Source organism: Shewanella marisflavi (genome assembly GCF_002215585.1).
In the GTDB taxonomy this organism is placed as follows: Bacteria; Pseudomonadota; Gammaproteobacteria; order Enterobacterales; family Shewanellaceae; genus Shewanella; species Shewanella marisflavi.
Genome location: NZ_CP022272.1, coordinates 2,073,898 through 2,131,568 on the forward strand (window position 1 = coordinate 2,073,898; position 57,671 = coordinate 2,131,568).

Below are 57,671 nucleotides of genomic sequence, written 5' to 3' on the forward strand. Positions count from 1 at the left end.
CAACTTAGCTTACCGGTACAGGTTGGGGTAGAGTCTTTTGAGGCTAAACCTGCGTTGTCCGTGGTTGACATAGATGCCTTAGAGGCGGGTTTCTCGGCGCTTACTTGCGCCGATATTGCCGTACAGTACGCGAAGAAGAAACAGGGCAACGCAGTACAGATCTTTAATCACGCCTTGCTCAACACCTTCAAAGAAGACGCCCAAATTGAGCGAGAACTTCAAGCAGCTCTTAAAAATAGAGAGTTTGAACTTTATTATCAACCTCTTAAAGATCTTGGCCGTCAAGCTTATATAGGTGCAGAGGCCTTGATCCGCTGGCATCATCCCAAGAAAGGGGTGTTGTATCCTGGTGCTTTTATCGATATTGCCGAGCAAACGGGAATGATCGCTGCGATAGGCGAATGGGTGCTCGAAGCCGCCTGCCGTCAACTTAACCTATGGCAGCATCACAACATTAATATTTCAATGCACGTTAATGTTTCCGCTCGACAGTTTTTCAGCACTCAACTCTATGATCAGGTGTGGGAGTTGGTGACACGTTATCGGATTCGACCCAACAGCTTGATCCTGGAGATCACCGAAACAGAATTAATGGACGATGTCGTGTACGCCACTCATCTGTGCAAAGAATTGGCAGAGCTTGGGGTTGGCTTGGCTATCGATGATTTTGGGACGGGTTATAGCTCTATGCGCTACCTTAAACAGTTCCCGATCTCTAAGTTGAAGATAGATAGATCTTTTATTTCAGATTTGAGTGTGAGCCGCGAAAGTCGTGAAATCGTTAGTGCCATCATAGCCATGGCTAAAGCATTAAATATTTCACTAACCGCTGAAGGGGTTGAGACGGCGGAGCAGGAAACCTTCTTGTCGGCGTTAAGTTGTCATCAAGCCCAAGGATTCCTCTATAGTCCGGCGCTAAGAGAAGCTGAGTTCAGTCAATTTTTGAAACGTAACGCTGCGACTGAGTACCACTAAGGTTTAATAGATACCAAAGCGTTTTTAGCCTCGGCAACACTGCTTAAATTTTTTGCCACTATTGCAGATACAAGGGTCATTACGTCCCGGGTATATGGGGGCGAATTGCTGTCCTTGGGTGTACCACCAACGTCCCGACTGTTTGACAAAAGAGGAGCGTTCGTGAATGGCATCTATACCTTCCTCGGTTTGATACCAGGCTTGAAACTCTACTAGTCCACAGTCTTGTTCAACACGACTTTTAGCGACGCTCAACCCCAACCATTTTGTATGATTATCCTCATCTAAGATCTGCACACTTAAACCGTTAAGGTGATCGGGATGGTGAGTGTCGATCAGGTACTGATGCTGTTTTAACACAAAGGCGCTATAGCGACTGCGCATCAGGCTTTCTGGATCGGATGCTAATTGACCTTGGTGGTATGGCAAACAGCATTCTTGATAGCTTAAAAGGCGTTCAGTCAGTTTCCTGCCGCAAGGACAAGGGAGTGAAGGATCAATCATGTTTGCTGTCTTGCTCGGTTAAAGTCGAAAATTGGCGGCCATAGTAGAGGTTTGGCAAAGGCTTGGCACTGTAATAGAAAGAGGGCTCTGAACGATTGTTGGTATCAACGGTAAGATACCATTTGCCATCTTCTTTTTTCTTAGAAACGATCACGAACTTACCGGCAAACTCGCTGACTGGCTCTTCGGTCTCTTTGGGCGGGTAGAAACGGATCAGATAATAGCCGACATCCGTGGCCTGCTCTTGTGCTAGCTGACGTTCGATAACGCGAAAATCCACCTCGATATGAGCGTTTTTGTGCTTAATTTTACCGAAGAATCGCTTGTACAGGGCTATGATGTTGTCACGCCCCATGGTGATCTCTTTATTTTGTTGTTCAGGAATATAGCAAGCATTCTCGGCGTAGATATCTTGGATCACCTCGACATCGAGCTGTTCAAAAGCCATGCTGAACTGCTTATAAAAATGATTTAACGCGTCGTTGTCGTTATTTTGGGCGAGAGTGTTGAAATTGATAACACACAGACCAACGACAAGGACAAATTTGAGGAGTTTCATTTAGCTACACGCTTCTGCTAATACTAGGCTCACTATAATCTAAGCCCTAATGATGCGAAAGTTTTAGTTCTTAACAAATTGTGTATCTACTACTCAATGCTTTTTTTTCAACATAAAGCGTCAGTTAGCTGCTTTAAATGTGTATTGGTCTTGATGTAAAAGATCTTGTAGCCGCGAGTTTTCAGCATAAACAGAGGCTAAATTTGAAGCATTCAGAATCTGTAAGTGCTGTCTGGCTTGAGTTTTGGAATCAGTATACGGATACTTTCTGTTGTAATAGCGTATGTGAGAGTCAACTGGGCACTGGTCACATAGATGAAGTGGGGGAATAGGGTATGAGTGAAGATGATAGCGTACTTTTTCTCGCTTCGATGCAAGGGGTTAAGCCATTAAAGTCGAGCCAAGTAGCGACGCTGCATGGTGCAAATAATCAGCACAGCGATCAACTACGCCATCAGGCGGCACAGCGCCGTTTGGCCTTAGATAAGTTGTCGCTCGATCTGGCTGAGATCACGCCCATCGCGCCGGATGCCGTAGTAAGCGTTAAAAAGGAAGGCGTCCAGGGCCAGGTGTTTAAGTTATTTCGCCAGGGTAAATATGAAGTTCAGGCCGACCTAGACCTTAAAGGGATAGCTCTGCCTAGAGCACGCGAACTCTTGTATGATTTTGTGGTGAATAGCCAACAGGCAGGGTTTCGTAACCTCATAGTGATCCATGGTACTGGTGTGAATAACCAGCCATTTCCGGCGAAACTCAAGTCTTGTGTTACTGCCTGGCTTGAAGAGATCCAAGGGGTGCAGGCTTTTCATTCAGCGCCTAAAATCTGGGGCGGTGCTGGGGCCATGATGGTGATGTTGGCCAAATCTAGTCAAGATAAGCTAGAAACGGCCGAGCAGCATCAAAAAGGTCAACATAGATGGGCTTGATGGCATAAAAAAATCACCTTAAAAAAGGTGACTTTTTTATTGTACAGGGCCTAATTAAGCCCCTTGCGGGGCTATTCTTTTTGAGGCTAGCAGGAGTGGCTTACCAACCACACTGACGATTCGCCTGTTTATTCTGCTCATCTAGCCAAACTTTCAGTGGCGCAAAGTAGTCCAGCACCGCCGAGGCATCCATCTCCTGTTTGCCGGTGACCACTTCAAGCGCTTCTGGCCAAGGCTTACTTTGACCCATCTCTAACATGGCATTAAGTTTCGCGCCGGCTTCCTTGTTCCCATAGATGCTGCAACGATGCACTGGCCCCTTATCGCCCGCGATATCACACAGCGCCTTATGGAACTGGAACTGTAGTATGTGAGCCAGGAAGTAGCGAGTATAAGGTACGTTACCGGGAACATGGTATTTGGCGCCGGGATCGAAGTCCGCTTCGCTGCGCACCACTGGCGCTTTCACACCTTGATACTTTTCTCTTAATTGCCACCAGGCCTGGTTATATTGAGCCGGGGTGATCTCACCACTGAACACCTTCCAGCGCCATTGGTCGATCATCAGGCCAAAGGGTAAGAAGGCAACCTTGTCTAGTGCCTGCTTTAGCAATAGACCAATATCTTTAGACGCATCGGGTACCTCATCGAGCAGGCCGATTTGCTTGAGATAATTTGGTGTGATCGACAGCGCGACCGTGTCACCAATGGCTTCATGGAAGCCGTCGTTAGCGCTGTTTTTAAAGATGAAAGGTTGGTCTTTATAAGCACGTTGGTAGAAGTTATGCCCCAGCTCATGATGGATCACGGTGAAGTCTTCAGCGGTTTTCTGAATACACATCTTAATGCGGATATCATCCAGGTTATCCAGATCCCACGCCGAGGCATGACAAACAACATCACGATCTTTAGGTTGTACGAAGAGTGAACGGCTCCAGAAAGTGTCTGGTAGCGGCTCGAAACCTAAGGATGTGAAAAAGCCTTCAGCCTGTTTAACCATCTTATGTTCATCATAACCCTGCTTAGCAAGCAGCTCGGTGACATCATAACCAGGATCGGCATTTTCAGGCGCGACAAGATCATAAATGTTACCCCATTGCTGGGCCCACATATTACCTAAGAGGTGGGCAGGGATTGGACCTTGCTCCGGCGCAACTTCGTCACCATACTGCTCGTTGAGCTCGCCTCTGACATAGCAGTGCAGGGATTCATATAATGGTGATACCTGACCCCAGAGTCGGTCGAGTTCGTCTGAGAAGGCATCTGGCTGCATGTCATACTGGCTGCGCCAAAGTTCAGATAGGTTGGCGTAGCCAAGATCTTTTGCGCCCTCGTTAGCCAGTTCAACTTCACGTTCAAACAGCGGGCGCATAGGTTTGGCGATAGCTCGCCACCCTTGCCATATCGCCTCGAGTTCTTGGGGATTGCGTGAACTGGCCATAATGCCTGAGAGCTCTGGTTGCGTTAGGCAGCGACCGTCTTCCAGGCAATATTTGCCCTTACCGTAAAGGCCATTCAGCTCGGCGCTGATGTTTGCCAGTTCCGCATTCTTTTTCGGGTCTAATGGTGCGGGTAAAACTAACGCGCTACGTAAGATGTTGAGTTTACGTTTATCGGTATCATTGAGTGGCAGTTGAGTGTAGTTAGCCGCTTGAGTGGCTAGTTGTACCGACAGCGCGGTTTGGCGCTCACCCACAGAGGCCGCGAGGGCTGCCGTGTCTTCGGTGATAAAATTACTGTAGATCCACTCGGCGCGATTTTGTTCAATGGAGAGCGAGGCGAGTTCTGACTCGGCTTTAGCGATAAATGTTTTAGCGTCTTCGATGCTGGCCACGGGGTTGGTGGCATTATCTGTGCTGGCTTGCTGTGGGTTAGTTTGTTTCGTATTAGCATCACTTTCACAGCCGCTTGCGCCGAGAGTTAACGCAATGACCATGGCAAGTGGGGTCAATTGTGCACGAATGGGGATCATAAGAGCTTCCTTTGTTATTTTTGTGTGGCATAGTTTACTCAATCTCGCCAAAGTTTACAGTCTATTAACTGCTGTCACTTCGTTTTACCCAATTAAGTACCTGGTTTACTTCACCTGCAGGAGAATTACATTTGACAATAACCGTACCAGTGTTTAATTTAAACAAACGTTTAAATCAGAGTTTGTAGGTCACGGAATGGCAAATCGATCCGACACAAAAACAAGAATACTGGATGCAGCAGAAAAGTTATTTGCCGAGCGCGGCTTTTCAGAAACCTCTTTGCGTCTTATCACTAGTAAGGCAGAGGTAAACCTTGCATCGGTTAACTATCATTTTGGCTCTAAAAAAGAGCTGATCCGCGCAGTATTGGCCCGCTATTTAGATAGGTTCATGCCTGACGCGTCAAAAGAGTTAGTGCAATTAAAACAAGACAGAGAACCTAGCCTTAATGAGATCTTCTCATCTCTTGTTAAGCCGCTTCTTGAGCTCAACAAGTTTAAAAGTGATGGTACGCGTACTTTCTTACAACTCTTGGGGCGCGGCTATATTGAAAGCCAGGGGCACCTGAGATGGTTCATCACCACACATTATGGTGAACATCTCAGTGAATTTGTTAAAGCCGTTGCTGAGAGCGCGCCACATATTCCCCCCGCCGAGATGTTTTGGCGATTACACTTTACCTTAGGCACAGTGGTATTCACCATGGCCTCAGCCGATGCGCTGACCGAAATCGCCGAAGCCGATTTTAATGAGCATAATGATATTGAAGCTGTGATCCGTAAGGTGATCCCATATTTGGCTGCCGGTGTGGCAGTGCCTGTAACCACCGACTAGGGGGCTGTATGACACTCTTTATCTTGGCACTATTGGTGATAATAGTGCTTTTCGGCGTTAAAAATATACGCATGCAGTTTATTACGCGGCCTGTGTTTGCTTTCTTTAAGAAGGTGTTGCCTCCTTTGTCTGACACAGAGAAAGAGGCGATGGAAGCTGGCGATGTGTGGTGGGAAGCTGAGCTCTTCAGGGGCAAGCCAAACTGGGATACCTTGCATAGCTACGGGCGTCCTCAATTGACTGAAGAGGAAAAGGCGTTTATCGATGAGCAGGTGATGACTGCCCTGACGATGATCGACGACTTTAACATAGTTCAGGAACGTAAAGATCTACCGCCTGAACTCTGGGACTACTTCAAGAAAGAGGGCTTTTTCGCCCTGATCATTCCTAAAGAATATGGTGGTAAGGCTTTCTCTGCTTACGCCAACTCAACCATTGTCAGTAAGCTGGCCAGTCGTAGTGTTAGCGCTGCGGTGAGCGTCATGGTGCCAAACTCTCTTGGTCCTGGCGAGTTACTGACCCATTACGGCACCAAAGAGCAGCGTGATCATTGGTTGCCACGCTTGGCGAGCGGAGAAGCTGTGCCTTGTTTTGCACTGACAGGTCCTGAGGCGGGCTCTGATGCCGGCGCCATACCTGATGAAGGTATAGTGTGCCGTGAAAAGTTCCAAGGTGAAGAGGTGTTAGGCCTCAAGTTAACCTGGGATAAGCGCTATATTACTCTGGCGCCTGTTGCCACAGTACTGGGGTTAGCATTTCAGATGCGAGATCCCGAAGGCCTGTTAGGTGACAAGGTCGACCTTGGCATTACCTGCGCGTTAATTCCAACGGATCATCCAGGTGTCGAAATCGGTAGTCGTCATAATCCGCTCAATATGGGCTTTATGAATGGGACGACCCGTGGCCAAGACGTGTTTATTCCGCTCGATTGGATCATTGGTGGCCCTCAATATGCGGGGCGCGGCTGGCGTATGCTGGTTGAGTGCCTGTCTGCCGGTCGTGGGATATCACTGCCTGCATTGGCGACGGCTTCTGGCCATGTGGCGACTAAGACAACCACTGCTTATAGCGCTGTACGTCATCAGTTTGGTTTGGCCATCGGCCAATTTGAAGGGGTGCAAGAAGCGCTTGCGCGTATCATTGCGAACACCTACCAACTAGAGGCTGCGCGGAGATTAACAACAACGGGTATCGATCTTAAGGTGAAGCCCTCTGTCGTGACCGCTATTGCCAAATATCATATGACTGAGATGGGCCGTGATGTACTTAACGATGCCATGGATATTCAATCAGGCAAGGGGATCCAACTGGGGCCGAAGAACTACCTGGGCCATGGATATATGGCTACACCTATCTCAATTACTGTTGAAGGGGCCAATATTCTCACCCGTAGCCTGATGATATTTGGTCAGGGCGCCACCCGCTGTCATCCTTATGTGTTGGCGGAGATGGAAGCGGCGGCGATGGAAGATATGGGTGATGCTTTAGAGCGTTTCGATAACCTGCTGTTGGGTCATATCGGCTACGCCAGTCGAAATGCCTTAAGTTCACTATGGAGCGCCTTAACCGCCAGTCGCTTCAATAGCGCGCCAGTCTCTGGTGAGACTACACAATACTATAAAGATATGACTCGCCTGTCTGCTGCGCTGGCCTTTGTGACTGACTTGTCTATGTTGGTCATGGGCGGCGATCTCAAACGCAAAGAGATGCTTTCAGCAAGGCTAGGGGATGTGTTGAGTGAGCTTTATCTTGGCTCAGCCACCCTTAAGTTGTTTGAGGATAATGGCCGCCAGCAAGACGATCTGCCTACAGTGCATTATGTGATGCAGTTGAGGTTGCACAGAGCTGCCAAGGCACTCTATGGCGCATTACGTAATTTCCCTAATCGACCGCTGGCCTACATTATGCGCGCCTTGGTGTTCCCTCTGGGTAATCATTTTAATGGGCCAGACGACAAGCTAACCGTAGATGTCTGCCAAAGCATGCTCAGACCCGGCCCTGGTCGTGACAGACTGACTCATCTGTGTCCCGATTTTGAAGGAGACAAGGGCGGAATTGCTGAGGTAGAGCAGGCGTTTATGGCTCAGTACAAGGTTAAGCCTCTGTTGAAGAAACTGCGCTTAGCGCAAAAAGAGGGTAAGCTGGATCGTCAACTAGTACCTGAGCGTCTCTATGCCCAGGCACTTGAGTTGAAGATCATCTCAAGTGACGAGCATGAGGCCTTACTTAACGCCGATAAACTACGTCAAATTGCTATCGCCGTAGATGAGTTTGAAAGTCTCTAAGGGTGATCAAATATTTGAGGCATAAAAAAAGGTACGCAATGCGTACCTTTTTTATTCGTCACAAGTTATGCGACGATCAGTATCTTACAGGTATTGGTGCCGCCGATGGTTTCCATGGCATCGCCTTTGGTCATCAGTACCAAATCACCCGATGTCAGATAACCCGCTTCGGTTAGGGATTCTAATGCTTTCTTAGCGAGTTCATCAGCGCCATAAGCAGTAGAGTCAAAATATACAGGTTGAACACCACGGTACAATGCCATTTTAGCCAGGGTGACTTCATGACGTGACAGCGCCAAGATAGGCAGTGCTGAGCTGATACGAGACATTAGCTGTGGCGTTGCACCAGACTCTGTCAGGGCAACGATTGCCTTAACGCCTTCCATGTGGTTCGCGGCATACATAGTTGATAGCGCGATAGTCTCTTCAACAGAGGTAAAGCGCTCGTCCATACGGTGCTTAGACACCTGCACACTTGGATGAGCCTCGGCGCCTAAACAGACGTTAGCCATCGCCTTAACGGTTTCCTCAGGGAAATCGCCAGCAGCGGTTTCTGCCGATAGCATGACCGCATCTGTGCCATCAAGCACGGCATTGGCGACGTCCATCACCTCTGCACGAGTCGGCATAGGGCTAGAGATCATCGACTCCATCATTTGAGTAGCGGTGATCACGCTCTTGTTAAGCTGACGAGAACGGCTGATAAGCTTCTTCTGTACAGCGACGAGTGCCGCATCACCGATCTCTACACCTAAGTCACCACGAGCAACCATGACGGCGTCCGAAGCCAAGATCACATCGTCCATCGCTTCATCGGAGACGACTGCTTCAGCGCGTTCGACTTTAGAAACGATCAATGCATTACTACCAGCCTTTTGAGCCAGTTCTCGTGCATAGTTAAGATCGGCACCGCTACGAGGGAAAGAGACAGCCAAGTAATCCACTTTAATGGCTGCTGCCGTGACGATATCTCGCTTATCTTTTTCAGTCAGTGCCGCCGCAGACAGGCCGCCACCTTTCTTATTGATCCCTTTATTATTAGATAGGGGACCAGCCACAGTCACTGTGGTGTGAACCTTATTACCTTCGACCTTTTCAACTTTAAGCTGAACACGGCCATCATCGAGCATTAGAATGTCGCCAATGCTGACATCTTGTGGCAACTCTTTGTAGTCGATCCCCACTTGGTTTTCGTCTCCTTGGCCTTTTTCTAAGTCGGCATCCAGAACAAATGCCTGACCTAAATTCAGTTGCACCTTCTTATTATCTTTGAAGGTAGACACGCGGATTTTAGGGCCTTGTAGATCACCAAGAATCGCGACATGAACACCCAGTTCTTTAGCGATATTGCGCACATCGGTCGCGCGCTTAAGGTGATCTTCTGGTGAACCATGTGAGAAGTTTAGACGAACAACATTTGCACCAGCTTTGATGATACGACGTAGATTGTCGTCACGATCGGTTGCTGGACCCAGAGTCGTTACAATTTTGGTTCTGCGGAACATGAGATACTCCGTTAAGTTTTAAATAATCTTACTCTATATTAACAGACAAAATGGAGTTTTGTAGGAAAATTACAGACAAAATGATCTATCTCAAATTATTAATTTTGTGAACTGCTCCGATTAAAAGTGAAAAAAAAGGCGGCTCTTGAGTTATTGGCCGCCTAATATCCTTTCAAAACTGGACTATAGTGTCGATTCTTTATCGATACGAGACTCTTTTAGCACCTCTTTGACTCGCTTCAAACTCTCTCTGAATCGAGGGCCGCGGCGTAGGGTAAAGCCGGTCGCCAATACGTCTACAATAACCAATTGCGCCAAACGTGAAGCCATAGGCAGATACATGTCGGTATCTTCAGGCACTTCCATGGTCACAGGCAGGGTAACCTCGCTGCTCAGGGGAGAGTTACGCGAGGTGATAGCAATAACGGCAGCGCCGTTCTCACGGGCCAATCGGGCGATATCGATAAGTGATTTGGTTCGGCCGGTATGGCTTATTAAGACGACTACATCACCCTCACTGCTGTTGATACAACTCATGCGCTGCATTAAGACATCATCGAAACAGATAACTGGCACATTGAAACGGAAAAACTTGTTTTGAGCATCATGGGCTACCGATGCTGACGCGCCAAGACCGAAGAAGGAGATTTTTTTCGCTTGTGTCAGGATATCAACCGCTTTATTGATGGCCGCTGTGTCCATGCTTTGTCGAGCGGTATCCAGCGCCGCCATTGAAGATTCAAAGATCTTGGTGGTATAGGAATCTGGGCTGTCATCTTCTTCTACGTGACGGCTAACATAAGGTGTACCGTTGGCGAGGCTCTGTGCTAGGTGCAGCTTGAAATCGGGAAAACCTTTAGTATCTAGCCGGCGGCAGAAACGGTTAACGGTTGGTTCACTCACGTCGGCCATTTTTGCCAAGGTAGCGATACTGGAATGAATTGCGGTTTGTGGCGACGCCAAGATCACCTCAGCCACTTTACGTTCTGACTTACTGAAATGGGTTAGGTTTTTCTGAACCTTTTCTAGGGTATTCATATGCGTACATCCACTGGATTGTAATGTAATTATATTTATTCTTTTATGTCATTATAGAAACAAACAAAAAGTGCTAAAGTTTGGATTATGTGACGAATTATGATCTAACTACAGAGCAAACTTTCTACTATATATAGTAATTTAATCACGAAAAGCATATCAGATTTTGATGTCTTGTTGCTAGTTTACTGATAGGTCATTTTTTGCAAAATTTAGATGCAATTAACAAATTCTGTTGTTATATTACAACAAACATGTGAGCTTCTCATCGAAACGATGGGACACAGTGACATAGGAGATTTTTAAGCTATGGGCATGACATCACCGGAAGCCAAAGCTTGTGATTTTGTATTGTTCGGCACTAAAGGCGACCTTGCCAGACGTAAGCTACTGCCTTCGCTCTACCAATTGGATAAAGCCGGTCTGCTTAATGAAGAGACTAAGATAGTTGGGGTAGCTAAAGATGCATTCTCTCATGAAGAGTATCAAGAGCTAGTCATTACAGCATTAAAAAGCTTTGTTAAAGAAGCCTTGTGTGACGAGACCCTGACGCGATTTCTCAGCCGCTGTGTCTATATAGGTACCAACTTCACAGAAACTGAGGGTTATAGCGCTTTCCATGAGGTACTGGATCCTAAGAAGCGCGTCATGGTGAACTATTTTGCCACACCGCCAGCAATCTTCGGTGACATCTGTCGTTGCCTTCACGAACAAAATCTTATTTTTCCTGATACACGTGTCGTTCTCGAGAAGCCAATCGGCTCAGATCTCGCCTCCTCAAAAGTTATCAACGATCAAGTCAGTGCCTACTTCAACGAAAATCAAGTTTATCGTATCGACCATTACTTAGGTAAAGAGACAGTACAGAACCTGATCGCGCTGCGTTTCGCCAATTCGCTGTTTGCCTCTAAGTGGGATAACCGTACCATAGACCATGTGCAGATCACTGTCGCTGAAGAGGTGGGTATTGAAGGGCGTTGGGGCTATTTCGATAAAGCCGGTCAGATGCGTGACATGATTCAAAACCACCTATTGCAGGTACTGACGCTGGTCGCCATGGATCCACCGGTTAACCTAGATGCCGATAGCATTCGTGATGAAAAGGTTAAGGTGCTTAAGTCACTGCGTAAGATAGATGCCGATAATATTTATGAAAACACTGTGCGCGGACAGTATTCTGCCGGTTTCTTAAAAGGTGCGCCTGTACCGGGCTACCTTGAAGAAGAGGGCGCTAATACTCAGTCACACGCCGAAACTTTTGTGGCACTGCGTGTCGATATCGATAACTGGCGTTGGGCCGGTGTGCCTTTCTACTTGCGTAGTGGCAAACGTATGCCGACTAAGAGTTCTGAGATCGTGGTCTATTTCAAGAACCCACCTCACAACTTGTACCGCTCAAGCTACCGCAACTTGCCACCTAATAAACTGACTATTCGTCTGCAGCCTCACGAAGGCGTTGAGATCCAGATGATGAACAAGGTGCCTGGACTGGAGCAGAAGCAGCGTCTGCAAACCACTAAGCTGGATTTGAGCTTCTCTGACACCTTTAAGAATGACCGTATCGCCGATGCCTATGAGCGTCTGTTGTTAGAGGCCATGTTGGGTAATCAGGCGCTTTTCGTACGCCGTGATGAAGTCGAGCAAGCGTGGACCTGGGTCGACGGTATCATTCAAGCTTGGGAAGAGAGCAACGAGAAGCCGAAACCTTACCCTGCGGGTAGTTGGGGCCCAGTGGCTTCTGTTGCATTGATAGCCAAAGACGGCCGCTCTTGGGACGAATAAGGACTGATTAAGATGATTAAAGAATCCGTATTCAAATCTTTTGATAGCAAAGCCAGCCTTGAAGCACAATTGGCATCTCGTATCGCCGATCAATTGCAGGCAGCAATAGATGCGCGTGGCAAGGCGAGCTTAGTGGTGTCTGGTGGTTCGACGCCGCTAGCACTGTTTAAATTGCTCAGCCAAAAGGCCATCGAATGGAACGATGTCTACATTACCCTGGCCGATGAACGCTGGGTTGATACCGAACACAGCGATTCTAATGAGCGCTTGGTTCGTCAACATCTGCTGCAAAACCGCGCCGCCGGCGCAAAGTTTCGTGGTTTAAAAAATATGTTTGCCACCGCCGAAACAGGTGCGGATATGGCCATTGAGCAATTGGCTAACTTTCCTAAACCGTTCGACGTAGTGGTATTAGGCATGGGTAACGACGGCCACACCTGTTCATGGTTTCCCTGTTCAAAAGAGATCGAACAGGCGCTGACCACAGAGGCGCTTTGCCTGGCCGTGAATCCTAGCGAGGCGCCACACGGACGCATGACCATCTCCAAGCAGGGGATTTTAGCCTCACGTCAGATCTATTTACACATTGTTGGTGAACAGAAGCTCGCCGTTTACCGACAAGCGCTCGAAAATGAAGACGCCAAAGCGATGCCGATACGTGCAGTGTTGGCGCAGCACAAGACCCCGGTCGATGTTTATTGGAGCGCTTAAGGAGCGATTATGCATTCAGTAGTACAGTCAGTAACCGACAGAATTATTGCCAGAAGCCAAGCTACAAGAGCAAAGTATCTTGAGGCGCTCAATGAAGCGAAAGCCAATGGCGTTCATCGTAGCAGTCTTAGCTGCGGTAACCTGGCGCACGGTTTTGCGGCGTGTAGTCCGGCCGATAAAAATGCCATCAAGGCATTTAATAAAGCCAATATCGGTATTGTGACCGCTTTTAACGATATGTTATCGGCGCATCAGCCTTACGAAAATTACCCTGAGTTACTTAAAGCCGCCTGTCATGAGGTAGGTAGTGTTGCTCAGGTTGCGGCAGGCGTGCCAGCCATGTGCGATGGCGTCACCCAAGGTCAACCCGGCATGGAGCTCAGTTTGCTTAGCCGTGAGGTGATTGCTATGTCAACGGCGGTGGGCTTGTCTCACAACATGTTTGACGGCGCATTACTACTCGGGATCTGTGACAAGATTGTTCCGGGTCTGTTGATCGGTGCCTTGAGCTTTGGGCATCTGCCTATGTTGTTTGTGCCGGCAGGTCCGATGAAATCGGGGATCCCTAATAAGGAGAAGGCGCGCGTACGTCAGAAATTTGCTCAAGGTCAGGTTGACCGAGCGGCGCTGCTGGATGCCGAGTCCAAGTCTTATCACAGTGCTGGTACTTGTACTTTCTATGGTACGGCAAACAGTAACCAGTTGATGCTGGAAGTGATGGGATTACAGCTGCCAGGTTCCTCTTTTGTGAATCCGGACGACCCACTGCGCGAAGCGCTAAATAAGATGGCTGCCAAACAAGTTTGTCGTCTGACAGAGGTGGGCACTCAATACACGCCAATCGGTGAAGTCGTTAACGAGAAGTCTATAGTGAACGGCATAGTCGCTTTGTTAGCGACAGGTGGTTCAACCAACCTCACCATGCATATTGTTGCGGCAGCGCGAGCGGCCGGTATTATCGTCAACTGGGATGATTTCTCAGAGCTTTCTGATGCTGTGCCGTTGCTAGCTCGCGTCTATCCAAACGGCCATGCCGATATCAACCACTTCCATGCCGCTGGCGGAATGGCTTATTTGGTCAAAGAACTACTCGATGCTGGTTTGCTCCATGAAGATGTGATGACAGTGGCGGGCTTTGGTCTGCGTCGTTACACCCAGGAACCGCGTCTTATCGATAATGAGCTCGTGTGGGTAGATGGGCCAACCGAATCACTCGATAAAGAGGTGTTGACGGCGGTGAATACACCGTTCCAGGCTAATGGTGGTCTTAAGCTGCTTAAAGGTAATCTGGGACGCGCCGTTATTAAAGTGTCAGCGGTTGCCGAGCAGCATAGAGTTGTCGAAGCGCCAGCAGTGGTGATCGACGATCAGAATAAACTTGAAGCCATGTTTAAGGCTGGTGAGTTGGATAGAGACTGCGTCGTCGTGGTCAAAGGGCAGGGGCCGAAGGCGATAGGCATGCCTGAACTGCATAAGTTAACGCCTATCTTAGGTTCGCTGCAGGATAAAGGCTTTAAGGTCGCGCTGCTGACAGACGGTCGTATGTCGGGTGCCTCAGGAAAAGTGCCTGCTGCTATTCATCTCACACCTGAGGCATTAGATGGTGGTCTGATCGCCAAGGTCGCAAATGGTGACCTTATTCGTGTCGACGCCAATAGCGGCGAAGTGAGCTTAATGGTGGATGAAGCCGTGTTAGCTTCGCGGGTTGCCGAGAAGGTCGACCTGCGCAGTACGAGTTATGGTATGGGACGTGAGTTGTTCTCTGCGTTACGCTCAAATTTAAGTAGTCCGGAAACGGGTGCACGTTGCACTACGACCATAGACGAAAACTATTAATCACTGAGGAAGGCTTTAGCAATGGCTGAGAATAACTGGTCAATTCAACCACAAGATATTTTTAAACGTAGCCCGATCGTTCCCGTCATGGTGATTAATAAGATTGAGGATGCTGTACCACTCGCCAGGGCGCTGGTCGAAGGGGGCATCAGTGTATTAGAGGTCACCCTGCGTACACCCTGCGCCTTGGAGGCTATTACTAAAATCGCCAAAGAGGTACCCGAGGCACTGGTGGGCGCTGGGACCATTCTTAATGAAGAGCAGTTGCAACAGGCCGTTGATGCAGGCGCTCAGTTTGTGATCACCCCTGGCGCGACTCCTGAGCTACTAAAGGCCGCGATGAAGGGCACTGTCCCACTGATCCCTGGCGTGGCAAGTATTTCTGAGGTGATGACAGGTATGGCCCTTGGTTATACCAATTTTAAGTTCTTTCCTGCAGAAGCCTCTGGTGGCGTTAATGCGCTTAAAGCCTTCTCTGGCCCCTTGGCTAACATACGTTTTTGCCCAACGGGAGGCATTACGCCAAGCAGTTACAAAGATTATTTGGCACTTAAAAATGTCGACTGTATTGGCGGTAGCTGGATAGCCCCAACAGATGCGATGGAGCAGGGGGATTGGGCGCGGATCACACAGCTGTGCAAAGATGCCATTAACGGGCTTTAGTCCTGTGTAAATTTAAAAACCTCTGCCATGGCAGAGGTTTTTTTATGGCTTGCATTTAGCGGTGGGATTCGCTTTCACTGAGTATTTTACTTGGCTTCACTATATTGATAGTCACCTATGGCTTGCCATACCCGGTATCTTAGCTGGGCGCCTGCAGGGAGATAGAAAACCTTAGGCAGACGGCTGTCGTACTCAAGGTTAAGCTTTTGCGGCAGCGTCAGAAAGGCAGTTTTCTTTGCCTTGTCAAAACAAGCCATCATGGTGCTTGGTCCCTGAACAATAGTGTCTACTTGGTAGTAGTTATAGCCCCAGCCCTGAACTGTATGTTGTGAGATCTCACCCTTAAGGCTGTGTTTATTACAGTCGACTTGCTCACTACGGCCAATGGCGATTTCGATACGATAGTCCGTCTCATTTTCCAATTTGGGTAGCGTCAAAATATGTTGTACCAGCCCATTGTCAGGCGCTGGAAACATCTTGCTGGTTTCATGCACCTGATAATCGGCTGCTGTGTAGCTTACTGCGTGAGGGCTTGCAAGGTGTGCTGGTTTTACCGGACTGGTGGCTTGGGCTGATATTGTAGTAAAGGCCAGTCCCAGTCCAATTAAAAGTGTGCGTGCTGCCTGTGGGTAGCGGTTTAGACTCAGATTCATGAAAGCTCCTAGCGTTAAAGTAAATTCAGATATCCGGTATAAACGCTAGCATAAGGGAAAAGGGTTAAAAGCAAATAAATATTTTTAATTTATTGTTTTAAGTCGATTTTAAGGATCTATGTGACGAGGTCGATAGATTTAGATTTCGGGTACGACATATCAGTTTACTTTGAAAATCAAACTAGTTAAGCTTTTGAAAGTTTGAAAATCAAAATAAATGACGAAGGCAGCCGATAACACTATGGGCCGAGTCGCTAGTTGCTCGAAAAGACAAATTTAGTTTTTTCGAGCATGAATAACGATCACTTATTTACAATAATAGAGAACTACTTATGTCCGATGTTAAGGATCATCTTGCCCCTTGGCAGCACTCACATCAATTTGCTAACTTAAACACTGATGGCGAGCGTAATACCCGTTACGTGTTGCTGCTAACGCTGTTTACCATGATAGCCGAGATAGCTGCCGGCACCTTATATGGTTCTATGGCCTTGCTGGCCGATGGTTGGCATATGGGGACTCATGCTGCAGCCTTCCTAATTACCCTGTTTGCTTACCATTACGCGAAAAAGCATGCTAATAATCCAAAATTTGCGTTTGGTACCGGAAAAGTCAGCGTGCTTGGCGGATTTACCAGTGCTGTCGCCCTGGGATTAGTGGCTTTGCTCATGGTCGTTGAGTCGGTAAGTCGCTTGTTTAACCCCGAGCAGATCCATTTTAACGAAGCTATTTTTGTGGCTGTTATCGGTTTAACGGTTAACGTTATCTCGGTATTTTTGCTTAAAGATCATCATAGCCATGACCACCATCATGGGCACCATCATCACGGACACGGACATCATCACGGGCATACACACAGCCATAAACACGATAAACACCATGAGCATGGCCATCACCACGACCACCAGCATGAAGAAAAGGGTCACCATGATCATAATTTGCGTGCAGCCTATTTTCACGTTATGGCCGATGCGTTGACCTCTTTGCTAGCGATTGGGGCGCTGCTGTTTGGTAAGTATCTGGGGCTGACCTGGCTTGACCCTGTTATGGGGGTAGTTGGCGCCGTGATCATAACCAGCTGGGCATGGGGACTGATGAAACAGACGGGGCCTATCCTGTTGGATGCCAGTATAGAAAAGCAGTATGTGAATGAGATGGTCGAGTTTATCGAAGATGAAGCGGATCATCAGGTTAGCGATATTCATGTCTGGCCGGTGAGTGCCGATCATTATGCGGCTATGGTGTCTATTGTTAGCCATGACCCAAAGGATCTGGACTATTTCAAGCACAAATTGGCTAAATTTGAACGTATCGATCATTTAACCGTCGAACTCATCACCTGTCGTCAAACTGAGTGCCAACAAGCAAACTAAGGATAGTTGCAGGGCACTAAATGGAGAATTTACCTTAGATGCAAAATAACGATCAATTGAGCCACGCCATCGTCGAGTTTTACGAGAAGCTTTCCTCGTGGGAGATGGCGGTGGTTAAGGATGCAGGCCACTCATTACCACAGATCCATGCGGTAGAAATTTTAGGTGCTAGCGGCGATCTTCGCATGAAGGAGTTAGCGGAAAAGATGGGGATCACAACAGGCACTCTCACTGTACAGATAGACAAGATGGAACAGGCTGGCCTTGTGGCGCGTAAGGCTCATCAGCAGGACAGACGTTCTATTCTGGTTGGCTTAACTGAGCAGGGGCAGGCCGTTTATCGAGAACACGACCAATTACACCATGGCTTGTCTGATCAATTAACCGCTAAGTTCTCCGACAGTGAACGAGAACTGTTATTGTGTTTTTTTGAACGGATGAATCAGGAGTTTTAGCCCCGCATTTGCTCCCGCCTTTCTTACACTTTTTTTTCACCTCCACTGTGTAAGTATCTCACCCTTAGCACAAGTTGCTTAACGCAAGTTAAGCAACCTAAATGCTGCTTTATTTTTGGTGCAGTATGTTGGTTAGCTAAATTGGCTGTCTCCTTCTGCGCCCCAGTTACTTGGACAATGACTTGCCCCAAGGTCTAGTGTATTACGACGAAGTCATGGCGTTAATAAACTGATCTAAATCCGGTTTTAATCAATTTTCTAGTTGGCTGTTATCGGTCTGTCTTCGTCATTATTAAAGAGAGAACACTCAGTGCTGTCGAGAGTTAACAATCTATCGGCGAACCAGTTTACGCTGATCATCGCACTATTTTATGTTTGTGTGTTTAATATGCCGCTGTTCGGCATAGTGAAACAGGGTATTGAAACGCAAGCAGAGGTGAACTATCTCTTTGTCGCGACGATTCCGCTGTTTGTGCTCTTAGCGTTAAGTTTTATCTTTTCGCTATTTTCAGTTAAATACTTGCTAAAGCCCTTTTTTATCGGTTTGACCTTAATTTCATCCTGTGTGTTTTTTGCCGCATTGCAATATGGTGTGGTGTTTGACTATGGGATGATAGAAAACATGGTGCAGACAAATAGCGCCGAGGCCTTAACCTATTTCAACTGGTCCTCGGGTTTGAATTTTGCGCTGACTGGCATAGTACCTGCGTTATTGATCTACAAGGCCAGGATTGTATACAAGCCGTTAGTCAAAGAAGTCATGCATAAGCTGGTTTTTATGGCCGCCATGTTGGCAGGAATTACTGTGATTGGTTTCTTCTATTATCAAAACTATGTTGCCTTTGGCCGTAATCATGATCAGATGAAGCGTTACATAGTGCCGACCTATGCCATTGGATCGATGGTAAAGTATGTCAAAGTTAATTACTTTCAAGAGCCATTGGTCTACAAGGAGCAGGGGCTCGATGCCAAGAATATGACTCATGATGGCAATAATAAGCCTAACCTAGTGGTGGTTGTGGTTGGCGAAACCGCCAGAGCACGTAACTATGAGTACTATGGTTATGATAAACCCACCAATGCCTATACTAAGGCCTATGACATGATTGCCTTTCAGGACACCTCGTCGTGCGGTACCGCCACAGCAGTCTCCTTGCCTTGTATGTTCTCTAGCATGGACAGAACTGATTACGATGCACGGCGCGCTCAGACACAAGATACTGTCATCGATGTGCTTAATCATGGGGGCATCGCGCTGGAGTGGTTAGACAATGATAGCGGCTGTAAAGGGGTGTGCGATCGCGTGACCCATATCAATCTCGATTTTAACAGTGACCCCGAGCTTTGTGATGGCCATAACTGCTACGATCAGGTGCTATTAAATGTGCTGGATAAGGAGTTAGCTAAAGGGATAACCCAAGACACTATGATAGTACTGCATATCATAGGTTCTCACGGCCCGACCTACTATTTGCGTTATCCTGAAACACATCGCAAATTTGTGCCCGATTGTCAGCGCAGCGATATTCAAAATTGCAGCGACGAAGAGTTGAAGAATACCTATGATAATACCATTTTGTATGGTGATTATATTATCGCTCAGGTGATTGCTCGCCTTGAAGCCCACAATGAACAGGCGGATACGGCGCTACTTTATGTGTCTGATCACGGCGAGTCGCTGGGAGAGAGCGGTATTTATCTACACGGTACCCCATATACTTTTGCACCTGACGAGCAGATAAAGGTTCCTTTGCTTGCGTGGATCTCGCCAGATTTTGCGGTAGACAACCATTTGGATAAGCAGTGCCTGAGTGATTACGCAACAAAGGGAGGCTTCTCACACGACAACTTATTCTCCAGCTTGCTTGGTGTGATGAATGTGTCTAGCGCGGTTTATCGCAAAGAGATGGATATTTTTGCACAGTGCCGCAAGGGTTAAGTGTACAAAATTATTAACAAAAAGCTGGTAAGCTTGGCATTTTTCGTTATTGTAGAGAAAGCGTCTTCTCTTATTGAGTTGAGAGAGTAAGTCGTGCCCTAATGCGCTAGTGTTTCTCGAATAATATCAACGGCGAAAATCTTTATGAATTTGGCTAAACAACTTACCGAAACCGAACTTTCAGCTAAAATTTTGCGACATGCCGTGCCGCGTATGTCTGAACTCAATATTCCCGTTACCCCAGATAATTATGCCGTATGGTATGAGTATTTTCGCGGGGTAAATCTGGATCTTAAGCGTGCCATCGATGCTTTAGTTGCCAGCCGCGCTCATTTCACTACTGAGGTTAATGCGGGTCTCTACAATAACTTTATTAGGGAAAAATCACCTGAGGTTATTGAGAGTGTGCAGGTCGAAACGCAGATCTTGATCAATAACTTTATGACCCGGCTATCAGAAGTCACTGCTGGCACGGCGCAGTTTAATCTTAGTCTGAATGAGTTTCAGCATAACATTAGCCAAGACCCCGATCCTCAAACCCTGGAGCGTCTTATCGATACCCTTGCCGAAGAGGTGGCTCAGGTTGTTACCAGTAATCGAGAGATGGAGAGCAGCCTTAAGGTGATGAATGATGAGGTTGCGGCGCTAAAGTCAGAGATGGAAAATCTCAATGTGGCGGTGATGACAGATCAGCTTACTTCGCTGCGTAATCGCCGCGCCTTCGACGAAGAGGTGCTCTCTCACATTCAACAATTTAGGCGCGAGCAACGCAATAGCAGCCTGCTCCTCGTCGATATTGATAACTTTAAGCAGTTTAATGATACCCATGGCCACCTCGTTGGTGACAAGGTACTGGCCTATGTCGCTTTGGCGTTAAAGCAAGGGGTAAGAGGAGATGATTTCGTCGCTCGTTATGGTGGTGAGGAGTTTGTTATTCTATTACCTGATACCGATCACTCGGGCGCCATGGTGGTCGCCGAGCAACTTAGATCCCGTATTGCCGAGCGACACCTGAGTATTGGCAAAGATAAGAAACTCTCCCTAGGGGCAATAACCGTGTCCATTGGCGTCGCCTGTTTGTGTCATGATGATGATCGTGAGTCCTATCTTACACGAGCCGATGAAGCGCTTTATCGCGCCAAGTCGGCCGGGCGTAACTGCATAAAAGGCTAATAGATATTAGCCTTGAGGCGGTTTCAGCGGCATGTCCATCTTGATCAGGCGCTCATCCATATCAAAGGTTACGGTAAAGCCTAACTTTTTCGCTAGGCTTGCCATATTGCGGTTTTCAAACATGGTAAAGCCAGTTAATAGTTCGGTGTCGTTAGCTTTGTAGTAAGCGATCAGTTTTTCGAGTAACAGTTTTCCTAACCCTATGCCTTGGTGATCGCTGCGAACCGCCATGGCAAATTCGGCCTCAGTGTTGTCAGGATCGATAGAGGCTCTGACTGCGCCTAAAGTGATATCGTCACCATCGGGCCCCTTAGCCGTGGCAATAAAGGCCATTTCTCTGGCGTAATCTATCTGAGTAAGCACCGCCATCTCTTCGTGAGTCATCTTTGAACGTACGCCAAAATAGCGCTTATACCTGTCTTCATCAGACAGTGAATTATCAAAGGCCAGGTGCTTAGGTTCATCTTCAGGCAAGATAGGTCTTAGCATGATCTCAAGCCCATTTTTAAGCACTGCGTGTTCTTCCATCTCCTTAGGGTAGGGGCAGATGGCCAGACGGTTGGGCGTATCCTGGGCATTAGCATTAAGCTGAATATTGACATCGAGCAGGGTGATCTGCTTACCGGCGCAAAGCACAGGATTTAAGTCTAATCCGGCTATTTCGGGACAATCTATGATCAGGTGAGAGATTTGAGTCAGCATGACGCATAATGCGTTCATGTCTAGGCCAAGTGGTAGATGTCTATCTTTGAGTTTGTGAGTCTTAAGGGCCTGGATAACCATATAACGGGCAAGCGTCATGTTGAGGGGGGGAAGTGCCACCGCCGCGTCTGTGTTAGGTTGCCACTCTGAACCACCTTCGCCAAGCAAGATGGCCGGGCCAAAGACTGGGTCGTTGGTGACGGCGACACGTATCTCTTGGGTGCCAGCGGTAAGTGCCATCTTTTGCACGATAAGCCCTTGGATATCGGCATCTTGATTCAGAGAATGGACGCGGCCAATCATGGCGTCGGCCGCTTGTAACACCTCCTGCTTTGAGGTGAGGTTAAGCATCACGCCGTGCACATCAGACTTATGATGAATGTCCGGTGATTGCACCTTTAAAGCGACCGGGTAACCTATCTGCTCAGCGATCTCGGCGGCGGCCTCCCCACTGGCTGCAAAATGTGTCTCTATGGTATTGAGTCCATACGCCTTTAGGATAGCACTGGCCTCGTGTGTCTCTATAACCTGTTTGTTTTCGCTAATCGCTTGATTCAGCAGGCGACGTGCTAACTGTCCATCTGTGGGAATGTTATCTGGAATTGATTGTGGTACTTCTTGCAGTAACTTCTGGTTACGTCTGTATTCCACCATGTGCATAAATGCACCAACGGCACCTTCGGGGGTGCGATAGGTGGGGACTCCCGCGCGGTTGAAGTGTTTACGAGCTTGATAGGCTGAGTCTTCGCCGCTCCAGTTGGTCAGGACATTGACCTTATGACGTCTTGGGTGTTTAGCGATAAGGTCTATGATGCTGTCGGCGATCTCTATGCCATCGCCAAGGGCCGAAGGGGAGTGCAGGACCAAGATGGCATCGGCAATATCGGCATTCATCAGAATATCGAGACTTTGAGTGTAGCGTTTAGCATCCGCATCACCGCCAATATCGACTGGGTTTTGTCCTGACCAGGTATCGGGTAGAAAAGCGTTCAGTTTATCGAAGGTTTCATCGTCCAGTGTAGCCGGTTTACCCCCACCAAGAATAAGCTGATCTAGCCCTAATACGCCGGGGCCGCCGCCGTTACTTAAGATAGCCAGTCGCTCGCCCTGAAGTGGTGCTGAATGGGCGAGCGTTTCCACCGCGGCGAATAGCTCTACCAGATCGTTGACCCTGAGCATACCGGCGCGTCTAAATGCTGCCTCATATACGGCGTCATTACCGACTTCACCGCCGGTGTGCAGTTTGGCGGCGTTGGTGCCTTCTAAACTGCGCCCCGATTTGATGACGAGTATGGGTTTATTGCGCGCAGCAGCGCGAGCAGCAGAGAGAAAGTGACGTTTTTCGTTAACCGAGTCGATATAGAGCATGATGGCGGTCGTACGCGAATCCCGGCCGAGATAATCGAGTAGCTCATCAAAATCGATATCCGTGGCATCTCCAAGAGAAATAAAGGAGGAAAAGCCGATCCCCTTATTGTTAGCCCAGTCCAGTACTGTGGTAGCGATAGCCGCCGATTGCGACACGAAGGCGATTTTACCTGGCAGGGCACTAGTGTGCGCCAGGCTAGCGTTGAGTCCCAAATTAGGCAGCATCATGCCGAGGCTGTTAGGGCCCAGTATGCGCATGCCATAGCGCTTGGCGTGAGCTCGGGTAAGGGTTAGTAGGTTCTGCCCCTCTTCATCTAACTGGTTTGCCATTCCTGAGGCGTTGATGATCGCCACTTTACAACCAAATTGCGCTAAGCGCTCAACGATAGCCGGAACGCGACTTGCCGCGGTACAGATAATGGCAAGATCAGGCTTGAGTGGTAAGGCTTCGATATTAGGGTAGGCTAACACGCCTAAGACGGCTTCATACTTTGGCGTTACAGGCATGATAGGGCCAGAGAAACCACTGGACAACAGGTTGCGCATCACGACATTGCCAGCTCGCTTGGCACCGTTAGACGCGCCAATAATGGCGACCGATTTGGGTTTAAAAAGGGTGTGTAATGTACGCTGGCTCATTGCCGACTCCTATTGTGCCTCGCCAACAGACAGTGTAACTCAGTTGCACTTTTTTTCTCTAGGATTTTAGTAGGATAAGCGTGTGTTAGTGGGGTCAGTTGATGGACAACATACCTTGCAACACTTTTACATCAAGGGTTAACAACTTCGAAGGACAAACTGAGCTTAACTTGGAACTGTATAACGTAGATATCATAGGGTGTCCGTTCAAACATCAAGGTTCAAATGACAGTTCAAATGAATTAGTGGCGTTTATGAATATGAGTGTCCTGTCCGAACCAAGGAGTTCATCATGAAAGCAAGGGGTTTACTTTTTGTTGCACTGACTTTTAGCGCATCGTTTGCCTACGGGGCTAATTATCAATTTGTGGCTGAGGATAATAGTCTGGAGACCAAAATTTGTATCGCAGCGGGTAGCGATAACCAAGCATCGCTTAAGCGTAAGTTAGTCAACTATGAGCATAACATGCGCTATGGTGTAAATACCATCTCCTGCAATGGTATGAGTCTGGCGCAATTCTCTCATCGATATGAGGCCTTACAAACTTACGCTTTTCTCTCTCGTCACTCATCCTTGGCCAATAAGGTTAAAACTCGGGTAAGTATTACCGATCTGGCTCGGCATCAAGTGCCGGAGGAAGGCGCGCCAGTCATGGTGATGGTGAGCGCGAAATAGGCAGTGCTGGACAACAGGCACAAAAAAACCAGCTTGCGCTGGTTACTGTGTATTTTACAAGATGGTACAACCGAGTGGATTCGAACCACCGACCCCCACCATGTCAAGGTGGTGCTCTAACCAACTGAGCTACGGTTGTATCGTTATCACTTGTAAAATTGGTACAACCGAGTGGATTCGAACCACCGACCCCCACCATGTCAAGGTGGTGCTCTAACCAACTGAGCTACGGTTGTACTGATTTACTGTTGATGACCTGTCGGCCATCGAACGAGCGCTATATTACGAGGGATGTAAGGTCAGTTGCAAGCAAAAAATCGTAATTTTTCAATCAAGCGGCGATTTGCTGTGCAAGTTGAACTTTTTAACACCAAAGCGGCGGCATAACCATCAATCTTATGTAGCAAGACGATGATTCCAAGGTGAAACATCGTCTTGTTTTTATGTTGTTTACTTTTAGCTACTGCGCGTCCATTTGCAGTTGGGGTGGACGCTGTTGAATATATTTAAGCCGCAGGGCAAACAAAAGCGCTGCGCTGGTGAGACCGGCGATTAGCCCTATCCAATAGCCATGAGCGCCAAGCGCTGGCACTAACAGGTTGGTTTCGGCCAGTAGGTAACCTAGCACCATACCAATAGCCCAATAAGAAACGAGGGTGATATAAAAAGCGCTGCGTGTATCGTGATAGCCTCGCAATGCGCCTGCAGTGACGACTTGAACTGAGTCCGAGAGCTGGTAAAGCGCTGCCAAAAACATCAAGCTACTCGCTAAAGCAACTACTTCGGGGTTTTGGTTGTACAAGAGGGCGATCTGAGTCCGAAATACAACGGTAATAATAGCGGTGAATAGTGCAAGGCTAAAAGCGATAGCCAGACCTACCTTAGTCACTAATTTGGCCGTGAGCGGATTGTCCTGACCAAGATAATAGCCAACACGAATTGATACGGCGATACCGATAGAAAGAGGTAACATAAATACGATGGAGGAGAAGTTTAACGCTATCTGATGGCCTGCCACGACATTGGCGCCTAGGGGGGCGAGCAGAAGTGCGATAATGGCAAATAGGCTTACCTCGAAAAACAGCGCCATGGCAATGGGCATACCGTGTTTAGTCATCTTTATCATGGTCGCAAGGTTGGGCAGGTGAAAAGCGCTAAATGGTGCAAGGGCGGCAAATCTTTGGTTTACCTGCATATAGATAGCCATGGCAATAAACATGGCCCAGAAAACCAGTGCTGTCGCGATACCACAGCCAGCGCCACCGAGCGCGGGCGCGCCGAAATGACCATAAATAAAGATATAGTTCGCAGGAATATTGACCGCCAAGCCGACAAAGCCAATCAACATAGTGGGTAGCGTATAAGAGATCCCCTCACTGCAGCCTCTAAGCACCTGATAGAGTACGAAAGCGGGTACTCCCCATGCAAATCCAAACAGATATTGATTGCTGAGCTCGGCAAGCTCGGTCGAGAGCCCCATTATTTTAAAGATCTGCGGCGCAAAACTGAGGAAGGCTATCACTAATACGCTGCCAATTATGGCAATATAGGCAGCCTGATATGCCATGGGACGAATTGCCGCTTGGTTATTGGCACCATGATGGGCAGCAAAAACAGGGGTAAAGGCAACAAGTAACCCCTGAACAAAAAGTAGTGCAGGAAGCCAAAGACTGCCGCCTATGGCAACAGCAGCCATATCGATAGCACTGACTCGGCCTGCCATAACGGTATCGATAAAGCCCATCATGGTCTGAGTAACTTGGGCGATAAGAACTGGCAACGCAAGATGGACGAGCTTTTTGGCTTGAAAGCCGAATTGATTCATAAAACGCCTTAATGCAGAGAGTAAAATATGTTTACAGGTATTGTTCAGGCCACATGTGAAGTGGTGGCCATTCATAAAAAAGATGGTCTTAATACAATCGAAATTGCGATGCCGCCACACCTGAAGGAAAACTTGCAGCGAGGAGCAAGTGTTGCCAATAACGGGGTATGTCTGACCGTTACCGAGATTGCAGATGATAGGGTGTTTTTCGATGTAATGGAAGAGACATTAAGGCTTACCAATCTCGCCTCGCTTAATCCTGGATGCAAGGTCAATATCGAGCGTTCCTTAACCTTTGGTAGTGAGATCGGTGGGCACGTGTTATCTGGCCATGTACATACACAGGCCAAGGTTGCAGCAGTGAGCCACACCGCCTCCCATTATAATATTCGCTTGGAAGTCGCTCCTAAGTGGATGAATTACATTCTCTATAAAGGTTTTGTAGGGGTAAATGGATGCAGTTTGACTGTAGGTGAGGTGGATGAGAGCGGTTTTATGTTACACCTTATCCCGGAAACTTTAGCCATTACCAACTTAGATGAGGCTCAGGTGGGAACCATGCTCAATATCGAAATCGACAGTCAGACACAGGCTATCGTGGATACGGTAGAGCGGGTACTGGCAAAGCGTTTTAGCTAAACTTATGTTCAATCTGCCTAATTCTAGTAATGGTCATAGTCATAGTCATAGGCTTGTCCATAGTTGAGATAACGTTTTACACCTTAGTTCTTGAAGCAAAAAAGGTGAGGGCTGTTACAACAGCCCTATGGTGCGCCGCCTTCATTTTGTCTTGTTTTACTTGCGACAAAAGAATGGCTAGTAAAACTGCTCATCGTCTGAGTCGATATAGACTTCGACCTTTTGCCGGGCTGCATCAATATGCGTCCTGAAATGGATTGGATTGCAGCAGACGCGGCAATCGTCGTAGTAGTCCTGATCGCCACAGCTGATATCTAAGTTGATATGTTGGTGGTGCCCACAGTGGGGGCAGCAAATGATCTTATCAAAAATTTTCATCCGTCGGCTCCTGTATATCCCGTCGCGCTGCGACCACCATCAATGGCAATGATCTGGCCGTTCAGGTAAGGGCTATTGAGGATAAAGTCTACCGTGTAGGCGATATCCTCCGGAGTGCCCGGGCGTTTCATCGGGATCTCATTAATCACCTTAGTGACCGTATCTGTCTCACTGCCGCTTGGCCATAAGATTGCACCCGGTGAAATGCCATTGACTCGCACCGCTGGGGACAGTTCTTGCGCTAATGCGCGGGTGGCCATATTTAAGCCAGCCTTAGATATTGAGTATAGCCCATGTCCTTTTAGAGGACGGTCACCATGAATATCCACGAGATTGATAATGCAGCCGCTCTGGCTTGCCAAGTTAGGCGCTAACCCTTGGGCAAGTAGATAGGGGGCGATTAGATTAGTCGTCAGCAGGTGTTGGCTGTCTTGCCAGTTTGCAATTTCAGGATCTGGGTGAAATACAGAGGCATTATTGATAAGCACCGATAGCGTTAGCTCACAATTGACCGCCTCGACTAGAGTCTTGATTTCTTGCTCTGAGGCCAGATTGGCCTGAAAGAGCCTACATGAGCCGGTTCTTTGCTGATTTAACTGCGCAGCCAGTGTTTGGGCATCTCGCTGAGCGCTATTGTAATGTAGGGCAATATTATAGCCCGATTGATGCAGGCTAATGGCAATTGCCTTGCCGATGCGTTTGGCGCCCCCAGTGATCAAAGCCCACTTAGTCATAGTCATCTTGCTTATCCCTTAACGGTGAGAGGAATATTCGATGATTTTGTTGCCAGATACAATGAGTTTGTGAAACCAAACCCTTTATAAAGATGGCAATAATAAACTGGCTAAGTAAGGTTTAACGTATTTGGTTTACCAAAAGTTGTTGTTCACCCGATTGCTGTGGCAACTCGGCGTGCATCGCTTTGAGCTGTCTGTCCAGCTCATTGGCGATCTCGGCGCTTAACTGGTCAACGTCGTCAAGGGGCTTTGCGGTTACCTTTACACTATTAGTCGATTCGAGTGTTATCTGCGCAAAGCTGACATTTGGCGAGCCATCATAGTGATATAAAGGCTGATAACTGAGGGCAGTGAGTAAAATAAACTTCATCATGGTCGCTCTCCTGATTAGATTTTTAATTAACGATATGGCCGCAAGAGTAGGCTTGGTGGATGACTATCTGATGACATCTTGATGGAGATCTCATGACATGGGCGAAATTAAAGCGTTGCTGGTCACTTTTGTATCATCTCAGGCCTTAACCCTTGCGATTTGGCTATTGCCGCCCTAGAATGGCAGGCCTGCACTGAAGTAGTCTAAAACTCCGGTAATGTTTTGCGCTTCAGTTGCTTAAATTTTTCTTCTCAATGACCAAGTGGCCCTACGTAGGGGTCACCACTGGATAAGGATTTTATATGCCTGTTATTACACTTCCCGATGGCAGCAAACGCGAGTTTGCCAACCCAGTTTCAACACTTGATGTCGCCGCCGACATTGGCCCAGGTCTGGCTAAGGCCTGTATTGCTGGTCGCGTAAACGGTGAGCTTAAAGATGCCTGCGATCTGATCGAGACAGACGCTGACCTGGCTATCATCACCGCAAAAGATGATGAAGGTGTTGAGATTTTGCGTCACTCTTGTGCTCACCTTTTAGGTCATGCGATTAAGCAGATGTGGCCAGAGACCAAGATGGCGATTGGACCTGTGATCGATAATGGTTTCTACTATGACGTGGATCTCGATCATAAGTTGACCGAGGAAGATGTAGCCGAGCTTGAAAAACGCATGCTGGCGCTGGCAAAGACTAACTATGATGTAGTCAAGAAAGTGGTTAGCTGGCAAGAAGCCCGCGATACATTTGAAGCGCGCGGTGAAAGTTATAAGATGGCGATCTTGGATGAAAACATTAGCCAAGATGATAAGCCAGCTCTGTACCATCACGAAGAATACACTGACATGTGTCGTGGCCCCCATGTGCCTAACATGAAGTTCTGTCATAATTTCAAGTTGATGAGTGTTGCTGGTGCCTACTGGCGTGGTAACTCAGACAACAAGATGCTGCAGCGTATCTATGGTACCGCTTGGGCAGACAAGAAGGCCCTTAAGGCACATCTGACTCGCCTAGAAGAAGCGGCTAAGCGTGACCATCGTAAGATAGGTAAGCAGCTTGATCTTTACCATATGCAGGAAGAAGCACCTGGCATGGTGTTCTGGCACAACGATGGTTGGAGCCTGTTCCTCGAGCTGGAAAGATTCATTCGTCAGAAACTGGGTCAGTACACCTATCAAGAGGTGAAAGGTCCCTTAATGATGGACCGTGTTTTGTGGGAGCGCAGTGGCCACTGGGATAAATATTCCGAAGCCATGTTCACCACTCATTCAGAAAACCGTGAATATGCGGTGAAGCCGATGAACTGCCCGGGTCACGTACAGATCTTTAACCAAGGTCTTAAGTCTTACCGTGACCTGCCATTGCGTATGGCAGAGTTTGGCTGCTGTCACCGCAACGAACCATCGGGTTCATTACATGGTTTGATGCGTGTTCGCGGCTTTACCCAAGACGACGCGCATATCTTCTGTACTGAAGAGCAAGTGCAGCAGGAAGTCAGCGGCTGTATCAAGATGGTTTATGATACCTACGCAACTTTTGGCTTCAAAGACATCGTAGTTAAGCTATCGACTCGCCCAGAAAAACGCATCGGGGACGACGCCATGTGGGATCGTGCCGAGCAAGCCTTGATGGATGCGCTGAAAGCTAATGACATCGAGTATGAGATCCTGCCGGGTGAAGGTGCCTTTTACGGTCCTAAGATAGAATTTACTTTGCATGACTGTCTAGACCGTGCATGGCAATGTGGTACTGTGCAGCTTGATTACGCTTTACCAGGGCGTCTTGGTGCGACTTATGTCGCCGAAGACAATAGCCGTCAGACGCCAGTCATGATCCACCGTGCCATTTTAGGTTCGCTTGAGCGCTTCATCGGTATTCTTATCGAAGAGTATGCGGGCAAGTTCCCAACTTGGTTGGCACCGGTTCAGGCCGTCGTGATGAATATTACCGATAAACAGTCGGAATATGTTGACGAAGTGGTCAAATTATTTAAAGATCAGGGAATTCGTGCCTCGAAAGACTTGAGGAATGAAAAGATAGGCTTTAAAATACGCGAACACACCCTAAGGCGTGTTCCCTATCTATTGGTCGTTGGTGATCAAGAGATGGAAAATAGGGAAGTCGCGGTGCGAACCAGAGATGGTGTTGATCTTGGTAAGATTCAAATCGATGAATTTGCCGCCAAGATGAAAGATCAAATTTCGCTCCGTAGTCTAAATTTGTTGGAGGAATAGGTCATAAAGATCAAGAAAACAGACGTGCGTAAAGCAGCGGCGAATAGAATTAACGAACTCATTGTAGGTGTATCAGAAGTACGTCTCAATGGGCTAGACGGTGAAACTATCGGCATTGTAAGTTTGCGTGAAGCACAAGAACTTGCAGATGAAGCAGGCGTAGATCTTGTAGAGATCAGCCCTAATGCTGAGCCGCCTGTATGTCGCATAATGGACTACGGAAAGTTTCTTTTTGATAAGGCTAAGGCCCAAAAAGAGCAAAAGAAGAAGCAGAAACAGATACAGGTGAAGGAAATTAAATTCCGTCCCGGTACTGATGAAAACGACTATCAGGTAAAACTACGCAACCTGAAGCGTTTTCTTGAAGACGGCGACAAAGCGAAAGTGACGCTGCGTTTCCGTGGTCGTGAGATGGCTCACCAGAGTCTTGGTATGAATCTTTTGAATCGTATTAAAGATGACTTGGCTGAGATAGCAGTTGTGGAGGCTTTTCCAAAAATGGAAGGTCGTCAGGCTGTGATGGTTCTTGCACCGAAAAAGAAATAGTAGGGCAAATTTAAAAGTAGCAGGGACCTCTCTGAGGGCCTCTGCTCGCCTTGCGTTTTATTAATGTCCCAATGCGGAGTTTTAGCAATGCCTAAAATGAAAACAGACAAGGGTGTACAAAAGCGTTTTAAGAAAACCGCTAACGGTTTTAAGCGCAAACAAGCCCATTTACGTCATATTTTGACAAAGAAGAGCACTAAGCGTAAACGTCACTTACGTGCTAAATGTTTAGTTGCGAAGTCTGATGTGCCAGCAATTGCACGTCAACTACCATACGCTTAATTAGAGGAGTAGAGAACAATGCCTAGAGTTAAGCGTGGTGTAACCGCTCGTGCTCGTCACAAGAAAGTACTTAAACTAGCCAAAGGTTATTACGGAGCTCGCTCACGTACTTACCGTGTTGCTAAGCAAGCAGTAACCAAAGCTGGTCAATATGCTTACCGTGACCGTCGTCAGAAGAAACGTCAATTCCGTCAACTGTGGATTGCACGTATCAATGCGGCTTCTCGTCAAAATGGTCTGTCTTACAGCCGTTTCATCAACGGTCTGAAAAAGGCGTCTATCGAAATCGATCGTAAGATTTTGGCAGACATCGCTGTATTCGACAAAGTGGTTTTCGCCACTCTAGTTGAAAAGGCAAAAGAAGCTCTAGCTAAGTAATTAGTGAGCTTTGCTTTGAAAGGGACCCTAGGGTCCCTTTTTTTGTGCCCGATCATCTCAAATTCATTTGGCTGCTCTTTAATTGCAAGCCTAGTTAATAGATCATCATCCTAGCTTGTTAAACGTCCGATTGCAGCGTTAGTATTTTACACATCGAATCAATATGTTTTGAAACATTAGGCCAAGTTTAAATGTTTTTCTCAGGCCACTTCTGTCTACTTGCTGTGATTGCGATAAGACACAAAAAAAGCAGGCACTAGGCCTGCTTTTTTAAGAAAAGTAATGCTAATCGAGTAACATTATTATTGCGCGTCTAGGAAACGCTCAGCGTCGAGTGCTGCCATACAACCGGTACCCGCCGAGGTGATTGCCTGGCGGTAGTGTTGGTCCATTACATCACCTGCAGCGAATACGCCAGGAATACTGGTCTGGGTCGCATTGCCATTTAGTCCGCTTTGAACCTTGATGTAGCCGTTGTTCATCTCTAGCTGGCCTTCAAACATCTGAGTGTTTGGTTTGTGGCCGATGGCAACGAATACGCCCATCACATCAAACTCGGTGATGGCGCCATCTTTAGTGCTCTTGATCTTTACTCCGGTAACACCCATGTTGTCGCCAACCACTTCTTCTAAGGTGTTGTCCAGATGCAGGACTATGTTTCCGTTCGCCACCTTGTCCATTAATCGCTTGGTCAGGATCTTCTCAGAGCGGAAGCTGTCGCGGCGGTGAATGAGGTGCACCTCTGAGGCAATGTTGCTCAGATAGAGCGCTTCTTCAACGGCTGTGTTACCACCACCGATCACGGCAACTTTCTGGTTACGGTAGAAGAAGCCATCACAGGTTGCACAGGCCGATACGCCTTTACCTTTAAAGGCCTCTTCTGATTCCAAGCCAAGATACATTGCCGAGGCGCCGGTCGAGATGATCAAAGCATCACAAGTGTACTCGCCGCTGTCGCCTTTTAGTTGGAAAGGGCGCTGCTGCAGATTCACTTCATTAATGTGATCGAAGATAATTTCGGTTTCGAACTTTTCGGCATGCTTTTGCATACGTTCCATTAGTGCTGGGCCGGTCAGATCATCGGCATCGCCTGGCCAGTTTTCCACTTCTGTGGTGGTGGTCAATTGGCCACCTTGCTGCATACCTGTGATCAGCACAGGTTTTAAGTTTGCTCTGGCAGCATAAACAGCGGCTGTGTATCCAGCTGGGCCCGAACCCAAGATTAATAAGTTACAGTGTCTAGCTTGGCTCATCTTTTTCTCCGTGCCTTTAGCGAATTGCAGCGATTGTAGGGAATTTCCCCTGAGGGGTAAAGGCAATCTTTTAGATTGTCCTAATCGAAAAAGGGAGCCTATGGCTCCCTTTGTTTACACTTTTTATGTGATTAGGCGAGTAATACGCTTGGGTCAACAAACTCGAAGTTTAGTGCTTCGGCAACCTCTTTACAGGTGACTTTGCCATGCATCACGTTCAAGCCGTTTAACAGATGCTTGTCTTGGCGCAGTGCTTCGCGGTAGCCAAGATCCGCTAACTTGATGATGTAAGGTAGTGTCGCATTGTTTAGTGCAAAGGTTGAAGTACGAGCAACCGCGCCTGGCATGTTAGCCACACAGTAGTGTACCACTTCATCAACGATGTAAGTTGGATCTTGGTGAGTGGTTGCGTGAGACGTCTCAACACAGCCACCTTGGTCGATAGCTACGTCAACGATAGCACTACCTGGCTTCATACGCTTGATATGGTCTTTGGTCACTAGCTTAGGCGCTGCGGCGCCAGGAACCAGTACGCCACCAATTACCAGGTCGGCTTCCAGTACATGCTTTTCAATCGCATCAGCGGTAGAGTAAATAGCCTTCACACGGTTGTCGAACTGAGCGTTAAGGCGACGCAGGGCATCGATGCTACGATCTAGGATGACGACGTCAGCACCCAGACCTACAGCCATTTGCGCTGCGTTAGTACCTACCATGCCGCCGCCGATAATAACGACTTTAGCTGGCTCAACACCAGGGACGCCGCCAAGCAACATACCGCGACCGCCTTTAGATTTCTCTAGGGCCATGGCACCCGCCTGGATAGACATACGGCCAGCAACTTCTGACATAGGGGCTAGCAGTGGCAGACCACCACGCGCATCGGTAACAGTTTCATAAGCGATACACACGGCACCGCTCTTAATGAGATCTTCAGTTTGTGGCAAATCTGGAGCAAGATGAAGATAAGTGAACAGCAATTGATCTTCACGCAACATGGCACGCTCGACCGCTTGAGGTTCTTTTACCTTAACAATCATTTCTGCTTTCGCAAAAACTTCAGCTGCAGTGTCTAAGATTGATGCGCCAACATCGACATAGTCTTGGTCGTTAAAACCGATCCCAACACCAGCATTTTTTTCTACAAATACTTCATGACCTTTTAGGGTCAATTCGCGGACACTTGACGGCACCATACCAACACGATATTCGTGGTTTTTGATTTCTTTAGGTACACCAATTATCATCTTCGAGCCTCAAATTGAATAAAAACCCATTTATTATGGGTTGAATTGTTATTTTATAGGTCCTGAACGTGATTGTTTCAGGGAAATCTAGTATAGTATCACTTCGGCAGTTAATGCTGCTGAACTTTTGACATACGTAGCAGTAAATGTTGTTTTAGTGATAAAGCAAGGTTAAAAATATGGTTAATAATAAAAAGAGTCCTATAAAAGACTTAGATCGGATCGATCGTAACATCCTTAACGAGTTGCAAATCGATGGCCGCATTTCCAATGTTGAGCTGTCAAAGCGTGTAGGGCTGAGCCCCACTCCCTGTTTAGAGAGAGTTAAAAGACTCGAAAAGCAAGGTTACATCAATGGATATACTGCGCTAGTAAATCCCCATTATCTTGGGGCTTCATTACTTGTGTTTGTAGAAATCACGCTAAATCGCGATACTGCAGAGGTATTTGATAAGTTTAATCGTGCTGTTCAATTGCTCGATGATATTCAAGAATGTCATTTAGTGTCTGGCGATTTCGATTATTTATTGAAGACCCGTGTTTCTGACATGTCTGCCTATCGTCGCTTGTTAGGCGAAACTCTACTTAAGTTGCCCGCTGTTTCTGATACTCGTACCTACGTCGTGATGGAAGAAGTTAAGCAGACCAACAGAGTTGCAATTAATGTAACGCTTGAGTCTTAAAAACGATTTATGTCGTCAAAAAGGAGCCTTAATGGCTCCTTTTTTTTCACCCTGGGTAGTTTTTCATCAAAGATTGCTTTTTAGTGAGCTATTGTGCTGTATAGACAGGTAAAACGCTGCATAGCACAAATTATTTTGATATCTTAGGCTCACCTTTTTCGTTTTCGCATTGTGGGTTGTCTTTTGTCTCAGGGAAATAGCGTCAAAACACTTAGCGGTTTGCAGCGTCTGCTTGAGGGCGGACTGATCATCTGCTGCATGATTGCCACCTATATATTGCTCGCGCTCAGTAGTTTTCATTCGTCTGATCCAGGATGGAGTCAGTCAAATTTCGAAGGTGAGATCAAAAATGTCACTGGCGCCGTCGGGGCATGGCTTGCCGATGTGCTGTTTTATTTTTTTGGCTATACCGCATATTTAATTCCAGTGATCGTCGCACTAACCGGCTGGTTGCTGTTTAAACGCATTCATCGTCTACTTGAGATAGATTATTTTTCTGTTGGTCTGAGACTGATAGGTTTTTTGTTGATCACCTTCAGTTTGGCATCTCTTGCCAGCATGAATGCCAATGACATTTATGAATTCTCTGCAGGTGGTGTTTCTGGTGATGTCATTGCCGATGCCATGCTGCCTTATTTCAATCAGTTAGGTACCACCTTACTCTTGCTTTGTTTTGTTGGCGCCGGCTTTACTTTGTTGACAGGTATCAGTTGGTTAACTGTGGTCGAGGCCGTCGGTTTTGCAACTATCTGGTGTCTTAAGCAGCTTAAACAGATCCCTGAAAAATTCTCTAGTGCTCCCGAAACGGAAGATACCAAAGGCTTTATGTCAGTGTTTGATCGTTTTAAGGAATCTCGACAGCAAAAAGCGTTAGCCCATGACGATGAGTTCGACGATGAAGATTATGATGTCGAACAGAAGGTGACAGGTGATAGCGACAAAGTTGCCAATGAAGCTAGGCGCAAAGTGAAAGAGCCAAGCTTTAGCTTGCCTAAAGTGTCACAGGATAAAGAGGTAGAAGAGGATGAGTCATCGCTGAGCTTTAGCGCCCAAGATGACGATGAAAGCATAGATTTTGATGCTAAACACTCAAGCGGCGCAGTTATACCAGCCAAGCGTGCACAAGAAAAGGCAAAGATAGTCGATGGTATTGTGGTGCTTCCAGGTGGTGAAGAGTCGCAGCCTAAGAAGCCGGTCACGCCGTTGCCAGATATCTCCCTGCTCGATGTGCCTAATCGCAAGGCCAATCCCATTAGCCAGGAAGAGTTAGACCAGGTTGCGCGACTCGTCGAGCTGAAACTGGCAGACTTTAATATTGTGGCCAATGTTGTCGGTGTTTTCCCCGGCCCCGTTGTCACCCGCTTTGAGCTTGAGTTAGCGCCGGGAGTCAAGGCCTCTAAGATCACCAACTTGTCGAAAGATTTGGCGCGCTCACTGTTGGCTGAAAGTGTTCGAGTGGTCGAAGTGATCCCAGGTAAGGCCTATGTTGGGCTAGAGCTGCCGAATAAGTTCCGTGAAACCGTATTTATGCGCGATGTGTTAGGTAGTGAAGCATTTGAACACAGCCCGTCACATCTTAGTATGGTATTGGGCCAAGATATCTCGGGAGAGCCTGTTGTAGTGGATCTAGGCAAGATGCCACACCTACTGGTAGCAGGGACTACAGGCTCTGGTAAATCGGTTGGGGTTAACGTGATGATCACCAGCCTATTGTATAAGTCGGGTCCTGACGACGTTCGTTTTATTATGATCGACCCCAAGATGCTTGAATTGTCAGTCTATGAAGGGATCCCCCACCTTCTTTGTGAGGTGGTGACCGACATGAAAGAGGCGGCTAACGCACTGCGTTGGTGTGTTGGCGAGATGGAGCGTCGTTATAAGCTGATGTCGGCTTTGGGAGTGCGTAATCTAAAAGGTTATAACGCCAAGATCAAAGAAGCTAAGGCTCGCGGTGAGGTGATAACTGATCCACTATGGCGCTCACAAGACAGCATGGAAGAGCAGGCGCCAGAGCTCGATAAGTTGCCATCTATCGTGGTGATTGTCGACGAATTTGCCGACATGATGATGATTGTTGGTAAGAAGGTGGAAGAGTTAATCGCCCGTATCGCCCAGAAGGCGCGCGCTGCCGGTATTCATCTCATCCTGGCGACCCAGCGTCCTTCAGTGGATGTGATCACCGGCCTAATTAAGGCAAACATTCCAACGCGCATGGCGTTTCAGGTGTCATCGCGCATCGATTCGCGCACCATCTTAGATCAGCAAGGGGCTGAAACCCTGCTGGGGATGGGTGATATGCTCTATTTACCACCTGGCACAAGTGTGCCAATTCGTGTCCATGGCGCCTTTATCGATGACCATGAGGTACACGCTGTCGTCGCTGATTGGCATAGTCGCGGCAAGCCACAGTATATCGATGAAATTTTACAAGGTTCTGCCGAGGGCGAGCAGGTACTGCTGCCGGGCGAAGCTGCAGAAAATGATGAAGAGGTGGACGCGCTATATGATGAGGCGGTGGCTTTTGTCACTGAGACTCGCCGCGGCTCAATTTCCAGTGTTCAACGTAAGTTTAAGATAGGCTATAACCGCGCTGCACGTATCATAGAGCAGATGGAGATGCAGGGCGTGGTAAGTTCACAGGGGCATAATGGCAACCGCGAAGTCTTGGCCCCGCCACCACCTAAAGATTATTAAGCTACTTGCTTAGCGCAGGTGGCGTTTGAATTTAAAGGATTTGCAATGCTTAAATCGTTATCGACTTTAGTTTTTACTCTGCCATTAGTGGTGGCAACGTCTGTGTATGCAGATGATTCAGCATCATTGAAACAAAAGTTGGCGAATCTGGATAATCTGAAAGCCGACTTTAGCCAGGAAGTTACCGATGTCAACGACAAAGTGATTCAGCAAGGGGCGGGCACTTTTGCCTTGGCGGTACCTAATCAATTTTATTGGCACCTGACTCAGCCGGATGAATCTTTAATCGTGGCCGACGGTCAGGATGTATGGATCTATAACCCCTTTGCTGAAGAGGTGTCAGTTGTCGATTTTAACCAGGCCATCGACGCCTCGCCAATCGCGCTGTTAGTGCATCGAGACGATGCGACCTGGCAAGCTTATCTGGTGAGCCAGAAGGATGAGTGTTATCAAATAACCCCCAAAGCGATCGACGCTAGCGTCACCCAAGTCGATATTTGCTTTACGCAAGACACACTAGAGGTGATGAAGCTTAAAGATCAACAGGGTAACTTGAGTGTCTTTTCTTTGACCAATCAGACATCACTTGATGATGACGATGATAAGCTGTTCCAGTTTACCGTTCCCGAAGGCGTCGACATAGACGATCAACGCCTAAAGGCTCTTGACTAAGGTAGCCTGTGTCTAGTTTAACTTTCGACTTCGCGCCTGATTTTAGGCCGCTCGCAGCCAGGATGCGTCCTGAGACCCTTGAGCAATATATAGGGCAAGATCACCTATTGGGCGAAGGTAAGCCTCTGCGTCAGGCACTCGAGGCGGGTAGGGCCCACTCTATGATGTTTTGGGGGCCACCAGGCACAGGCAAAACCACCTTGGCCGAGTTGGTTGCCCATTACGCCAATGCCCATGTCGAGCGCATTTCAGCCGTCACCTCTGGGGTCAAAGAGATCCGCGCCGCCATCGAACATGCAAAAAATGTCGCCCAGTCTCGGGGGCAGAGAACCCTGCTATTTGTCGATGAAGTGCATAGATTTAATAAGAGTCAGCAAGATGCCTTCTTGCCCTTTATCGAAGATGGTACCGTCATTTTTATTGGCGCCACCACGGAAAACCCCTCGTTTGAGATCAATAACGCCTTACTTTCTCGCGCCAGAGTCTATCTGATCAAGCGCTTGCAAGATGATGAGATTATTAAGATTGTTCGCCAAGCGCTTGCTGATGAGGTGCGCGGCTTGGGTAAGCGTCAGCTGAAGATACCTGACGAGGTTGCTAAGAAGCTTGCCAGCCTGTGTGATGGAGATGCCCGTAAGGCACTTAATCTCATAGAGTTGATGAGTGACATGCTTGTCGATGGCGGCGATTTTAGTGAGCAGATGCTCATCGAGGTCGCGGGACAGCAGCTAGCCGGATTCGATAAGAATGGCGATCAGTATTACGATCTGATCTCTGCAGTGCACAAGTCGATTCGTGGCTCGGCGCCAGATGCTGCGCTTTATTGGTATTGCCGCATGCTAGAAGGGGGCTGTGACCCACTTTATGTAGCAAGACGCTTACTGGCTATTGCGTCTGAAGATATCGGCAACGCCGATCCCGTGGCCATGTCGGTCGCGGTAAACGCCTGGGAATGCTTTCACCGGGTGGGACCGGCCGAAGGAGAGCGTGCCATTGCTCAGGCAGTGGTGTATCTCGCCAGTGCCCCTAAGAGCAACGCCGTATATACCGCATTTAAGGCGGCGCGACAATTAGCAAGAGAGACGGGCAGTCACGCGGTGCCTAATCACCTGCGCAACGCGCCCACTCAGTTAATGGCCGATATCGGTTTGGGTGAAGGGTATCGCTATGCACATGATGAGCCCAATGGGTATGCCAGCGGTGAGTGTTATTTCCCTGAGGCACTCGCGAATACGCGCTTTTATTATCCGAGCGAACATGGGTTTGAGAAGCGAATCAAAACCAAACTGGAAACATTGGCAGAAATGGATCGCTTAAGTGAGGTTAAGCGCTATGAATAATCTCATTTTTGTGGCCTTGGGCGGGTCCATTGGAGCGGTATTTCGTTATCTTATTTCAATATTCATGATTCAGGTATTTGGCTCTTCTTTTCCTTTTGGTACACTGATGGTCAATGTGATTGGCTCCTTTTTGATGGGGGTGATCTACGCCCTTGGAGAAGCGAGTCAAGTCAGTCCTGAAATAAAAGCTTTGGTAGGTGTTGGGTTATTAGGGGCACTTACAACGTTTTCAACTTTTTCCAATGAAACTCTGTTACTGATGCAGCAGGGGGCCTGGTTGAAAGCATTTACAAATATCGCTCTGAACCTATGTCTGTGTTTATTCATGGTTTACTTAGGACAGCAGTTGGTTTTTTCTCGCATTTAACTATTAAGAAACTAAAAACATGTTAGATCCCAAATTTTTACGTACCGAATTAGAAGCGACCGCTGAGCGCCTCGCCACCCGTGGTTTTATCCTGGATGTGGATCGTCTCAGCAAATTAGAGGAAAAGCGTAAGTCACTGCAAGTGGCGACAGAAGAGCTGCAAGCGTCCCGTAATGCGATCTCCAAATCAATCGGTCAGGCTAAGGCCAAAGGTGAAGACGTTGCGCCGATCATGGCTAAGGTCGGGGATTTAGGCGCCGAGCTAAGCAGCAAGGAAGCCGAATTAAAGCAGCTGCTTGAAGAACTTAACGCCATTGCCATGAGCGTACCTAACTTGCCTGACGAATCTGTGCCTATTGGCGCCGATGAGGCTGAAAACGTTGAGATCCGCCGTTGGGGCGAGCCTAAGCAATATGACTTTGAAGTCAAAGATCACGTTGATCTGGGCGAACTGCACGCTGGTTTAGATTTCAAGAATGCCGTGAAGATCACAGGCTCACGCTTTATCGTCATGAAGGGCCAGATCGCGCGTATGCACAGAGCCCTGGCGCAATTCATGTTAGATCTGCACACCACAGAGCATGGTTATACCGAAGCCTATGTGCCGCTTCTTGTTAATGAGGACAGCCTGTTAGGTACAGGTCAGCTGCCTAAGTTTGGTGAAGACCTTTTCCACACCAAGCCAGCGACAGAAGAAGGTCAGGGCCTTAGCTTGATCCCAACTGCCGAAGTACCACTGACTAACCTAGCCCGCGATACTATTATCGATGAAGATGAGCTTCCGGTTAAGCTGACAGCGCACACGGCTTGTTTCCGCAGTGAAGCGGGTTCTTATGGCCGAGACACTCGTGGCCTGATTCGCCAGCACCAATTCGACAAAGTTGAGTTGGTTCAGCTCGTGAAGCCAGAAGACTCTATGGCGGCACTCGAAAGTCTGACTCAACACGCCGAGACCGTACTACAAAAGCTAGGCCTGCCATATCGCACCGTGGTGCTTTGTACCGGTGATATGGGCTTTGGGGCGGCGAAGACGTTCGATATCGAAGTCTGGCTACCGGCGCAAAACACTTATCGTGAGATCTCCTCTTGCAGTAACATGCAGGATTTCCAGGCTCGTCGCATGCAAGCACGTTATAAGGCTAAATCAGCTAAGAAGCCTGCGCTGCTGCATACCTTAAATGGTTCTGGCTTGGCGGTAGGTCGCACCTTAGTGGCAGTATTAGAAAACTACCAAAATGCCGATGGCTCGATCACTGTGCCAGAAGTGCTTCGCCCCTATATGGGCGGTTTGACCCAAATAGGTTAAGCATATAGCGAGATAGTGTGAAACATGGATAACGGTGGGCGCTATTTTCAGTGGCTGACCTATGTCGTCATTATCTGTATCTTTTTCGCAGTAATGTTTACAACATTTGGGAAAGCGATTTTGTTAGTGATGCAAAATCTCTAACGACAAAAAAACCTTCGCCAAGGCGAAGGTTTTTTATTATGTGCTGATGTACCTTATGCTAACTATAAAGGTTAGATACACTTAGCGGGCTTAGGCAGCCCGGCGATCTTAGTGGCCTGTTTTGCGGGGCCAACCGGGAAGAGGGTATAGAGGTACTTAGAGTTACCTTTTTCTGGGCCTAGACGCTGTCCTATTGCTTTAACCAGGACACGAATCGCCGGGCTCGTCTTAAACTCCATATAGAAATCTCTCACGAAATGTACGACTTCCCAATGGGCGGGGGTCAATGTGATCCCCTCTTCAGCGGCAATGATCTCCGCTAGTGACTCATCCCAATCCGTGACATTTTTAAGGTAGCCCTGGGGATCTGTGGCGATTTGAGCATCGCCATATTGAATATAATTTACCAAGTGATCACCTTAGCATGAGTTAGTGTAAGTTCGACAAATTCCGCCTGGCTGAGTTGGCGGTAGTCACTCAGGCGCTGTTGCAGCCCTCTTGCAATGACATCTTGCTTAAGTAGACATAGATTAAGCTTAGCCAGCTCGTTGCGCCATTTAGCCAGTAAAAGACTATTTACCCCATCACCAATAAGCATCACTGTATCCTGGGTTTGCAGATAGCGTAGACAGGTCGCAAGAGCGTTATCCTGGGCGGCGGAGTGTTGTACGATATGCAATATCATCAGTAAACAAAGACCTCGTCAGCTTGGGCTAATAGCGTAGCGATCTGCTCGGGCGTCTTTGTTTCGACCGGGAACGCAGCGTCTTCTTCCGTTAGCGAGTAATCCTGTAAACTTTGCTGACAGGCATATACCTGCTCTATATCGTACAGAGGGAATGCCTTAAAGGCGGCAACAAAATCTTTAGCGCCAATCACTTCCGGCGTTTGGCCGGGGAGCAAATTGAGCACGCCTTCATCAGCGAAGATAATGCTGACTTCTTGCTCGAAACTGGCACTGAGCAGGGCAAAGTCTAATCCTTCTCGAGCCTTGGCACTGCCATGGGGTGCATGTCTAAAAATAAGCGTGATCTTTTTCATTGTGTTTCCTAGAAGCAGATCACGCGATCGGCTTGTTCAATACCCGCCACGAGTTCACCCAAACCGCCCATTTGATAGGGGGGCTCTAGGTTCCAGTGTTGAAGCTGATTTTCGGCTGATTCGCTAGCCGATAACACACCGCGTCGTAAGGCGGCAGACACGCAATTGACCAGCGGGACATTATGGGTTTGCGCTAATTCACGCCAAGCTTGATACAGGTTGAATTCATCAGAGGCCGGACTCTGTAGATGGTTGGTCGACAGTACGCCATCTTGATAAAAGAAGACCTTGAGGATCTCATGGCCTGCTTCTAGGGCCGCGTTGGCAAACATTAATGCTTGGTAGCTGCTGCCTTGGCCATATCCTGGCTGATTAACTTGAATAACGAGTTTGCTCATTAACCTTCACTTACATCTGTCGCGCAAACGCGCTGAACTTGGGCGCTATTCTATCTTCTTTTTGTAACGATCCCAAATGCCTGAATAACCGGCTGCGGCCTAGTCGAATAAAATTTATGCCGCACATAAAAAAGCCCACCGATAAAGGCGGGCTCTTTAAGTATGACTAGACTAGATTAATCGTCGTTGCCTACACCTAATAAGTGCAAAATAGCGATAAATAGGTTTAGGAAGTCCAGATATAGCGAGACGGTGGCACGAATGTAATTGGTCTCGCCGCCATTAACGATACGGCTGGTATCGAAAAGGATAAAGCCTGTCATTAACAGCGCGATACCTGCGTTAAGGGCCATAAACACCACGCCACTACCGATAAAGATGTTTGCGATACCGGCAACAATGGCGATCACCAAGCCTGCTAATAGGAAGCCACGCATGAAAGAAAAGTCTTTCTTAGTGGTGATGGCGTAGCCACTAAGGGTGACAAATACCACGGCCGTTAATCCTAAAGCCTGCATGATCAGCTGAGGACCATTTGCCATTCCCGCGTAGTGATTGAGCATATAGCCAAGGGACGCACCTTCCATACCTGTAAAGGCAAATACCCAGAACAGGCCTGCAGCCGTATCAGCCTTTCTCAAAGTGACGAACAGCAGAACGAGTCCACCAACTGAAAGCCCGATCGACATGAGAGGACTAATTTGTAACGCCATTGCCAGTCCCGCACAGACCGCTGAGAAGGCAAGCGTCATCGAGAGCAATAAATAGGTGTTTTTAAGCAGCTTATTCACTTCTTGTGTCGAAGCATGGCTGGCATATAGTGTTTCTTGTGTCATCTTTATCTCCAGTGACAGTCACTAACTTGATGGTTTATTTGAGTCAAATAAGGCGCAGGAGTTCCTTTTCATTAACCTGATTTAACCTTTTTAAAAATCTAAATTTATCATACCTGACCCAAGGGTAAGGTGAAAGCTTTGCACTTTCGATAGTCTTAATTAAACCAATCTCTTTGCAGTTTTTCACTATCGCCTAAGTAGTCGAGTACCCAAGCCATAGCAGGCGACTGATTGGCATCGTTCCAGGCAAGGCAACATGGGCTAGGGGCTTTAGGTCTGTCGAGCTGCTTTTCTATCAGCGCACCCGCTTGAACAAAGGGGGTGGCAAAATGTTTTGGCATGTAACCAATACCTAACCCTTCTCGAAAGCAGTTTATCGCTCGGATCCAGTCAGGGACGACGAGTCGGCGCTGATTATCCAGCAGCCAAGTCAGACGCTTTGGGATCTCTCGAGAAGTATCTTCAAGGCAAATAGACGGGTAGATGCGTAGTTCGTCGTCGAGCAGGGGCCTGTCTATTGCCGCTAAAGGATGATGTTTACTGACGAGAAAGGTCCATTCGATGTCGCCCATATCTTTAAAGTGGTAGTCACCCCCGACCGGGATCGCCGTGGTGGCGCCAATAGCGATATCACTGCGCCCGGTTGCGATAGCTTCCCAGACGCCGTTAAAGACCTCAATGCGAATAATAAGCTCGACATTATCAAAATGGCGGTAAAAGTCGGCGATTAAGTTGCTAATTTTATCGGCGCGCACGATATTATCTAGCGCGATAGAAAGTGTGGGTTGCCAACCATTTGCCACACGCTTGGTGTCATTTTTTAATGAAGCTAAGTTAGCCAATACAGAACGCACCTGCTTAACAAAGTGCTCTCCAGCAGGGGTTAAGCTAACGCTCCTATGATGGCGTTCGAATAATATGACCCCTAGCTCTTCCTCGACTTGTTTAACGGCGTAGCTCACGGCGGAAGGGACCTTGTGAAGCTTATTGGCTGCGGCGGTAAAACTACCGACACGGGCCACCATATCTATCAATTGCATCGACTGTTCAGAAAGCATGATAACGGGTCCCTTTTTTGCTGTGAGATTATTTGAAGGCTGTAAGCAAAAATAAACGTTTCACAAGCAAATGGCAAGTCACTAGACTCAGCGACTTTCTTGGTTATTACGTGTGTACCTATGACTTTTAACAGTAAAAGCGCTAATTTGCTATTCTTTATCTACCTTGCATTATTAAGCATGCTAGGTTTTATTGCCACAGATATGTATCTTCCAGCTTTCAAAGCTATTGAAACAAGTTTTGATGCAAGTGCGACTCAGGTGGCAAGTTCGCTAACATTCTTCCTGGCTGGATTAGCCATTGGCCAATTGTTATATGGCCCGTTAGTTCAGGCTATTGGTAAGCGCATGAGTCTGGTGATAGGACTCAGCCTATTTGGTGGTGCCAGTTTAGCCATTGCTTATAGCGATAACATTGTCATCTTCAATGGGGCCAGATTTTTTCAAGCTTTGGGTGCTTGTAGTGCCTCAGTGATCTGGCAGGCGATAGTGATCGACAGATATCGCGCCAGCGAAGCACAGCAGGTGTTTAGCAACATTATGCCACTTGTAGCCCTGTCACCCGCTCTGGCTCCAATTCTTGGTGCCTACATGTTAGAGTGGCATCAATGGCCAAGCATTTTTGTGACGCTGGGTATACTGAGTTTGGTACTCATCATCGCAACCCTTATTTGGGTTAAGCATGATACTAAGACCAGTGATGCCTCAAGCTCACAAGAGACTAAGGTGGGTTACTTAACCATGCTTGCGAATCCAAAATATCTGGGTAATGTGCTGATCTTCGGCGCCTGTTCGGCGGCATTTTTCTCCTATCTGACGCTATGGCCTATCGTGATGGAGCAACATGGTTATGAAGCAAAGGCAATTGGTCTAAGTTTCATTCCCCAGACCATCATGTTTATCCTTGGTGGCTATTTAAGTAAGACCCTGATCCGTAAAGTTGGGCCTGAAGTTAGTCTTACTTGGATTTTACTATTGTTCGCCGTGTGTGTCGGCGGAATCGCCTTGGTGACACTTTTATGGCCAGCGCAGACTATCTATCCGCTGCTAGCTATCTTCTCGGTAATGGCTGCTGCCAATGGCGCTTGTTATCCGATAGTGGTGAACTGTGCACTTCAGGTGTTTAAGCAGGTGTCGGCTAAGGCCGCTGGGTTACAAAACTTTTTGCAGATCAGTATCGCTTTTGGCGCCTCATCACTTGTTGCCTTGTGGGCAAGCAGTGGCGAAAAGGCAATAGGTGTCGGCATTGTGCTCAGCGCTGTAGGAGTGCTGATTGGCTATCAAGTGCGACGCTATGACAACTGGCGCGCTGTTTTTGGCGCGATTTCGACGCCAGACCCAGCTAAAATTGCGCTGCATCAGGAAAATGACAGTACAAAATGAGTGTTAGTTAGCCAAATAAACCGCGTTTGAATATTTTCGCTTTACAAGTGAAATAGGCCACTATATTATTCGCGGCGTTCGGAGAGATGGCAGAGTGGTCGAATGCACCGGTCTTGAAAACCGGCACGGGTTTATAGCCCGTCTAGGGTTCAAATCCCTATCTCTCCGCCACATTAAGAAAAAAGGCTTCCAGTAATGGAAGCCTTTTTTCATTTACGCCAGCGCCTTTGGCAAGATACTGCATCCAAGCGAACTATCGCGGTAAAAAAGCCCGCTGGTTCGCGGGCTTTTATCTGCAAGTCAAACAGCCTACTTAATTTGTTTGTGGTAGCTTTTCACTTTGTTTGTCGTTGAAAAACCGTCCCATAAAAATACTCAGCAGACGTTTCATATCTTCAATCGCGACGTAGAGGCAAGGGATCAGCACCAAGGTCACAACCGTTGCAAATAGAACCCCGAAAGCCAGTGATACGGCCATAGGGATCACCATCTGCGCCTGCATGCTGGTTTCACTCATGATGGGCACTAAGCCGATAAAAGTGGTCAGTGAGGTGAGCAGAATGGCCCTGAATCGCCGACAACCAGCCTCGATCACTGCCTGCCTCATGGATACGCCAGCCAGACGGGCTCGGTTGATGTAATCCACCATCACCAGTGAGTCGTTTACCACCACCCCTGCGGCGGCAATAATCCCAAAGAGGGAGAGGGCGCTTAGATCGATACCCAAGAGCATATGGCCAAGTACTGATCCAATGATGCCAAAAGGGATCACTGACATGATCATCATCGGCTGCACATAGGATTTAAGCGGCACCGCCAAAAGGCTGTATATAACCAGCAGCGAAATAACAAAGTTACGCATCTGGGTATTGGCACTTTCTATCTGCTCTTGAATGTTACCCGAGACTTCGCTCTTCACCCTAGGGTACTTACGCAGTAGGTCAGGGATAAAGTTGTCCCGAATATCCTCAGCTAGTTTAAAAGGCTCAGCTTGAGCGGCATCTACAGAGGCCCAAACATTGATGGTGCGATTACCATTTTCGCGTCTGATCCCACTGACGCCTTGAGTCACCTGGATTTCTGCGACCTCTGATAGCGGTATTTCCGCGCCCTGTGGCGTCAGTATCATCACCTCGGTAACATGGGCGATAGAGTTACGCTGATCTTCTGGATAGCGCAGCATCACCTTAATCTCTTCACCGTTACGCAATATACGCTGTGCCTCGAGGCCGTAGAAACTGGCGCTGACTTGGGAGGCGATGTCTGCTAGGGTGAGCCCTAGGCTGTTGGCCAAAGGTTTTAAGCTAAACTGTACCTCTTTTGCGCTGGACTGCCTGCTGTCATTGACGTCACCCACCCCTTGTAGGGTGTTGAGTTTTGCCTTGAGTTCCTTTGCGGCAGCGATGAGCTGCTGATCATCCTTACCTTCGAGGCGGAAGCTGATATCACCATCATCGCGACCACCTCCAAAGAGGTTATCTTGAATGGTAAAGGACTTAACCCCTGGGATCTGCGGCATCGCCAGGCGCCAACGTTCTGCCAGTGCAAAGGTGTCAATAGGGCGAAGCTCGGGCGTAACCAATTTAGTCATTATCTGAGCACGGGTGCGGCTCTGAAGGTCGACCTGCATATCGGCGATCATGCGCTGGCCAAACTCTTGTTCCAGCTGTTCGTCGACACCATAGAGGGCCTTTTTGATAGCGAGCGCCGCGGCCAGAGTGGCTTTTTCTGAGGCGTCCACATTCATCTCGACACTGATGCGAGGGAAGTCGTGAGGAATTTTAGGCTGACCGACATACCGCAAAATCCCCCCCTGATAGAGACCAGCACAGACAAGAATAAAGCTGATAAACAGGGTAATAATCATGTATCGATATTTGACCGCTAAGGTCAAAGAGGGGTGATATAGACTATTAATCACAAACTGTAGTGCAGCATCTACCCGGCTCTGAAGATAATTCACGCCGCGCCTTAACAGGTTGATGGGGGTGCGTGAGCCTGCCGGTACTTGAGTTTTCTGTTTCATTCTGGCCAAGTGAGCAGGCAGAATCAGCTTAGATTCAACCAGTGAAAAGAGCAGGCAGAGGATCACCACATACCCAATTGATTGACCAAATGCCGACGAGGGGCCATCGTCTAAGGTAATAGGCAAGAAGGCCGCTATGGTGGTGAGCACGCCGAAAGTCGCCGGCATGGCAACCTTTTTCACTCCTCTTATCACATTGTCTAAGCTTTGCCCTTTTTCTTCACATTCAGTGTGGGCACTTTCGCCCATGACGATGGCGTCGTCGACCACTATCCCCAACACCAAAATGAAGGCAAATAAACTAATGACATTGATAGTCACGTCTATCATGGCCATGGGCATGAAGAGCAGGGTACCTAAGAAGCACACTGGGAGGCCCATCATTACCCAGAAGGCCAATCTAACCCGTAAGAAGAGCGCCAACATGATAAACACCAAGACAGCGCCACTCTTCATACTGTCCAGCATCAAGTTAAGACGTCCCTCCAGGTAATAGGTCATATCGACCCAGGTCTCAAGGCTAAGCCCTTGAGGCAGGCTAGCTTGTTTACTTTCAACGTACTTGTTCACCACCTTGGCGACATCGGTCATGCTCTGATCATTCGATGCGCCGACAAAAAAGGTGACAGAATTTTTACCGTTAAACTTGGAGTATTGGATCCCTTCTTCAAAACCGTCGACGACATTGGCGACATCGCCGAGCAGTAACTTAGTACCATCTTCTAGGGTGATCAGGGGAAGGTTTTCAAACTCATAGCCAACATAGGCCTGGTTTTGTACCCTGAGGCTAATATAGCCATTTTCCGCTTTAATTTGTCCTGCCGACATATTACGTGAATAGCCTCTGACAGCCTGGGCAACATCGTTAAAGGTCAGGTTGTATTCCCGCAGCTTATCTTTGCTCACTTCGATGGCGACTTCATAGTTTAATCCGCCGTAAAATTCGGTGATATTCACCAAAGGCAGCTGCATCAGCTCATCATGTATCTTCTCGCCAAACTCCTTAAGTTGCTTAGGCGGGAGATCGCCATAGAGACTAATATAGAACACCTCTTGCCTGAGCTTGATGCGCTCAACTCGAGGGCGCTCCATACCGTCTGGAAAGCTGGAGATAGAATCGATTTCAGATTTAATTTCATCGAGAACGACTTGAGGATCGTAGGAGTCTTCAATACGAAAATAGCCTGATGCAGAATTTCGATTAGAGTAGGTAATGACGCGTTTAAGTCCTTGTACTCGCTCCAATGCCTCTTCGACTTTAATGGTGATCCCTTCTTCAACCTCTTGGGGGGCTGCACCTGGATAAAAGGCGCTGAACTCAACCCAGTTGATCTCTACCTGAGGGAAGAACTGTTTTCTGATGGTATTTGCTGTTAACAGACCACCGAGTATGATGATGATCATTAGCAGGTTTGCCGCGACGCTGTTACGAGCAAACCAGGCAATAATGCCCTTATTGGTATCTGGCATTTGCCTTACTCCTTGTCGTCCATGGCAATCTGACTGGCGCTTTCATCTTCAACAGGCTGCGTCTGCTTGTCTTGGGCAAGGGCAAGCTTCATCCCTTCGATGGGATAATCTAGGGCAGAGGTGATCAAACGCATACCGTCATCCAGACCCTCGCCAATGACCACCTGAGTGCCTTGCTGACGCACAATATCGACGGTTTTAAAGGCGAGGGTATTGTCTGGGGTTAATACTGCCACTTGATCATTAACCACTAAGTGTCTGGCAATGGTCGTCACATCTTGTGATTGTGAACCGTGGATCTGCGCCGTAATATAGCTGCCATACCTTAGTGGCTGTTTGTTATCTTTTAGGCCATAAGGGTCAACCACTTCTGCAACCAAATAGGTCATACGGCTATGGTTATCGATAACGCCTTCACTGCGAACAATCTTCCCGTTCCATTGCTGCTCTTTCCCGGCAAAATTGCCGTGCAGGGCGACTTGTGCTCCTAAGCCTTTATTGTCGAGATAACGGATCTCCTTGTCAGGAAGAGGCAGGCGGATCTCGGCTTTTTCTGTACTAAGCACTTTGCCAAGTGGGGTGCCAGCCGAGACGTAAGAGCCGAGTCCGATCTTACGGCTCTCAATCAGTGCATCATAAGGCGCCTTGATCACTGTGCGCTCCAGATTTCGTGTCGCGCGCTTTAAACCTGCTTCAGACGAATTGAGTTTGGCGACTTCTTGGGCCAGTTGCGGTTTACGCAGACTTAACTCGGTAGGGGAACCATTTTCGATCCGTTTCCACTCCTCCGCGGCCACTTTGCCGAACGCTTTTTCCTGTACTAGCGTCGCTTTCGCACTGGCGACCGTTGCTTTGGCATCGATAAGGGCGGCTTCATAGTCACTCGGGTCAATTTTTGCCAGCACCTGACCTTTCTTAACAAATCCTCCCCTGACAAACGCATCTGCCAGATAGACGATTTCCCCGGTCACTTGCGAGACTAACTCTGTCTCGTATTTGGCATTGACGATACCGTATGAATTGACATTAAAGGTCATGGGTTGCTTGTCTATTATCTCAACAGCAACAACTGGGGTGTTGTCCACCGCGGGCTTCTCTTGCGGAGGTTTTTTCATCGATGCCAGTACGGCATAAGTGCCGCCGCCAAGGGTTAAAACGACGACGGGCAGAATAATCTGTTTTAGGGTAGCCACAAACACTTCCTCTTGTTGGAGCTAAGGCTTTAAATTAATTATTAAAAAGTCTATTTCAATTCGGCGAAAGAAAAACTCAAGCTAAATGTTATCGAAATGAGCGTTTTGTTAAAGCGCTTAAATGTAAACAGGTATGTAAAGGCGAGGGGGAAATTGATAATTCAAGGTCATATTGCGCAGGGGAAAGTGTACATACTGATGGCCAGACTCAAGATAAGAGACGACCCATAACGTAAGTTTGGTTCGAAAGAAAGAGAGTGTGATGCCGCGTTATTGGCTAAATTACTTAGCACATTTGGGTACTCACCCGTTTGCGTATATCGAGCACTCTCTTAATAAGATTGTAGCTTGATTTAGGCTCAATTGCGCCGCTTTGAAACCGCTAAATGATACACGAGTTAAGAATTCAGCTTGAGACTAATGATCACATTAATGCTAGCGAGATTCTTACCAGGATCGATTCAGTTAGGCTAGGTTATAACCCGTGTAGGGCTTTTTGTGTCATCGACTCGCTAAAACCATGACGTTTACTGTGCTGAGGCTGCCATCCTGCGAGAAAACGCTCAAAGTCGGCCCACGCCAATGGCAGCAACTCTTGCCATTCCTTAGTCAGCGCCGCAACCTCCTGTGCAGGCAGGCGGCGACTTAATTGTCTGCTTAGACAGCTAAAATAGTGAGTGACGGCTGCTTGATATTGTAAGCTAAGTTGTTGTTCATCTAAGCAGCTACCCAATAGGTAGATAAGATCTTTTACACCAACCCCACCACCCACGTACTGAAAGTCTAATGCTGCAACCCCAATAACGCCTATTTCATCAAGGTTTGGGTGAAAGCAAAAGTTAGCGACTTTAGCATCGCCATGTACCAATGTTTGATAGCTCGCACCATTGAGCCTGGCGTCGATCACCTCGGCTGCTTCCTTCAGGGCACAATTTTCCATGGCTTCAAGCTCTTCTGGGCGAGTCGCAAGATGCCAATAGGTACCGATTGGCCATAAGCCCTTGGTATATTTTTCGTTCGTGTTGCTGTTTTTGGGCATCCGATGGGCAAACAGCCCATGAAAGATAGCAAGCCACTCAATAGTGGCAAACAATATTATTTTATCAAGATGATGGCGGCGCTCTGTAAAGCCCTGGGCATCCAGATCGCTTAGAACCAGCAATATTTCTTGCGACGCATCGTCTTGATGAGCCGCTAACAGTCGAGGTAGATTCAATTCGGGCAAGCAACGCTGTGCCCATTGTTGATACCAGTTAAGTTCAACCTGGTATGAGGTCATCTTGCGCTGATGTGAAAGCTTGCTGTTCCAATGATAGGGATGCTTACCAGATAAAGGCGGCGAGATATGCTTAACGATTACGCTCTGGGGGCCTTGCTGCGTTTGCATTAGGTAGCGGGCGATTTCGCCATAACCACTCCATAACGTCTGCAGATGGGCACTTTTTTCAACACTAACGAGATCGAACTCTTCACATAGAAATTGATCGATATTCAAAAATCTTTGTCCTTTGGTGCGAGAGCAGATAGTGAAATCTCTGTCATTAAGATGTCGTTATTGTCGCAGACAATAGGAGAAGGTAAAAGCTGATAAAGCAATGGCATTTCTCTTTTTATTTGCAAGCTGGGTTGATGAATCAGTTGGGCAGAGTCGTGCGCCTTAGGTTATGATCTATTTAGTGAATCTTTGAGCATCAATTGAGCGGTTTAGGAGGCGTTATGACAAAGCATGTAGTGATCACCGGCGCGAATAGAGGGATCGGGCTTGGCTTCGTGCGCCACTATTTATCACAAGGGGATAAGGTTAGCGCCTGTTGTCGTCAGCCATCTCAGGCCTCGGCGTTGATCCAGCTGGCAGAGATCTATGGCAACTTAAATATCTTGCAACTTGATGTGACCGATGACGCTTCGGTGAAGGCATTACCTCAACACCTTAACGACCACACCATAGATATCTTAATCAACAACGCTGGCTACTATGGTCCGAAGGGAGAGGGGTTTGGCCAGTTACACAGCGCCGAATGGCAAAAGGTGTTGGCGATTAACACTATTGCGCCTCTCATGGTAGCGCAGATCTGTTATCCAATGATTCAAAAGGCGACAGATGCCAAGGTGGTATTTATCTCTTCTAAGATGGGAAGCATGGGGGATAATCAAAGTGGTGGAAGTTACCTCTATCGTTCCTCTAAGGCGGGCTTGAATGCCGCAGTGAAAAGTTTAGCGATCGATCTGAGTTCGGAAGATATCTACTGCGCCATTTTTCATCCAGGTTGGGTACAAACCGAGATGGGGGGGCCAAATGCGTTGCTGACTGTCACTGAGGCTGTTGAGCAAATGACCCAGTGTATCGAAAAGCTCGACAGTGAGTCGTCTGGCAAATTCCTCAACTATGATGGCCAGGTTATCCCCTGGTAACTTTTATTTGAGAGGAAAGGCGGCAGAGATACATTCTCTCACCGTAAAGCGATATCGGTACTTAGCCTGTTCGTCAGGGACAACTTCAAGGATCTCGTAATCATTTAGCTCGACGACGTTGGCCTCGTCCCGCTTTTCGCATCGGGAGCGACCATCCGCTTCCAGATGATAAGCAAATTGTGCAATAAGCTGACGTATCTCCTGCTGATAGGCGAGTCGCACCTTGGCATACTCTTGTGCCAGTGACTCTGGCTCATCCTCTTCTTTCTTTACAGCATTACTTTGCTGTTCGAGATTCGTTTCCATAAAAGGGGATGCCGTTGACGTGGTGGGCGTATCAGCCTTTTCTTCTTTTGGCCTAGCTTGAGTGAATTCTGGTTGTTGGGAAAGCGTTTTTGATGTGCCCATGGTAACGGTATTTTCAATTTTCTTTATGTCGCTAAACGCGGTTTCCACTTGTTCCTCGACATTTCCGATAAGCAAGATCAAGTGATATAACAAGACAAAAGAGAGGACAAATCTAACTACTAGGGTGGTAAATCTATAGTGACTGTTCGCCGTAAGGGAAAACAGCTTAATACCTATAGGTTTAAGGAGGAGCGCAATAAAGAGATATAAAGGCATAATTATCTGCGCAAACAACAGGCCTACGGCGCTGATCCCCAGCACCCATGCGGGGAGTAACAATAAGATAGCGAAGTTATGGGTATAGTTAAAATGGGTTGCGGGCACCCCCACCACCTCATTAACAATCGCGCCAGCCATGGCCAAAGCATAATTGGCCACTATGGCGTAAAACAACAGTAAAATAGCCTTACCCGCTAATGAGTGCCATACCCTTTCAAAAACAGGCCAAAACTCTAAGGTAAGGGCTATGGTAGTAATAATGGCGACTAAACCCAAACTGTCACTCGCCAGCAACAGGGCGGCGAGTAGATAGAGGCGTTGAGGAAGCGTTAAGCGTTGCCATATCGCTTTGATGCTAAGTATAAAAGATTTAGGCATCATGACGAGTCTGGTTATTTTGTTTTCCAGGCCCGGTTTAAAATTTTCTAGGTTCACCCAGTGACTCCATGATTGTCTGGGACTGCTTAATAAATATGCGCTTAATCCCTTCCTTACTCCATATAGACGTTTTTATGTTACCTTGAGGTTAAATCCAGGTAAACAAAAGAGTGTGTAAGTGGATGAATAACCAGGTAGAAATAAGGCCGTTGCAACTTGAAGATTTTACCAGTGTGATTGCACTGGGTAACTTGGTACATGGCGATGGGTATCTAGATGAAGAGTTACTTGGCGAGTTCCAACAAAAAGGTTGTAAGGCGGGGCTTAATGCTAACTTTGTCGCCTATCTGGATGGTGCGTTAGTTGGGTTTCGTCTGACCTATGCCGCGGGCAATTGGCAAATTGATCCATGGTGTACACCGGGTCTCTGGGGTATTCCTGTGGAACGCTGTTGTTATTTTAAATGCAATACGGTAGCGGAGCAGGCCAGGGGATTGGGTATAGGTAAAGCGTTATTAGAAAGATCCATTCAAGCCTGTAAGGCGCAAGGGGCATTAGCCGGAGTCAGTCACCTGTGGCAACAAAGCCCGGATAACTCTGCCGTGGGGTATTTTTCTAGCGCAGGAGGACAATTAATTAAGGAACACCCTGACCGCTGGAATAACAACCCCGACCATCCCGACTATGTTTGTGTTTTGTGCGGCAAGGACTGCCATTGTGTCGCCTGCGAAATGTTACTCACCTTTTAAGTCTAGCGTGTAACGTTTGAACCCTGTTATCTTGCTTAGGGCAAGTTGCCCAGATGAATAAAATCTATGTCATACGATCCATTGCTTTCCCAATATCCCGATGCCCAGCCTTGGCCAGATACCTACTGGGCTTCTAGAGTAAGTAAACCCAAGTTGCTCTCACCTCTTGCCCGGCGAGAACAAACAGATGTAGCTATTATCGGTGGTGGCTATACCGGGCTATTAACTGCTTATTATCTCGCTACAGAATTTAATATTCAGGCTACTGTGCTTGAAGCTAATCAGATAGGTTTTGGTGCCAGTGGCCGTAATGCCGGTTTCGTTCTTAAAGGCTCCGGGCGTATGGGGTATGGAGAGATGGCCAGAAAATGGGGGCTCGAAACCACAAAAGGAATCTATCGAGAATTTTCCCAAGCTGTCGAGCGGGTAGAGCAGCTTATTGAAAGCCACAAAATAGCCTGCGATCGTCAGCCCAAAGGTTATCTTAAAATTGCCCATAACGGCGCCGCTTATAAGACGTTAAAAGGTGCTGCAGATTTTATTGCAGAACATCTAGGTGATGACGCGCAGTTTCTCAGTGCAGAGGAACTCAAACGTGATTATATGGACAATCATCAGGCGTATGGCGCATTACGACTACAAGATGGCTTTGGGGTGAATCCGTTAAAGCTCTGTCTCGGGTATAAGCAGGCGCTTCAATCGCTAGGGGTCTCCCTGTATGAGTCGAGTTGTGTCAAACTTTGGCTTCAAGAGGGGACTCATCATAGGCTGGTAACAGGTAAGGGAGAGTTGATTGCTAAACAAGTGATTAGTGCCGGTAATGCCTATACGCCGAAAACCTTTAATTCAGCCATCGATAATCGTTACCTACCCATTTTAAGCAATATCATAGTGACAGCACCTTTGAGTGAAGCTCAGTTGCTGCAAACAGGTCTAAAGACACATCAGGTCACTATGGATACCCGTCGGCTCAAATACTACTACCGTCTGCTTGACGATAATCGATTGTTGTTTGGCGGCAGAGGAGCGATAAGCGGTAAAGATGCGAGCGACCCGCGTTACGGCGAAAGGTTAAAGCGTGCCATGTGTGATTGCTTTCCCTCACTGGCAGATATCGACATCACCCATAACTGGACGGGTTGGATTGCTGCCGCAATGGATGATATGCCTCATGTGTTTAGTGCTAAAGGGTATGGTTATAGCCTGGGATATTGCGGCGCCGGTGTCGCGTTTTCGGCTCAAGCAGCATTTCGACTTGCACAGCGCATTGCGGGACAAGCTTTACCTGAGCTACCACTTTATCAAACACCTTTGCCAACCTTTCCCTTTGCACGCCTAAGGCGCTTAGGGCAAAGAGGTTATTATCAATATGCCTGGTTAAGAGACAGGTACTTTTAGCGGAGCAAATTTGGTAAGATAGCGAGTTCACACGCAAAGCCGATGAGATGTTCTATAATTTTCTACTGTTGTTTTTTTCATCAGGCTAAGGCTCATCGTTAAAGGTTATCCGTTATGAAACATGTTGTAGATAAGATGCTCGATAAACATCAGAACTTGGTGCATTCAGAGGGCGTAAAAATTTTATCCCATACCCAAAGAGAAATAGATGAATGGGTACAACATACGGTAACCATAGAAGGCTGTGACGCACCTTTTAAATTTAAGCGTACAAAGAAATATCGTAGCTTACAGGGACAGAAGGTTAATATGACCTATTATCCCGAGACAGAAACGGTAGCTGGGTTTGATTTCGAAATCATGAAAGTGGTTCGTATTAAACGTTTTTAAGCTGATTTTACCGCTTAGCTACACAGTTCTGCTTGATAGTACTGACTTTGGCTGTTTGCGTAAGGCGTTGTTCAGTTTACCCTCCATATAATAGTGATATCCAATTAGCTTACAGGCTCAATGAGGTTCACTATGCAATTCAATGCTACAAATAGATGCGACCCTGCGCCGCGTCAAATTCAACCTGTACAGGCAGATCGTCTATACGCAGCTCATAGCCGCGCCTTTTTTATTAAGCGTTTAATTAAGAGTGATTGCCAGCGCGTCACGTCGTGCTTAGCTGAGCACTATTTAATGCCCGTTGCCGTCAATACTAAGCATTTACTAGCTTATAAGCAGAGGTTACTCGAGCTCTACCGCTACGTACTTTCTTCTGAACTCACTGACGTCGAGCGTCAGATTTTGCTAGGCTATCTTACTCATTCGGTCGACAGCCTAGATGATGCTATGGCACGTATCGTTTGATAATGCGGTAGGATCAAAAAAGGAGCCCTTAGGCTCCTTTTTTTAGTTGGTCGCTTTTTACTTAGCTGTCATCAATGCCACGGCATTGTCTAGCATACGATTACTGAAGCCCCATTCGTTATCGTACCACGCCATGACTTTAACCAGACGGCCATTTACACGAGTCTGTGTAGCGTCAAAGTT

Annotated in this window: 54 protein-coding genes and 3 tRNA genes (2 of these 57 only partly in view); 31 read left to right on the forward strand and 26 right to left on the reverse strand. The window is 47.6% G+C overall.

The window, feature by feature from the left end; genetic code table 11:
• Positions 1-975 carry the final stretch of a putative bifunctional diguanylate cyclase/phosphodiesterase gene (locus tag CFF01_RS09040; protein ID WP_088904578.1) on the forward strand. The gene continues 1,188 nt to the left of window position 1, outside the view, so only the last 975 of its 2,163 coding nucleotides appear in the window; its start codon lies beyond the left edge, outside the window; its stop codon occupies positions 973-975.
• 24 nt (positions 976-999) lie between these two features.
• Here the strand turns inward: CFF01_RS09040 and CFF01_RS09045 are convergent, their stop codons facing one another.
• Both CFF01_RS09045 and CFF01_RS09050 read right to left on the reverse strand, forming a co-directional pair.
• A complete protein-coding gene (locus tag CFF01_RS09045) occupies positions 1,000-1,479 on the reverse strand; it encodes a YchJ family protein (protein WP_088904579.1) in 480 nt (159 codons plus the stop codon).
• On the reverse strand, positions 1,472-2,038 hold the full coding sequence (locus CFF01_RS09050; RefSeq protein ID WP_033538126.1) for a YybH family protein: 567 nt from the start codon (positions 2,036-2,038) through the stop codon (positions 1,472-1,474). Before CFF01_RS09050 ends, CFF01_RS09045 begins: the two co-directional genes overlap by 8 nt.
• Positions 2,039-2,373: 335 nt before the next feature.
• Here CFF01_RS09050 and smrA point away from each other — a divergent pair, with 335 nt between their 5' ends.
• A complete protein-coding gene (gene smrA / locus CFF01_RS09055) occupies positions 2,374-2,964 on the forward strand; it encodes a DNA endonuclease SmrA (protein WP_088904580.1) in 591 nt (196 codons plus the stop codon).
• Positions 2,965-3,064: 100 nt separating this feature from the next.
• Here the strand turns inward: smrA and CFF01_RS09060 are convergent, their stop codons facing one another.
• Positions 3,065-4,936: a M2 family metallopeptidase gene (locus CFF01_RS09060; RefSeq protein WP_088904581.1), complete on the reverse strand. Its 1,872-nt coding sequence runs from the start codon at positions 4,934-4,936 to the stop codon at positions 3,065-3,067.
• A 196-nt stretch (positions 4,937-5,132) separates the two neighbouring features.
• On the opposite strand from CFF01_RS09060, the gene CFF01_RS09065 reads away from it, so the two are divergent.
• Complete coding sequence (locus tag CFF01_RS09065) at positions 5,133-5,771, forward strand: TetR/AcrR family transcriptional regulator (RefSeq protein ID WP_033538129.1); 639 nt, start codon at positions 5,133-5,135, stop codon at positions 5,769-5,771.
• 8 nt (positions 5,772-5,779) lie between these two features.
• Positions 5,780-8,056, forward strand: coding sequence for an acyl-CoA dehydrogenase (locus CFF01_RS09070; RefSeq protein ID WP_088904582.1), 2,277 nt, complete (start codon positions 5,780-5,782; stop codon positions 8,054-8,056).
• A 65-nt stretch (positions 8,057-8,121) separates the two neighbouring features.
• Here CFF01_RS09070 and pyk read toward each other — a convergent pair whose 3' ends face one another.
• Both pyk and CFF01_RS09080 read right to left on the reverse strand, forming a co-directional pair.
• Complete coding sequence (gene pyk, locus CFF01_RS09075) at positions 8,122-9,561, reverse strand: pyruvate kinase (RefSeq protein ID WP_033538131.1); 1,440 nt, start codon at positions 9,559-9,561, stop codon at positions 8,122-8,124.
• 183 nt (positions 9,562-9,744) lie between these two features.
• The gene (locus CFF01_RS09080; RefSeq protein WP_033538132.1) at positions 9,745-10,599 is read right to left on the reverse strand and encodes a MurR/RpiR family transcriptional regulator; all 855 of its coding nucleotides are present in this window, start codon (positions 10,597-10,599) and stop codon (positions 9,745-9,747) included.
• A gap of 309 nt (positions 10,600-10,908) precedes the next feature.
• Between CFF01_RS09080 and zwf the strand changes: the two genes are divergently transcribed.
• The 4 genes from zwf to CFF01_RS09100 are packed head-to-tail and all read left to right on the forward strand — an operon-like array spanning position 10,909 to position 15,591.
• Entirely contained in the window at positions 10,909-12,381 is a 1,473-nt protein-coding gene (gene zwf / locus CFF01_RS09085; RefSeq protein ID WP_033538133.1) for a glucose-6-phosphate dehydrogenase, read from the forward strand.
• A gap of 12 nt (positions 12,382-12,393) precedes the next feature.
• On the forward strand, positions 12,394-13,092 hold the full coding sequence (gene pgl / locus CFF01_RS09090; protein WP_088904583.1) for a 6-phosphogluconolactonase: 699 nt from the start codon (positions 12,394-12,396) through the stop codon (positions 13,090-13,092).
• A gap of 9 nt (positions 13,093-13,101) precedes the next feature.
• Positions 13,102-14,928, forward strand: coding sequence for a phosphogluconate dehydratase (gene edd, locus CFF01_RS09095; protein ID WP_088904584.1), 1,827 nt, complete (start codon positions 13,102-13,104; stop codon positions 14,926-14,928).
• A gap of 21 nt (positions 14,929-14,949) precedes the next feature.
• Positions 14,950-15,591, forward strand: coding sequence for a bifunctional 4-hydroxy-2-oxoglutarate aldolase/2-dehydro-3-deoxy-phosphogluconate aldolase (locus tag CFF01_RS09100; RefSeq protein ID WP_033538136.1), 642 nt, complete (start codon positions 14,950-14,952; stop codon positions 15,589-15,591).
• Between the two features lie 86 nt (positions 15,592-15,677).
• On the opposite strand, the gene eco is transcribed toward CFF01_RS09100, so the two are convergent.
• Positions 15,678-16,244 (reverse strand): serine protease inhibitor ecotin, encoded by a 567-nt coding sequence (gene eco, locus CFF01_RS09105; RefSeq protein WP_088904585.1) that lies wholly within the window; start codon positions 16,242-16,244, stop codon positions 15,678-15,680.
• A gap of 332 nt (positions 16,245-16,576) precedes the next feature.
• Between eco and dmeF the strand changes: the two genes are divergently transcribed.
• The 4 genes from dmeF to CFF01_RS09125 all read left to right on the forward strand — a co-directional run bounded on the left by dmeF (position 16,577) and on the right by CFF01_RS09125 (position 21,184).
• On the forward strand, positions 16,577-17,617 hold the full coding sequence (gene dmeF / locus CFF01_RS09110) for a CDF family Co(II)/Ni(II) efflux transporter DmeF (RefSeq protein ID WP_088904586.1): 1,041 nt from the start codon (positions 16,577-16,579) through the stop codon (positions 17,615-17,617).
• A gap of 38 nt (positions 17,618-17,655) precedes the next feature.
• The gene (locus CFF01_RS09115; RefSeq protein ID WP_033538138.1) at positions 17,656-18,072 is read left to right on the forward strand and encodes a MarR family winged helix-turn-helix transcriptional regulator; all 417 of its coding nucleotides are present in this window, start codon (positions 17,656-17,658) and stop codon (positions 18,070-18,072) included.
• Positions 18,073-18,382: 310 nt separating this feature from the next.
• Positions 18,383-20,011, forward strand: a complete 1,629-nt coding sequence (locus CFF01_RS09120) for a phosphoethanolamine transferase (RefSeq protein WP_088904587.1) — start codon at positions 18,383-18,385, stop codon at positions 20,009-20,011.
• 144 nt (positions 20,012-20,155) lie between these two features.
• Complete coding sequence (locus CFF01_RS09125; RefSeq protein ID WP_088904588.1) at positions 20,156-21,184, forward strand: GGDEF domain-containing protein; 1,029 nt, start codon at positions 20,156-20,158, stop codon at positions 21,182-21,184.
• 6 nt (positions 21,185-21,190) lie between these two features.
• On the opposite strand, the gene CFF01_RS09130 is transcribed toward CFF01_RS09125, so the two are convergent.
• Positions 21,191-23,893, reverse strand: a complete 2,703-nt coding sequence (locus CFF01_RS09130) for a bifunctional acetate--CoA ligase family protein/GNAT family N-acetyltransferase (protein ID WP_088904589.1) — start codon at positions 23,891-23,893, stop codon at positions 21,191-21,193.
• 292 nt (positions 23,894-24,185) lie between these two features.
• On the opposite strand from CFF01_RS09130, the gene CFF01_RS09135 reads away from it, so the two are divergent.
• Complete coding sequence (locus CFF01_RS09135; RefSeq protein ID WP_088904590.1) at positions 24,186-24,569, forward strand: DUF3718 domain-containing protein; 384 nt, start codon at positions 24,186-24,188, stop codon at positions 24,567-24,569.
• A gap of 62 nt (positions 24,570-24,631) precedes the next feature.
• Here CFF01_RS09135 and CFF01_RS09140 read toward each other — a convergent pair.
• The 3 genes from CFF01_RS09140 to CFF01_RS09150 form a co-directional block, all read right to left on the reverse strand.
• A tRNA-Val gene (locus CFF01_RS09140) sits at positions 24,632-24,708 on the reverse strand.
• 20 nt (positions 24,709-24,728) lie between these two features.
• Positions 24,729-24,805 (reverse strand) — tRNA-Val (locus CFF01_RS09145).
• Between the two features lie 224 nt (positions 24,806-25,029).
• On the reverse strand, positions 25,030-26,394 hold the full coding sequence (locus CFF01_RS09150) for an MATE family efflux transporter (RefSeq protein ID WP_088904591.1): 1,365 nt from the start codon (positions 26,392-26,394) through the stop codon (positions 25,030-25,032).
• A 27-nt stretch (positions 26,395-26,421) separates the two neighbouring features.
• On the opposite strand from CFF01_RS09150, the gene CFF01_RS09155 reads away from it, so the two are divergent.
• A complete protein-coding gene (locus CFF01_RS09155; RefSeq protein ID WP_088904592.1) occupies positions 26,422-27,033 on the forward strand; it encodes a riboflavin synthase subunit alpha in 612 nt (203 codons plus the stop codon).
• Positions 27,034-27,210: 177 nt separating this feature from the next.
• On the opposite strand, the gene CFF01_RS09160 is transcribed toward CFF01_RS09155, so the two are convergent.
• The 3 genes from CFF01_RS09160 to CFF01_RS09170 form a co-directional block, all read right to left on the reverse strand.
• The gene (locus tag CFF01_RS09160) at positions 27,211-27,411 is read right to left on the reverse strand and encodes a CPXCG motif-containing cysteine-rich protein (protein ID WP_033538159.1); all 201 of its coding nucleotides are present in this window, start codon (positions 27,409-27,411) and stop codon (positions 27,211-27,213) included.
• Positions 27,408-28,151 carry an SDR family oxidoreductase gene (locus tag CFF01_RS09165; protein ID WP_088904593.1) on the reverse strand — a complete coding sequence of 248 codons (744 nt, stop codon included), beginning with the start codon at positions 28,149-28,151 and terminating at the stop codon, positions 27,408-27,410. The genes CFF01_RS09160 and CFF01_RS09165 overlap by 4 nt, the downstream gene beginning before the upstream one ends.
• Before the next feature lie 115 nt (positions 28,152-28,266).
• The gene (locus tag CFF01_RS09170) at positions 28,267-28,521 is read right to left on the reverse strand and encodes a hypothetical protein (RefSeq protein ID WP_088904594.1); all 255 of its coding nucleotides are present in this window, start codon (positions 28,519-28,521) and stop codon (positions 28,267-28,269) included.
• Between the two features lie 302 nt (positions 28,522-28,823).
• On the opposite strand from CFF01_RS09170, the gene thrS reads away from it, so the two are divergent.
• From thrS to rplT, 4 genes are all read left to right on the forward strand, one after another.
• Positions 28,824-30,752, forward strand: a complete 1,929-nt coding sequence (gene thrS, locus CFF01_RS09175; RefSeq protein ID WP_088904595.1) for a threonine--tRNA ligase — start codon at positions 28,824-28,826, stop codon at positions 30,750-30,752.
• 3 nt (positions 30,753-30,755) lie between these two features.
• Positions 30,756-31,298 (forward strand): translation initiation factor IF-3, encoded by a 543-nt coding sequence (gene infC / locus CFF01_RS09180; RefSeq protein WP_033538163.1) that lies wholly within the window; start codon positions 30,756-30,758, stop codon positions 31,296-31,298.
• Between the two features lie 87 nt (positions 31,299-31,385).
• Entirely contained in the window at positions 31,386-31,580 is a 195-nt protein-coding gene (gene rpmI / locus CFF01_RS09185; protein ID WP_011865828.1) for a 50S ribosomal protein L35, read from the forward strand.
• 18 nt (positions 31,581-31,598) lie between these two features.
• Positions 31,599-31,958, forward strand: coding sequence for a 50S ribosomal protein L20 (gene rplT / locus CFF01_RS09190; protein WP_011865827.1), 360 nt, complete (start codon positions 31,599-31,601; stop codon positions 31,956-31,958).
• A gap of 302 nt (positions 31,959-32,260) precedes the next feature.
• Here the strand turns inward: rplT and trxB are convergent, their stop codons facing one another.
• Both trxB and ald read right to left on the reverse strand, forming a co-directional pair.
• Complete coding sequence (gene trxB / locus CFF01_RS09195; protein ID WP_088904596.1) at positions 32,261-33,211, reverse strand: thioredoxin-disulfide reductase; 951 nt, start codon at positions 33,209-33,211, stop codon at positions 32,261-32,263.
• A gap of 131 nt (positions 33,212-33,342) precedes the next feature.
• Positions 33,343-34,458 carry an alanine dehydrogenase gene (gene ald, locus CFF01_RS09200; RefSeq protein WP_033538165.1) on the reverse strand — a complete coding sequence of 372 codons (1,116 nt, stop codon included), beginning with the start codon at positions 34,456-34,458 and terminating at the stop codon, positions 33,343-33,345.
• Between the two features lie 179 nt (positions 34,459-34,637).
• Between ald and lrp the strand changes: the two genes are divergently transcribed.
• The 6 genes from lrp to serS all read left to right on the forward strand — a co-directional run bounded on the left by lrp (position 34,638) and on the right by serS (position 41,520).
• Positions 34,638-35,141 (forward strand): leucine-responsive transcriptional regulator Lrp, encoded by a 504-nt coding sequence (gene lrp, locus CFF01_RS09205; RefSeq protein ID WP_011865823.1) that lies wholly within the window; start codon positions 34,638-34,640, stop codon positions 35,139-35,141.
• Positions 35,142-35,324: 183 nt separating this feature from the next.
• On the forward strand, positions 35,325-37,835 hold the full coding sequence (locus CFF01_RS09210; RefSeq protein ID WP_088904597.1) for a DNA translocase FtsK: 2,511 nt from the start codon (positions 35,325-35,327) through the stop codon (positions 37,833-37,835).
• Between the two features lie 45 nt (positions 37,836-37,880).
• Positions 37,881-38,507, forward strand: a complete 627-nt coding sequence (gene lolA / locus CFF01_RS09215; protein WP_088904598.1) for an outer membrane lipoprotein chaperone LolA — start codon at positions 37,881-37,883, stop codon at positions 38,505-38,507.
• Positions 38,508-38,515: 8 nt separating this feature from the next.
• The gene (locus CFF01_RS09220; protein WP_088904599.1) at positions 38,516-39,847 is read left to right on the forward strand and encodes a replication-associated recombination protein A; all 1,332 of its coding nucleotides are present in this window, start codon (positions 38,516-38,518) and stop codon (positions 39,845-39,847) included.
• The gene (gene crcB, locus CFF01_RS09225; protein WP_011865819.1) at positions 39,840-40,214 is read left to right on the forward strand and encodes a fluoride efflux transporter CrcB; all 375 of its coding nucleotides are present in this window, start codon (positions 39,840-39,842) and stop codon (positions 40,212-40,214) included. The genes CFF01_RS09220 and crcB overlap by 8 nt, the downstream gene beginning before the upstream one ends.
• A gap of 19 nt (positions 40,215-40,233) precedes the next feature.
• Positions 40,234-41,520: a serine--tRNA ligase gene (gene serS, locus CFF01_RS09230; RefSeq protein ID WP_033538168.1), complete on the forward strand. Its 1,287-nt coding sequence runs from the start codon at positions 40,234-40,236 to the stop codon at positions 41,518-41,520.
• Positions 41,521-41,735: 215 nt separating this feature from the next.
• Here the strand turns inward: serS and CFF01_RS09240 are convergent, their stop codons facing one another.
• The 6 genes from CFF01_RS09240 to punR all read right to left on the reverse strand — a co-directional run bounded on the left by CFF01_RS09240 (position 41,736) and on the right by punR (position 44,997).
• A complete protein-coding gene (locus CFF01_RS09240; protein ID WP_088904601.1) occupies positions 41,736-42,074 on the reverse strand; it encodes a TusE/DsrC/DsvC family sulfur relay protein in 339 nt (112 codons plus the stop codon).
• A complete protein-coding gene (gene tusB / locus CFF01_RS09245; protein WP_088904602.1) occupies positions 42,068-42,349 on the reverse strand; it encodes a sulfurtransferase complex subunit TusB in 282 nt (93 codons plus the stop codon). The genes CFF01_RS09240 and tusB overlap by 7 nt, the downstream gene beginning before the upstream one ends.
• Complete coding sequence (gene tusC / locus CFF01_RS09250) at positions 42,349-42,705, reverse strand: sulfurtransferase complex subunit TusC (protein WP_088904603.1); 357 nt, start codon at positions 42,703-42,705, stop codon at positions 42,349-42,351. The genes tusB and tusC overlap by 1 nt, the downstream gene beginning before the upstream one ends.
• Positions 42,706-42,713: 8 nt before the next feature.
• Entirely contained in the window at positions 42,714-43,103 is a 390-nt protein-coding gene (tusD, locus tag CFF01_RS09255; protein ID WP_033538172.1) for a sulfurtransferase complex subunit TusD, read from the reverse strand.
• A gap of 176 nt (positions 43,104-43,279) precedes the next feature.
• The gene (locus CFF01_RS09260) at positions 43,280-43,939 is read right to left on the reverse strand and encodes a Bax inhibitor-1/YccA family protein (protein WP_033538173.1); all 660 of its coding nucleotides are present in this window, start codon (positions 43,937-43,939) and stop codon (positions 43,280-43,282) included.
• A 155-nt stretch (positions 43,940-44,094) separates the two neighbouring features.
• Positions 44,095-44,997 (reverse strand): DNA-binding transcriptional activator PunR, encoded by a 903-nt coding sequence (gene punR / locus CFF01_RS09265; RefSeq protein ID WP_088904604.1) that lies wholly within the window; start codon positions 44,995-44,997, stop codon positions 44,095-44,097.
• A gap of 120 nt (positions 44,998-45,117) precedes the next feature.
• On the opposite strand from punR, the gene punC reads away from it, so the two are divergent.
• Positions 45,118-46,380, forward strand: coding sequence for a purine nucleoside transporter PunC (punC, locus tag CFF01_RS09270; protein ID WP_088904605.1), 1,263 nt, complete (start codon positions 45,118-45,120; stop codon positions 46,378-46,380).
• A gap of 80 nt (positions 46,381-46,460) precedes the next feature.
• Positions 46,461-46,551: transfer RNA gene (locus CFF01_RS09275), tRNA-Ser, on the forward strand.
• Between the two features lie 142 nt (positions 46,552-46,693).
• Here the strand turns inward: CFF01_RS09275 and CFF01_RS09280 are convergent.
• From CFF01_RS09280 to CFF01_RS09290, 3 genes are all read right to left on the reverse strand, one after another.
• Positions 46,694-49,876: an efflux RND transporter permease subunit gene (locus tag CFF01_RS09280; RefSeq protein ID WP_232479535.1), complete on the reverse strand. Its 3,183-nt coding sequence runs from the start codon at positions 49,874-49,876 to the stop codon at positions 46,694-46,696.
• 5 nt (positions 49,877-49,881) lie between these two features.
• Positions 49,882-51,069, reverse strand: coding sequence for an efflux RND transporter periplasmic adaptor subunit (locus CFF01_RS09285; RefSeq protein WP_033538177.1), 1,188 nt, complete (start codon positions 51,067-51,069; stop codon positions 49,882-49,884).
• A gap of 475 nt (positions 51,070-51,544) precedes the next feature.
• Positions 51,545-52,564 carry a phosphotransferase gene (locus CFF01_RS09290; RefSeq protein WP_198387144.1) on the reverse strand — a complete coding sequence of 340 codons (1,020 nt, stop codon included), beginning with the start codon at positions 52,562-52,564 and terminating at the stop codon, positions 51,545-51,547.
• A gap of 221 nt (positions 52,565-52,785) precedes the next feature.
• On the opposite strand from CFF01_RS09290, the gene CFF01_RS09295 reads away from it, so the two are divergent.
• Positions 52,786-53,481, forward strand: coding sequence for an SDR family oxidoreductase (locus CFF01_RS09295; RefSeq protein WP_088904606.1), 696 nt, complete (start codon positions 52,786-52,788; stop codon positions 53,479-53,481).
• 3 nt (positions 53,482-53,484) lie between these two features.
• Here the strand turns inward: CFF01_RS09295 and CFF01_RS09300 are convergent, their stop codons facing one another.
• The gene (locus CFF01_RS09300; RefSeq protein ID WP_088904607.1) at positions 53,485-54,543 is read right to left on the reverse strand and encodes a hypothetical protein; all 1,059 of its coding nucleotides are present in this window, start codon (positions 54,541-54,543) and stop codon (positions 53,485-53,487) included.
• A gap of 125 nt (positions 54,544-54,668) precedes the next feature.
• On the opposite strand from CFF01_RS09300, the gene CFF01_RS09305 reads away from it, so the two are divergent.
• From CFF01_RS09305 to CFF01_RS19135, 4 genes are all read left to right on the forward strand, one after another.
• Positions 54,669-55,235, forward strand: coding sequence for a GNAT family N-acetyltransferase (locus tag CFF01_RS09305; RefSeq protein ID WP_088904608.1), 567 nt, complete (start codon positions 54,669-54,671; stop codon positions 55,233-55,235).
• 66 nt (positions 55,236-55,301) lie between these two features.
• Complete coding sequence (locus CFF01_RS09310; RefSeq protein WP_088904609.1) at positions 55,302-56,633, forward strand: NAD(P)/FAD-dependent oxidoreductase; 1,332 nt, start codon at positions 55,302-55,304, stop codon at positions 56,631-56,633.
• A 114-nt stretch (positions 56,634-56,747) separates the two neighbouring features.
• On the forward strand, positions 56,748-57,023 hold the full coding sequence (locus CFF01_RS09315; protein ID WP_033538183.1) for a hypothetical protein: 276 nt from the start codon (positions 56,748-56,750) through the stop codon (positions 57,021-57,023).
• A 294-nt stretch (positions 57,024-57,317) separates the two neighbouring features.
• Positions 57,318-57,488: a hypothetical protein gene (locus tag CFF01_RS19135; RefSeq protein ID WP_157704973.1), complete on the forward strand. Its 171-nt coding sequence runs from the start codon at positions 57,318-57,320 to the stop codon at positions 57,486-57,488.
• Positions 57,489-57,545: 57 nt separating this feature from the next.
• Here CFF01_RS19135 and gap read toward each other — a convergent pair whose 3' ends face one another.
• Positions 57,546-57,671, reverse strand: the final stretch of a protein-coding gene (gap, locus tag CFF01_RS09325) for a type I glyceraldehyde-3-phosphate dehydrogenase (protein WP_033538184.1). It continues 885 nt past the right edge of the window; only the last 126 of its 1,011 coding nucleotides appear in the window; its start codon lies off the right edge, out of view; its stop codon occupies positions 57,546-57,548.

Bases quoted from the DNA above. Each gene is read 5' to 3' on its own strand.
- CFF01_RS09045 (WP_088904579.1), bottom strand. From the start codon at position 1,479: ATGATTGATCCTTCACTCCCTTGTCCTTGCGGCAGGAAACTGACTGAA.
- CFF01_RS09050 (WP_033538126.1), bottom strand. From the start codon at position 2,038: ATGAAACTCCTCAAATTTGTCCTTGTCGTTGGTCTGTGTGTTATCAAT.
- smrA (WP_088904580.1), top strand. From the start codon at position 2,374: ATGAGTGAAGATGATAGCGTACTTTTTCTCGCTTCGATGCAAGGGGTT.
- CFF01_RS09060 (WP_088904581.1), bottom strand. From the start codon at position 4,936: ATGATCCCCATTCGTGCACAATTGACCCCACTTGCCATGGTCATTGCG.
- CFF01_RS09065 (WP_033538129.1), top strand. From the start codon at position 5,133: ATGGCAAATCGATCCGACACAAAAACAAGAATACTGGATGCAGCAGAA.
- CFF01_RS09070 (WP_088904582.1), top strand. From the start codon at position 5,780: ATGACACTCTTTATCTTGGCACTATTGGTGATAATAGTGCTTTTCGGC.
- pyk (WP_033538131.1), bottom strand. From the start codon at position 9,561: ATGTTCCGCAGAACCAAAATTGTAACGACTCTGGGTCCAGCAACCGAT.
- CFF01_RS09080 (WP_033538132.1), bottom strand. From the start codon at position 10,599: ATGAATACCCTAGAAAAGGTTCAGAAAAACCTAACCCATTTCAGTAAG.
- zwf (WP_033538133.1), top strand. From the start codon at position 10,909: ATGGGCATGACATCACCGGAAGCCAAAGCTTGTGATTTTGTATTGTTC.
- pgl (WP_088904583.1), top strand. From the start codon at position 12,394: ATGATTAAAGAATCCGTATTCAAATCTTTTGATAGCAAAGCCAGCCTT.
- edd (WP_088904584.1), top strand. From the start codon at position 13,102: ATGCATTCAGTAGTACAGTCAGTAACCGACAGAATTATTGCCAGAAGC.
- CFF01_RS09100 (WP_033538136.1), top strand. From the start codon at position 14,950: ATGGCTGAGAATAACTGGTCAATTCAACCACAAGATATTTTTAAACGT.
- eco (WP_088904585.1), bottom strand. From the start codon at position 16,244: ATGAATCTGAGTCTAAACCGCTACCCACAGGCAGCACGCACACTTTTA.
- dmeF (WP_088904586.1), top strand. From the start codon at position 16,577: ATGTCCGATGTTAAGGATCATCTTGCCCCTTGGCAGCACTCACATCAA.
- CFF01_RS09115 (WP_033538138.1), top strand. From the start codon at position 17,656: ATGCAAAATAACGATCAATTGAGCCACGCCATCGTCGAGTTTTACGAG.
- CFF01_RS09125 (WP_088904588.1), top strand. From the start codon at position 20,156: ATGAATTTGGCTAAACAACTTACCGAAACCGAACTTTCAGCTAAAATT.
- CFF01_RS09130 (WP_088904589.1), bottom strand. From the start codon at position 23,893: ATGAGCCAGCGTACATTACACACCCTTTTTAAACCCAAATCGGTCGCC.
- CFF01_RS09135 (WP_088904590.1), top strand. From the start codon at position 24,186: ATGAAAGCAAGGGGTTTACTTTTTGTTGCACTGACTTTTAGCGCATCG.
- CFF01_RS09150 (WP_088904591.1), bottom strand. From the start codon at position 26,394: ATGAATCAATTCGGCTTTCAAGCCAAAAAGCTCGTCCATCTTGCGTTG.
- CFF01_RS09155 (WP_088904592.1), top strand. From the start codon at position 26,422: ATGTTTACAGGTATTGTTCAGGCCACATGTGAAGTGGTGGCCATTCAT.
- CFF01_RS09160 (WP_033538159.1), bottom strand. From the start codon at position 27,411: ATGAAAATTTTTGATAAGATCATTTGCTGCCCCCACTGTGGGCACCAC.
- CFF01_RS09165 (WP_088904593.1), bottom strand. From the start codon at position 28,151: ATGACTATGACTAAGTGGGCTTTGATCACTGGGGGCGCCAAACGCATC.
- CFF01_RS09170 (WP_088904594.1), bottom strand. From the start codon at position 28,521: ATGATGAAGTTTATTTTACTCACTGCCCTCAGTTATCAGCCTTTATAT.
- thrS (WP_088904595.1), top strand. From the start codon at position 28,824: ATGCCTGTTATTACACTTCCCGATGGCAGCAAACGCGAGTTTGCCAAC.
- rpmI (WP_011865828.1), top strand. From the start codon at position 31,386: ATGCCTAAAATGAAAACAGACAAGGGTGTACAAAAGCGTTTTAAGAAA.
- rplT (WP_011865827.1), top strand. From the start codon at position 31,599: ATGCCTAGAGTTAAGCGTGGTGTAACCGCTCGTGCTCGTCACAAGAAA.
- trxB (WP_088904596.1), bottom strand. From the start codon at position 33,211: ATGAGCCAAGCTAGACACTGTAACTTATTAATCTTGGGTTCGGGCCCA.
- ald (WP_033538165.1), bottom strand. From the start codon at position 34,458: ATGATAATTGGTGTACCTAAAGAAATCAAAAACCACGAATATCGTGTT.
- lrp (WP_011865823.1), top strand. From the start codon at position 34,638: ATGGTTAATAATAAAAAGAGTCCTATAAAAGACTTAGATCGGATCGAT.
- lolA (WP_088904598.1), top strand. From the start codon at position 37,881: ATGCTTAAATCGTTATCGACTTTAGTTTTTACTCTGCCATTAGTGGTG.
- crcB (WP_011865819.1), top strand. From the start codon at position 39,840: ATGAATAATCTCATTTTTGTGGCCTTGGGCGGGTCCATTGGAGCGGTA.
- serS (WP_033538168.1), top strand. From the start codon at position 40,234: ATGTTAGATCCCAAATTTTTACGTACCGAATTAGAAGCGACCGCTGAG.
- tusB (WP_088904602.1), bottom strand. From the start codon at position 42,349: ATGATATTGCATATCGTACAACACTCCGCCGCCCAGGATAACGCTCTT.
- tusC (WP_088904603.1), bottom strand. From the start codon at position 42,705: ATGAAAAAGATCACGCTTATTTTTAGACATGCACCCCATGGCAGTGCC.
- tusD (WP_033538172.1), bottom strand. From the start codon at position 43,103: ATGAGCAAACTCGTTATTCAAGTTAATCAGCCAGGATATGGCCAAGGC.
- CFF01_RS09260 (WP_033538173.1), bottom strand. From the start codon at position 43,939: ATGACACAAGAAACACTATATGCCAGCCATGCTTCGACACAAGAAGTG.
- punR (WP_088904604.1), bottom strand. From the start codon at position 44,997: ATGCTTTCTGAACAGTCGATGCAATTGATAGATATGGTGGCCCGTGTC.
- punC (WP_088904605.1), top strand. From the start codon at position 45,118: ATGACTTTTAACAGTAAAAGCGCTAATTTGCTATTCTTTATCTACCTT.
- CFF01_RS09280 (WP_232479535.1), bottom strand. From the start codon at position 49,876: ATGCCAGATACCAATAAGGGCATTATTGCCTGGTTTGCTCGTAACAGC.
- CFF01_RS09295 (WP_088904606.1), top strand. From the start codon at position 52,786: ATGACAAAGCATGTAGTGATCACCGGCGCGAATAGAGGGATCGGGCTT.
- CFF01_RS09305 (WP_088904608.1), top strand. From the start codon at position 54,669: ATGAATAACCAGGTAGAAATAAGGCCGTTGCAACTTGAAGATTTTACC.
- CFF01_RS09310 (WP_088904609.1), top strand. From the start codon at position 55,302: ATGTCATACGATCCATTGCTTTCCCAATATCCCGATGCCCAGCCTTGG.
- CFF01_RS09315 (WP_033538183.1), top strand. From the start codon at position 56,748: ATGAAACATGTTGTAGATAAGATGCTCGATAAACATCAGAACTTGGTG.
- CFF01_RS19135 (WP_157704973.1), top strand. From the start codon at position 57,318: ATGCCCGTTGCCGTCAATACTAAGCATTTACTAGCTTATAAGCAGAGG.